Raw genomic sequence first — 56,043 nt, 5'->3', positions numbered from 1 at the left:
CACGCTCAGAGCTACGTGGTGACAATGAAGGTTACTACGACAGGCACCCAGAAGACTCTCGACGTGCTGATCCGAAATGACGTGGTCATCAACTACACGTTCAGCGAAGGGCCCGCGCCAGGAACGACTACCGCAACCAATTGAGGCCATCACCTTTCCGGTGGACAGTCCTACGCGTTGAGCGGAGTCCTGTTGATGGAGCAACTGATTTGGATAGAACGTATGCCTTTGTAGACGAGTCAGGAAACTCTGACCTGGATACTTCGAAAAAGGGGAGCTCGGGCTTTTTTGTGGTCTGCTCCATCCTCGTAGCTGAGAAAGATCTTGAGGCTGCCTATGGGCAAGCGGAGGCATTACGTAAGCGCCATTTTCAAACAGGCGAAATCAAATCCAGTACCCTCAAGGCCAAGAACTCGGATCGCCGTGCTCGGATTCTCGGCGAGCTAGCTGAGCTGCCGCTCAAACTCTACTTCACCGTCGTCGACAAATCTCGAATCCACCTGGACGGCGGCCTTCGGTTCAAAACCTCCTTCGTCAAATTCACCAACGGAATGCTGTACGACCGTTTGTTCGGCAGCTTTCGAAACCTTCGGATGATCGTCGATGAGCATGGTGGCCAAGAATTTCAGCAGAGCCTTAAGAGCTACGTTGAAGATCGTTTCGTTGACGATCTATTCGGCGACACTGAAGCTTTCCGGACGAAGCCGAGTAAGGATGACGTCCTGATCCAAGTGGCGGACTTCTTCGCCGGCACGGTTGCGCAGATTTATGAGGGCAAAGCTTCTGAGGAAGTGGTGCGAGCCTACAAGGCCATCCTCCGTGAACTGACTCTTGACCTTGTGGAGTGGCCTCCTAAATACCAAGATCTTCTGCCGCCACCCTTGGACGAATCTGGGTATGCCGACTACCAGGTGCACGAGGAGGCACTCCGTCAAGCCGAGCTTTTCAGTGAGCGGCTAGGCCGGCATCCTGATGAGGATGGGCGCCTACAATTATGCATCCTGGATTTTTTGCGATTTCAGAGCAAGTTCGTCACCAAGGACTACGTACCCACAGCTGAAATCATTGATCACCTACAGGATAGGGGCTTTGGTGAGCTTACCGACCAAAAGATTCGCTCCAGTGGCATTGCCAAGCTTCGCGATGAAGACGTCATCATCACAAGCTCCGCCAAGGGCTACAAAATTCCTCAAACCCGAGCGGACATCAAAGAGTTTCTCGAGAGGGCATCGGGGATAGTCGTGCCCCTACTTGAGCGGGTCAAAAGGGCCCAGCGTATTTATCGGCTTAGTAGCCTCGGGGAATACGACATCGTGAAGGCTGCCAACCTCACCGAGCTCGCCAAACTGATCGACTCACTGGCAGTATTCGCCAATGAATGAGACTAGGCAAAGTAAAGAAGTTCTCAATGGGTTGGCACTCGGCTAAAGCTGCCTTCCGTTCATCACCCAGAAAATGTTAACGCAAACCTGCCATCGAGTGAAACAATGAACGATACCGGTTTTGTCTTTGTATTAAACAAGTTAGAAATCGACGACACCAATCTTCCGTTTACACTTGATGCGAAGTCGGTACTTAGGCGAGCGACATTAACCGAGCAAGAGCACTACAATACACTGCTAAAGAATGGGGGGATATTTTCCACATTTCTCGTACCTCATGGTTCTGTTGTTAAGATAACAGAAGGCGAGCCTGGGCCAGGTAAGTACGTACCACCAGAAAAATCTACTCTATTGGTAGTTGAGACAAAAAAATGGAACCATCACATTGAGACGTTAAACATCGCAGGCAAATTGGCGTCCTACGACTTTACCGTTGGTGGATACGCGTGTTACGCGAAGGACGATGACCGCAACAGTATTGGTATGCATGGCTTCTTTAGTCATTCTGACCTCAGGCTGCTAGAGGATTTTACCCGAGCATCATCCATACATGTCTCAAAGGCTGAATTAGACCAGCTTAGCGAATACTACCGTCAGATCGAACTGAGAGCCGATGACGCTTGGTTGAGAAGAGCACTCTCTATCTTTGGTGACATCCATAGTCTTCCCCATCTTTCTGAGCTGCGTACCCTTTCGTATTTCTCCGTCCTCGAATGCATATTGACCAAGAAGTCGTCAGGAGGAGCAATGTCAATTGGCAAGCAGCTCCAGCACAAGACGGAGCTTCTCTGTAATTTCACCAATTACAAGGCCGAGCCATTAAAGCACTTTGGCGATATTCAAATAAAAAAACTCTGGAAGGCTCTTTACGAGCTCAGAAGCCATATTGCACATGGCAACGTCTATAGGTTCACCGGTGAGCTGACGTGCCTTAAAGACCTAAAAAATGTCAATGAATTCTTAAGTGGTCTCGTCAGACAAATCCTAAGTACGGCATTGAGCCAGTACCAGTTGGTAGCGGATTTGCGAGAGTGCTGAGGTGCATTTAATGGCTTCAAAGAACAACCTAGATCGATTGCCCAGAACCCAATCGCAAGCGGAGCACGCGGGCCCGAATGGCCAGAGGCGTGAGGATGGAAGCCCGAAGTGCCAAGACGCCTCCGGTGGCTTGGTTCACGACAGCCGACCGGCAGGGCACGCCCTAAAGAGTATCCGCCTCTTAGGGTTTCCTAGGCTTCGCTCTGGCAGTTGCCTCGGCCACTAATGGATCTTCGGGCCAATGGTGCTTTGGGTATCGGCCCTTGAGATCCTTTTTCACCTCCACGTACGTGCTACGCCAGAAGTTTGCGAGATCCTGGGTAACCTGTACGGGTCTGCGGGCCGGCGACAGGAGATGCAAAACCAGCGGCTGCTCGCCTTGGGCGATGCGTGGGGTTTCTGCCAAGCCGAAAAGCTCCTGCAGCCGCACAGCGAGGATGGGGGGATGCTGCGAATAGTCGATTCGAATATTCGAGCCGGACGGCACCTGGATCGACTGAGGTGCCTGGGCCTCCAGCTCCTGCGGAAGCGGCCAAGGCAAGAGGTTTCTGACTATCGAAGACAGATCCAGCTGGCTGAAGTGACTGAGCCTTGTGACTTTACCTATGTACGGCGTGAGCCATGCTTCCATCGTTTCTAGTAAGTTGGCATCGCTGAGATCAGGCCACTTGCTTGCTGCCTGGCCGTTCTGGAAATCGAGCTGACGTAGCAAGCCGACCCGCGCCTGCCACTGCCGCAGCTCAGGGTTCCAAGGCAGTAGCTCAATGCCCTTGCGCCTCACCAGGCTGACTAAGGCCAACGAACGGGTTTGCTCATCAAGACTCGGCAGGGCTTTCGTCGATAAGATGAGCTGCCCAATCTTCAGCTGCCGCTCAGCCTTGAGCACCCCTTCCTTTTCGTCCCAATCGACCTCATCGACAGGCCTTACAAGGTCAGCCAGTTCGTCACCGAACAGGGCCGTATCGAGATCACTCGCCAAGTAGATCCGCTCCTCACGCTGCCCATGCCGGCTACCCAAATCGGCTACCACCAACCACTCGTGCTTGGTGAGACCATCGGGCTCTGAGAACACGGCGGCCCGCCCGTTGGAGAGACGGTATTCGGATGCACTTGCACGCCTCTGGTGGCCAATTCGGTCAGGGTAGGCGGACGCCAATAGGCAACCTACCCATCGTGGGTGATCAGGCTCGCTGACGGGGCCAGACGCCCTTCCACGCAGCAGAGATCGGTACTGCCGAGCAGACTGCTTCACCCGCTGAAACGAGCCACTGCCTCGACGTGCATGTTGCTCGCCCGACAATGCACTCAGCCTAGTGTGAAGATCGGCTCCTGCTCCACGCAGGATATCCTTCTCACCGAGCAGCGCCGCAATGTTGCACGCTAGATCGTCCAGGCCCATCGCGTTGCCTTTGATGAGCATGTGAGCGATCCGAGGATGCGTTGGGAGCTTGCTCATGGCAGATCCGTGTAATGTGAGCTGTCCAGCATCGTCGAGTGCACCCAGGCGCTTCAGCAGGTCTCTCGCTTGGCCGAAGGGAGCTGAAGGAGGTTGGTCGAGCCACGTCATCTCCTCCGGCTTCATTCCCCATCGCGCCAACTGGAGTGCCAGGGCTGCGAGATCCGCCTGCAGGATCTCTGGCGTGCTGTAACCTGCCATTTGCTCGTGCTGCGACTCAGACCACAGGCGATAGCAGACCCCTGGCTCCAATCGCCCTGCCCGACCTGCTCGCTGGGTAGCGCTGGCCTTAGAGATACGCTGTGTGTCGAGTCGAGTCATCCCGCTGCGAGGATCGAACTTCGGCACTCGTTCGAGACCACTATCCACTACGACCCTGACGCCTTCGATGGTCAAGCTAGTCTCGGCGATGTTCGTGGCCAGCACGATCTTCCGAGACCCCTTGGGTGCCGGGTCTATAGCAGCGCGCTGTGCATTCAGGTCGAGGTCACCGTATAGCGGGCATACGATCACTTCTGGACGGCTGCTCAACTCCTCTTTGAGGGTCTCCGCCACGCGCCGAATCTCTGCCTGCCCCGGAAGGAAAACCAGAACGCTTCCGGACTGTTCGTTGATCGCAGCCAAGCAGGTGTCCGTGACCCGCCCATCGATCCGCTCGCCCGGTTGGTAGGGACTGCCCCAAACCGTCGAGACCGGATACATCCGTCCTTCACTGGTGACGACGGGCGCATCATTCAGCACCTTTGAAAGGCGAGCACCTTCCAACGTGGCGGACATTAAGAGCAACTTCAATGAAGGCTCATCACGCAGCAGTTCGCGGGCACTCAGGCACAGAGCCAGTGCAAGGTCGGAGTCAAGATTTCGAAGGTGGTACTCATCGAAGATGACCACACCCACACCATCTAGCGCAGGGTCATCTTGCAGCCGGCGAGCCAGGATCCCCTCTGTGACCACCTCGATTTGGGTGCGCGGGCCCACCTTACTTTCAAGGCGAATGCGGTAGCCGACAGTCTCACCAACCTTCTCACCCAGCTCACTCGCCAAACGCTCAGCAGCCGCCCGAGCAGCCAGTCGGCGAGGTTCGAGCATCAGGATCTTCTGGTCACCAAGCCAAGGTTCGTTCAGCAGCGCCAGGGGCACTCGAGTGGTCTTACCCGCACCAGGTGGCGCTTCAAGGATTACTTCGTGGCGGTTGGCCAGGGCCGCTCGTAGGTCTGGCAATACGAGATCAATAGGTAGAGAAATCATCAAGGCTCCCAAAGCAGGGAAGCAGTATACGCTGGGCGTTGAGTGATGATTTGGACTCGAGAGTGCCAGTTAGGATCAGTGAGCTACCTAAGTGCATGATTTGAAGATAAGAATAGCGAGGGCAGGAGCAGGAGCAGGAGCAGGAGCAGGAGCAGGAGCAGGAGCATCAAAGCCTTGTGGGCTTTGATTCTCAAGCAAGAGCAAAAGCAGGCAGCGCCTTGTGGGCGTTGCCTTTAAAGCTTGACAACCATAAGCTTAAAATCGAACCAATCAGCAAATCGTGGTATTCGTCGAAGATCAACAGGCCGACGCCTTCGAGCGCCGGATCGTCCTGCAAGCGCCGAGTGAGAATCCCCTCGGTCACCACTTCTATCCGCGTGCGCGGGCCGATGCGGCTTTCGAGGCGGATGCGATAACCCACCGTCTCGCCGACCTTTTCGCCCAGCTCGCTGGCCAGGCGCTCGGCCGCCGCGCGGGCGGCCAGACGCCGGGGTTCGAGCATGAGGATGGTCTGGTCGCCGAGCCATGCCTCACCCAGCATCGCCAGCGGCACGCGGGTGGTCTTGCCGGCACCGGGCGGTGCTTCGAGGACTGCTTCGTGGCGAGAGGACAAGGCGTGGCGCAGCGCAGGCAAAGCGGCGTCGATGGGTAAGGATTGCATGCAGGGGCTCCCGGGTAGGGCGGGGAGTATAACGTGGCAGTGGATGTACATCGTTCTCTGGTAGCTCCACCGCACTGATGTATACTCAAGCCACTGTTGGAGGTCTTATGAACGATCTATTCAAAGCGATAGTTGGAAAAAAAGGTGATTTTGCGTCCAAGGTCTTGAGCCGCTACAGCTCGAAAAAAGCTGTTGGTGCGTTTGCGCGTGATCTTTTCCTCTCCGAAAACGCCGAATCCATCAACGCGCGCTTTGCCAAAGCCAAGCGTTCGGCCTCTCGATAGCATGTGGAAGAAAGGGCCCGATCTCAAGCCCTCCAAGGCATCCAGCAAGCACTCCACTTCAAGATCTGCGCCCGTCTTACAGATCGAATATAACGTCGTCTACCAGCAATTGGTGGCCAATGATGATGACATCGTTGGCCAACTCGCCTATTGCCTCTACAAGCAGAGCAAGCAGCAATATCTTCAGGAATTCGAGCGTCTCAACCAGCGCCGACCTACGGATGTGGAGCTGCGAAATCACGTCGCCTGCGCTGAACTTCCCGCCTTGGAGATGTATCGCGAGAAAGCCACTCGTGTCGTCTCGGAACTGCTAGCTCAAGCAGCTCAAGAAAAGCAAGAAGAGTTAGAGGCGCACTTCAAAGACCGGCTCTGGACATTCATCGCCAGACACCAACATGAGTCATTTTCCGAGCGGGCATGGCACCTCTTGAAAGGTCTGACGTTCGGAGGAGTCGGCGGCGTTGTCGGCAACTTTTTCACGACGGTAGCGTTGCTCTTCATTCTTTTTTTCGCCGCATCCAGCGTTGAGCGAGACGAGTTCTCCAGGAGTGCCACGGAACGACTCGTTTCAGGATTGGCCCAGGTTATGGGTGTTGACGTGAGTATCGATAGATTTGCCGAGAGTACGACGCTTACTCCCTCCTCCCCGCCAGCAAATACGCCTGTTGAAGCAAAGTGATACTGGAGTCGTACAGCACGGAGCTGGTATCGGAGGGTTGACACCAGCGTCAGCCACTCGTAGATTGCTCGACAGGTTGGCAGTGAGCTCCAATGAGCGAGAGCTTAAGACTCCTTGCAAAGACCGCGAAACACCCACCCCGGCCTCGTGTCGGGGTTTTCGTTTCTGGATGTTCATCAGTTCGAGCCTGATCACTGACTGCCAAGCCCGGGTGTTTGATAGGCAGTGCCGGCCAGGAGGTTAACGCGCAGGCTGTTTGATCACAACGCAACGCGGAGGTGGATATGTTACGCCATGCCTCATGGATGCACCCTCGGGGCGTGGCTGTACTGCAAGATTTATCCTGTTGCAATGGCCTGATCGCAGCCTGAGCTCACTTCCACACGGATATGGCGATACCTCTGCCAAACAGTGACGCAAAGTCATCGATAGCGTTTTCGGCATGCCTATCCGACACCTACCCTCTCACCCCCCACAAGCGCACCACATCGCGCGCCCGCTCCCGCAGCAACCGCGGCGCCTCGGCGCAGGCATCGGCCAGCGTCATGGGCCCGGACACGATGGCAAACGCGGCGTCGATGCCATGTTCGTACAACGCCTGATAGCCCTCGCCCAAGGTCCCCGCCAGGATCACCACCGGCACGCCTTGGCGCTGGGCGACGCGGGCCACACCCATGGGGGTCTTGCCGCGCAGTGTCTGGGCGTCGCAGCGGCCTTCGCCGGTGATGACCAAGTCGGCGCCACGGGTCTTGTCTTCCAGACCGACCAACTCGGCGACCACCTCGACGCCCGGGCGGAATTCGGCGCCCAGAAACGCCTTGGCCGCGAAGCCCATCCCCCCGGCAGCGCCGGCACCCGGCTCATCACGCAGGTCATGATCGAGCACCTGGGCGCAGCAGTCGGCGAAGTGCGCCAAGGCGTGATCCAGCGCTTCGATCTGCTGGGGATTGGCGCCCTTCTGGCGGCCGAAGATGAACGACGCGCCGTGGGGCCCGCACAGCGGGTTGTCGACGTCGGCGGCGACGGAGAACTGCAGCGCTTGCAGGCGCGGGTCGAAGTGGCTCAGGTCAAGCCGCGACAGTTGCGCCAGGGCCAGGCCGCCGGGCGGCAGTTCGCTGCCGGCAAAATCGTAGAAGCGCACGCCCAGCGCCCGCAGCATGCCGGCGCCGCCGTCGTTGGTGGCGCTGCCGCCGATGGTAAGGATGATCTTTTCGGCGCCCGCCTCCACCGCCTCGAGGATCAATTGGCCGGTGCCGTAGGTGCAGCTGTGGGAGGCGTCGCGCTGCTCCAGGGTAAGCAGTTGCAAGCCGCTGGCTTCGGCCATTTCGATGATGGCCGTGCGCGACTCCGGCAGCCAGCCCCAACGGGCGCTGACCTCGGCGCCCAACGGGCCGCTGACCGAGGCGCTGCGGCGCTCGCCGGGCAACACGGCGAGGATGGCGTCGACCGTGCCTTCACCGCCATCGGCCATGGGGCACAGGACCAGCTCGGCGTCCGCAAAGGCATCGCGCACGCCTTGGGCGATGGCCGTGGCGGCCCCTTCGGCACTAAGGCTGTCTTTGAAGGAATCAGGGGCGATGACGATTTTCATTGTGCGCTCCGGGGGCAGTTATTGTAGGAATGAGCTTGGCGAGCCGGTCATAAAGTATTCCCCGAGCCCACCGCCTGCGTCACCAGCCAATCATGAATCGCCCGCCGCGACGGGGTATTCAACGCCCCTTCACGGTAGGCCAGCACGTACTTCTTGCGCGCCTTGATCGGCTGGCCGAAGGGCACGATCAGCGATCCCTGTTCCAGCTCGTTGGTGATCAGCGCGCGGCGGGCGATGGCCACGCCCATGCCCAGACGGGCGGCTTCGATGGTCAGGTGGTTGCGGTTGAAGGTGTGGCCGCGGCGCACGTTGATACCCTGAGCACCGATGGCAGACAGGTAGAACTCCCATTCGGCATATTCATAGCTGCCGCGCCAGGCGGTGATGTCGTGCAGCAGCGGGTAATGCACCAACTGTCCTGGACCATCCAAAGGCGGCCGGCCCTCGAGCAGGCCGGGGGAGCACACCGGGAACAGTTCCTCCTCCAGCAGCGGCGTGGTCATCAACCCGGCGTAGCTGCCGTCGTTGAGGTCGATGGCCAGGTCGAAATCATCATCACGCAACGAACCGCTGCTGTCCTCGGCGATGATGCGCAACTCCACGTCCGGGAAACGCTGCTCCAGCGCCGGCAAGCGCGGCATCAGCCACTTGCTCAGGAACGATGGAATGCAGCGCAGCTTGAAGATGCCGCCAATGGCGCCGGAATGCAGCAGGCGCAGTTCGTCATCGATACGGCTGTGCACTTCATTGGCGACGATGGCCAGGCGCTGGCCCTGGGCGGTGAGCTCGAGCCCGCGGCCGACGCGATGGAACAACGCAAAGCCAAGGCGATCTTCCAGCTGTTTCATCTGCTGGCTGATCGCCCCGGGGGTCACATGCAATTCATCAGCGCAGCGGGTAAAGGACAAATGCCGCGCTGCGCAGGCGAAGACCTGCAGCCAGGCATGCATCTGCGCGTTAAGAATCTTGCTCATTGTTGAGCCCCACTAAACGATGACTTAGGAACTATCGTTTGTTTGCGCATCGGATTCCACCAAAGATAGCCCCCAGGATGGAAGCATCCATCACGCGATCATTATGGGTTCATCATGGCTATCAGTGTCTTCGACATGTTCAAAATCGGTATCGGCCCGTCCAGTTCGCATACGGTGGGGCCGATGCGGGCGGCGGCGCTGTTCACCGCTGAACTGCGCGAGCGCGGCAAGATCGGCCAGGTCGAACGTGTTGAAGCGCGGCTGTACGGATCGCTGTCGGCCACCGGTATCGGCCATGGCAGCGACCGCGCAACGCTGATGGGCTTGATGGGCGAATGGCCCGATCAGGTCGACCCCGTCGCCGTGGCGCCGCGCGTCGACGCGGTGATCGCCGAGCAGCGTCTGCTGCTGGGCGCCGAGCACGAGGTGGTGTTCGACTGGCCGCGGGACATGCGCCTGCTGGAGCAAAGCCTGCCCTATCACCCCAACGGCATGACCCTGCTGGCGTACCTGCAGAACGGCCAGTGCATCGAACAGACCTACTATTCAGTCGGCGGCGGTTTTGTCATCGATGCGGCGCAGGCCGCCAGCGGCAAGCTCGATAATGACGCCACCGAGTTGCCCTACGATTTCAATTCGGCGGCAGAGTTGCTGAGGCTCTGTGCGCAGACCGGCATGAGCATCGCCGCGCTGATGATGGAAAACGAAAAGACCTGGCGCAGCGAGGCCGAAATCCGCGCCAGGATCGACTTCATCTGGCAAGCGATGCGCCGCTGCGTCGATCAGGGCCTGAATGCCCAAGGCATTTTGCCGGGCGGCCTGAACGTGCGTCGCCGGGCCTGGCGCCTGCACCAGAGTCTGCAGGAAGTCGGCAAGCCGAACGTCATCGGCTCGACGCTCAGCGCCATGGAGTGGGTCAATCTGTTCGCCCTCGCGGTCAACGAGGAGAACGCCGCCGGCGGGCGTATGGTCACCGCGCCCACCAACGGCGCGGCCGGCATCATCCCGGCGGTGCTGCACTACTACATGAAATTCAACCCTGAAGCCTGTGCCGATGACGTAGTGCGGTTTTTTCTCGCGGCCGCTGCGGTGGGCATTCTGTGCAAGAAGAACGCGTCCATTTCTGGCGCTGAAGTGGGCTGCCAGGGCGAGGTCGGCTCGGCCTGCGCCATGGCCGCCGCTGGCCTGGCCGAAGTGCTGGGGGCGACGCCCAAGCAAGTCGAGAACGCGGCGGAGATTGGCCTGGAGCATAACCTCGGCCTGACCTGCGATCCGGTCGGCGGGTTGGTCCAGGTGCCGTGCATCGAGCGCAACGCCATCGCCGCGGTCAAGGCCATCAACGCGGCGCAGATGGCTTTGCGCGGCGATGGCGATCACTTCATTTCCCTTGATCACGCCATCCGCACCATGCGCGATACTGGCGCGGACATGCACGACAAGTACAAGGAGACGTCGCGGGGTGGGCTGGCGGTGAATCTGATCGAATGCTGACAGGTGGGTTCTGCAGTGATGCTCCGACGCAAAGGGTAATAAACCCAGGGTAGCGGCTATACCAGGCTAACGGTATAACGGCGAACCCGGCCCGCATTCGCAGGTCTGAGGTACAGCACAGGCCTTTTGCCTGTATTGTGGCGACTTCCCTCAGGAGATATTCATGCGCATCCCTTTCCGTGTCGTTGGTGGTGTTCTGGTTGCAGTGCTGCTTACCCAGATTACGGCGTGCGGTACCCTCTTCTGGCCTGACCGCCGCGGCCAGATCGAAGGCAAGATCGACCCACTGGTCGCCGGCCTCGATGCCATCGGCATTCTGTTTTATGTGATCCCCGGGTTGATCGCCTTCGGTGTCGATTTCGCCACCGGCGCCATCTACCAGGAAGGCGGCAAGACCGCGCAGGTCGCGCCGGAAAAACTCCAGCAAGCGATCGGCGCCGACGGCAAGGTCGACCGCCACAAGCTGCAGGCCATCCTGCAGACCGAACTGGGCCGCAACCTGCCGCTCGACGATCCGCGCCTGATCGAACACCGCGGCAGCGCGCAGCAACTGGCTGCGTACGGCCTGATTCCCGCCGCCTGATCCGAGCCCCCGATGACCCCGACCGATCGCCACGTTCGCCTGCTGCGTCTCGCCACCCGTGCCTCTCTCACGGTGGCGGGCACTCTGATCATCGCCAAGGCCATCGCCTGGTGGCTCAGTGGCTCGGTCAGCCTGCTGGCGGGGCTGACCGACTCGGTGCTCGACGGCGCCGCGTCCTTCCTCAACCTGCTGGCGGTGCATTACGCACTACGCCCCGCCGATGACGATCACCGCTACGGCCACGGCAAGGCCGAAGCGATGGCGGGCATGGCGCAAGCGATGTTCGTGGCCTTCAGTGGTGTGGTGATCGCCGTGCAGGCCGTCGAGCGGCTGCGCAATCCGGAGCCCATGGGCCAGGCTGATCTCGGTATCGCGGTGATGGTGCTGTCACTGATCATGACCGCAGCGCTGCTGCTGATTCAGCACAAGGTGATCAAGGAAACCGGCTCGACGGCCATTCGCGCTGACTCGCTGCACTACCGTTCCGACATGATGCTCAACGCCAGTATTCTGGTGGCCCTGGTGCTGTCCCGCTTTGGCTGGACGCAACTGGACGCTTGGTTCGGCCTGGGGATCGCGGTGTATATCCTCTGGAGTGCGGTGCACATCGCGCAGGAGAGCAGCGCCATCCTGATGGACAAGGAGCTGCCGGTGGACGTCAGCGAGCAGATGCTGGCGCTGGCGTGCAGCGTACCGGGGGTGTTGGGGGCCCATGATCTGCGCACGCGAATGTCAGGCAATCACTGGTTCGTGCAATTGCATCTGGAGCTGCCGGGGCAGTTGACCCTGTCGGCGGCGCACGCTTTGTGCGACAAGGCCGAGGCGGCCATCAACGCCGAGTTCCCGCTGGCCGAAGTGCTGGTGCACGCCGACCCCAAGGACGCCCAGACGACCGACGCACAAGGCGCGCCGGTCGTGGTGTGATCCTCAGTTGACCTGGTAGCCACGGCTGGCCAGGCAGTTGCCCATGTTTTGCCGATACGCATAGGCCACTGAATCGGCCGGCGCGTAGGTCGCAGTCGCGGGGTCGAAGCCGCTTTGCTGCGCGGCGTAGCGCTGGCAGTCGTAGCGATCCTGCTCCATCTGCGATGGGCTCTGGCCGTTGGCCGGATAGAACGATACGTCGATGCCGCCAGTTTGCGCGGGCTGTGGCTGAGACTCCGGCACGCCCTGTGGCGGATTGACCACCACGTAGTCCTGGCTGTCATCCATGTACTGGTAGTAGGTGCCCGCAGCCAGGAAGAAGACTGCGCCGCCGATCCACATGCGCGTGGCATAGTCCGGCAACTGACGGGTGCGGATGCCATAGGGCGGCGCCACCACTACGTAACGCGGACCTTGCGGGCGATACCAATAGCCACCGGAGTAGAAGAAGTCCTGGCCACGGTAAGGCACGCGGTACTCATGATCCGGGAAGCGATCGACGGTGTAGCCCGGACGATACTGCGGGCCTGGCCCCCAACCGTTACCACCTCGGCCCGGTCCACGGCCATCATTGCCACGACCCGGGCCATAGTCGCCCCGTGGCCCTTCGTTGTTGCCACGGATCGGCGGTTGAGTCTGCCAGACCACCCCTGGCTTGCCTTGGATCGCCGGGCCGTCGTGGCGCCCTTCGTTGAAGTCTTGACGGCCCTGCTGCGGCGCCGGGACCTGCGGGCCATGGCTCTGCTGCTCCTGCACGCGCTGAGCCTGACGCTGATTGAATTCCTGCTGGCGCTGCTGCCATTGCGTCTGTTGCTGTTGTTGCTGCTGACCGCGCTGCTGCTCCTGTTGCTGGCCACGCAGTTCGCGTTGCTGTTGCTGCACCTGCTGTTGCATCTGTTGCTGCTGGCCACGCTGCTCTTGCTGCTGGGCGCGCTGCTGCTCTTGCACACGCTGCTGCATCTGCTGCGCCGGCTGCGCGCCACGGTTCTGACCGCCCGCCCCTTCGGGACGATTCTGCGGACCACGCTGATCGTTATCGTCGGCCAAAATTTGAGCACTCACGCTCAGGCACAGCAAACCAACGCCTGCCAGGCGCCAGATAGGCGAATTCATGGATTCCTCACGGGATAGGGCGGTACAGCTAAGACTGGAAAACAGACATGCGGTTCGCAAGCACGCTCCAGATGGCAAAAATATTATCGGCTGTGTACCGGCTTTTGATAATGAAATCTGCTCATAAAAAAAGGGAGGCTCGTCAGCCTCCCTCGGGGAACTTCGTCCTGGCTCGACGCTTTTGGCATCGGCTCACATCACGCCGTCTTCTGGACAGCGTGCAGCCCGGGGGCCAGCCCGACCCGGTGGGATCGGCGGCCGCAGCCGGCCTGCTTGGGCCCGCTGCAGTGGACTCATGTCCGGGCAGTGATTCTGGGTATAAGCATAGAGCCGGAGCAGCGGGACAGGATTGCGAAATGTGCTCACAAAATCACTGCTTGCGCAATTTTTAACTGCGGATAGATAATCCCACGCAATCGCCATTAATCAGGGCCGTGTAATGAGCAAGCTGGACCGCTATGACTTGAGCATTCTTGCTGAACTGCAGCGCGATGCGCGCATCTCCAACCAGGAACTCGCCGAGCGGATCGGCCTGTCGCCCTCGCCTTGCTCACGGCGGGTCAAGCAGTTGGAGGATGACGGCTATATCTCCCGCCAGGTGGCGCTGCTGGATCGCAAGAAGCTGGGCCTGAGCCTGACGGCCTATGTGCTGATCGGCATGGACCGCCACACCCCGGAGCGCTTCGAACACTTCGAGGCGGCCATCCGCAACCTGCCCCAGGTGATGGAATGCAGCCTGGTGACCGGGATGGATGCCGACTACCAGCTAAAGGTAGTGGTGCCGGACATGGACCACTATCAGAAGCTGCTGCTCGGCCATCTGACGCGCATCGATGGCGTGACCAGCGTGCGTTCCAGTTTTGTGCTGAATCAGGTGCTGGCGAGTACGGAGTTGCCGTTGCTGCATTTGCGCGGGTGATAACCCTGTAGCGAGGGGGCTTGCCCCCGAAAATCTCTGTTTCAACCAAATTGGTGCTTGATCAGCTATTTTCGGGGGCAAGCCCCCCCGCTACAGGGTAGGTGTGCGGTCAGAGCCGGGCCGGCACCTCGCGCCACTTGCCCTGCTCCAGGCCATCCAGCGTCCACGGGCCGATCGCCACCCGCACCAGGCGCAAGGTCGGCAGCCCCACGGCGGCGGTCATCCGCCTGACCTGACGATTGCGCCCTTCCTTGATCACCAGTTCCAGCCAGTGGGTCGGCACGCTCAGGCGAAAACGCACCGGCGGATCACGCGGCCACAAGGCCGGCTCCTCCAGCAAGCGCGCCTGAGCAGGCAAGGTCATGCCGTCATTCAATTCGACGCCCTCGCGCAGCCGCTGCAATTGCTCCTCAGTGGGCGTGCCCTCTACCTGCACCCAGTATGTCTTGGCCAGCTTGTGTCTGGGGTCGGCGATGCGCGCCTGCAGTTGCCCGTCGTTGGTCAACAGCAGCAGGCCTTCGCTGTCCCGGTCCAGACGCCCGGCCGGATATACGCCCGCCACCTCGATGAAATCCTTGAGCGTCGCCCGCCCCTCACCATCGCTGAACTGGGTCAGGACATCGAACGGCTTGTTGAACAGCAGCAAGCGCGGCTCGGCAGGTGGCGCTTTGGATATACGGCGGTTGGTCGCCGCAGACGCACCCTGGCGACGAGGCGCAGGCCGGGTGGAGACTGGGCGTGGAGGTTTGGACATGGGGGACGATTCACGGGCAGCAGGGCCGACTATGCTAGTGGGCCAGGTGCCTTTGGGCAAACGTTGCGGATCTTCGGTGACGGTGATTGCCTCTTCGCGGGCAAGCCCGGCTCCCACAGGTGTAAGGCTCAGGTGCAGCGCCATTGTGGGAGCTGGGCTTGCCCGCGAAGAGGCCCGCGATAACAACGACGATATCGCGGGCCACACGCTCAGCGGAACGGCGGCTCGTCGAAGCTGCGCAGTTTGCGCGAGTGCAGCGAATTGAGTTGATTACGCAGCAAATCAAGCGCGGCGATGCCGATCTTCAAATGCTGGCTGACCGCGCGGTTGTAGAAGGCGTTGGCCGAGCCCGGCAGCTTGATCTCGCTGTGCAGCGGTTTGTCCGACACACACAGCAGCGTGCCATAGGGCACCCGCAGCCGATAACCCTGAGCCGCGATGGTGCCGCTTTCCATGTCCACCGCCACCGCGCGGGACAGGTTGATCAACGGACGCTCCTGGGCCCAGCGCAGCTCCCAGTTGCGGTCGTCGTAAGTCAATACGGTGCCGGTGCGCAGACGTTTTTTCAGCTCGTCGCCGCGCTCGCCGGTAACCTGGGCAGCGGCCTCCTGCAGGGCCATCTGCACTTCGGCCAGCGCCGGAATCGGGATGTTGGGCGGCAACACCCGATCCAGAATGCCGTCCTGACGCATGTACGCGTGGGCCAGCACATAGTCGCCGATGGTCTGCGACTGACGCAGGCCGCCGCAGTGACCGATCATCAGCCAGCAGTGCGGACGCAGCACGGCCAGGTGGTCGGTGATGTTCTTGGCGTTGGAGGGGCCGACACCGATGTTGACCAGGGTGACACCGTCGCCATCAGCCGCGATCAGGTGGTAAGCCGGCATCTGGTAGCGGTGCCAGACCACGCTGTCGACCAGCGCCTGAGCTTCGGTCTGGTCCATGCCCTTGTCGATGATGACGTTGCCTGGCATGACCAGACGCACGAAGCGCGGATCGCTCTGCAACTGCTCCAGGCCGTGGCTGACGAACTGGTCGACATAGCGATGGTAGTTGGTCAGCAAGATCCACGGCTGCACATGCCGCCAGTCACTGCCGGTGTAGTGCACCAGGCGGCGCAGGGAGAAGTCCACCCGCGCACCGTCGAACAGCGCCAGCGGCAGCGGATCGACATTGGCCCAGTCATAAAGGCCGTCGGCGATGCCATCGGTGGCGGCGGACAGGTCGGTGCTGGGGAATACCCGCGCCAGCGCTGCTGCGGTCACGCCGCTGCCGGCCAGTTCGTCGCCCTGATCGACGACATAGGGGTAAGGGATGTTCTGCTCACTGACGCCCACTTCGACCTTGACCTCGAAGTCGCGCATCAACGGGCGCAACTGTTCGACCAGGTACTTGCGGTAAGCGGCCGGCTGGGTGACGGTCACCGAATAGACGCCGGGCGCCTGCAGCTTGGCGTAGGCGCGGGTGGTGCTGGGCACTTCACCGTGGAATTCGTAGGTGATGCGCAGTTCCGGGTAGCGGAACAGGGCCCGCTGGGCGGCGTCCGGTTCGCTGCGATCCTTGAGATAACGCTTGAGCGCCTGGCTCAGCGCCTGGGTGGCCTGGTCGTGCAGCAGTGCGAGTTGGTCGACGGCTTGCTCGGCGGTTTCAACGACAACGAAAGCTGGGGCAGTTTGGGTCACGGTGCACGTCCTTTCTGATCTTGCAGAGCTGCATCTTGCCTGTATCCAGTTGATGTGTCGCGCTTTTCAGCATGCACCCGCGACTGTTGCAATCGTTAGAGCGGCGTTGCCCGCTGGACCAGCGCCGCCACATCGATACCCCGCGGCAAGGCGCCATAGGTACGCCCGCTGCCCTCTAGCCGACTGGCGATAAAGGCGTCGCTGACCAGACCGTTGCCGGCCTCCAGCAGCAACTTGGCCTGCAAGGCCAGGGCGATATCCTCGGTCAATTGCCGGGCGCGGTATTGCGCGTCTTCGGGGTCGGCAAAGGCCGCACGCAAGCGCTCGATATGCGCGGCCAGGCGCCGGTCGCCATGGCCGTCGCCCAGCTCGGCGAACAGGCTGTCAAGCACCCCGGGCTCCTTGGATAGCGCCCGCAGCACGTCCAGGCACTGAACGTTGCCCGAGCCCTCCCAGATCGAGTTGACCGGAGCTTCGCGATACAACCGCGGCACAATGCTGTCCTCCACGTACCCCGCACCGCCCATGCATTCTGCCGCCTCGTTGATCATCGCCGGCGCGCGCTTGCAGATCCAATACTTGCCCACCGCCGTCACCAGCCGAGCGAAGCGCGCCTGTTGCGGGTCGTCCAACTGATCCAGCGCCTGGCCCATGCGCATCGTCAAGGCCAGCGCCGCCTCGCTCTCGAGCGCCAGATCGGCCAGCACGTTCTGCATCAACGGCTGCTCGGCGAGCACCCGCCCGCCCACTCGCCGATGAGCGCAGTGATGCGCCGCCTGGGTCAGCGCCTGACGCATCAGCGCACTGGAGCCGATCATGCAATCGAAGCGGGTCATGGCGACCATCTCGATGATGGTCGGCACGCCGCGGCCTTCTTCACCGACCATCCACGCCAGGGCGCCACGCAACTCCACTTCGCTGGACGCGTTGGAGACATTGCCGAGTTTGTCCTTGAGACGCTGGATATAGAATTCGTTGCGGGTGTCGTCCGGGCGATGACGCGGCAGCAGAAAGCAGCTCAGGCCCTTGTCGGTCTGCGCCAGGGTGAAAAAGGCATCGCACATGGGCGCCGAACAGAACCACTTGTGCCCCAGCAGTTCATAGGCCTGCCCCGGCCCCGGTGCGCCCACCGGGTAGGCCCGGGTGGTGTTGGCGCGCACATCGGTGCCGCCTTGCTTCTCGGTCATGGCCATGCCGATGGTGGCGCCGCTTTTGCGGCCGACTTCGAGATTGCGCGGGTCGTAGTGGGTCGAGAGCACCTTAGGCAGCCAGCTCCGGGCCAGCTCCGGCTGCAGGCGCAGCGCGGGCACACAGGCGAAGGTCATGGTCAACGGGCAGCCGCTGCCGGCCTCGGCCTGAAAGTGCAGATACGCCAGCCCCGCGCGCGCCACGTGGGCACCGGCTTGCGGATCGGTCCAGGGTAAGGAGGGCAACCCGTGCTCGACAGCCGTGGCCATCAGCTCATGGTAAGCGGGGTGAAATTCCACCAGGTCGATCCGGTGGCCATAGCGGTCATGGCTGCTGAACACCGGCTTGTTGCGGTTGGCCAGGAACCCCGCGGCCATCAGGGGCCCGCCCGCCAGCGCGCCGTAGCGTTCCAGCCGGGGCGCGGCCCAGCCGGCACCGAAGCGCTGGGTCCATTGCTGCAACGGCAGATCGGCAAGGTAGAGGTTGAGACCGTCCAGAGAGGGCGGCTGATTGCTGACTTCGTGGGTTTCGGCGAACTGATGGAGATTCATCATGGGCGGCTCCGACGGGTCGATGCCCCAGTGAATCACGGGCATCGCCGCGATCAAAGGGGCAAAACCGCCTAACCGCCGACCTGCTCGCTTTGCCTGTGTACCAGCAGCCAGCTGTGCAACAGGCTTTGCAGCTCTTCGAAGCGCACCGGCCGGTGCATGCATTCGGTCATTCCGGCCGCCAGATAGCGGTCGCGATCTCCGCGCTCAAGGGTGGCGAGAATGCCGAGCACAGGAATGTCCCTGGCGCCCGGCACTTCGCGCAAGCGCGAGCAGACGACCGCGCCGTCGGTCATGGGGGAATGGCAATCGAGCAACACGGCGTCGAATTTTTCGCTGTGCATCTGCTCGATGGCGGTGTTTGCACAGTCGGCGGTGCGCACCCGATAGCCGAGCTTGAGCAGCATGCCGCGCAACACCAGTTGATTGACGCTGTTGTCATCGATCAGCAACAGGGTGCAATCGTGCGCCGACCGTCGCGCGCCCTCGGGCAGCTTGCGCGAGACAGTCGTATGCGCCGGCAGCGGCTCGACCACCGCCAGCTTGACGGTCAGGGTGAAACAGCTGCCACGCCCCGGTTCCGATTGATGGTGCAACTGGCCACCGATCAACTCCGCCAGTTGCCGGCAGATCGCCAGGCCGATCCCCAAGCCGCCGTATTCGCGGGTCATGGAGCTGTCGACCTGATAGAAGCGCTGGTAAAGGGTGTCTTCGTCCAGATAGTTGAAGCCGATACCGGTGTCGATGACCTTGAAGGTCAACGCCAGGTAGTTCTCGTCATCGACCTCGCCCAGCACCTGCAGGCGCACCACGCCCTGACGGGTGAACTTCACCGCGTTGTCGAGCAGGCAGCTCAGGCACAGCGCCAGCTTGCGCGAGTCGCCCACCAGCTTGTCGGGCAGGATGCTGAGGATATCCAGGGCGAAAGCCAGGCCCTTGTTGTGCGCCTGGCGAGCGAACTGCAGATGCACGCCGTCCAGCAGGCCCTGCAGGCGGAAGGGCTCGTGCCGCGGGTACAGCTTGCCGGCCTGCAGCTCGGTGAGGATGAGGATGTCGTCGACCATGCGCATCATGTCCCGCGCCGAGGTGGCGGCGGTCTGCTGATACTGCTCCAGCTCGATGTTCATCGGCACCGTCTGCATCAGTTCCAAGGAGCCGATCACGCCGTTCATGGGCGTACGCAGTTCGTGGGTGACGGTGGCCAGGAATTCGTCCTTGAGACGGTTGCTGTTGGACAGTTGCTGGTTGAGCAGCTCGAGCTTCTGCCCGGCCTCCACCAGAATCCGCGACTGCTCCTCGCGCATGGCATTGATGCGGTCGGCCAGCGCCAGCGACAGTAGCCCGACCTCCAGCGCCGACCCCAGTTGGCTGGAGTACATGGTGATGAAGATATTCGGCAGATAGCCCAGCACCATCAGGGTGTTGACCACGCCGCCGGCGAGGAAGGCGGTCCAGGCGATCATGAAGTAGCGCGCCTGACGCTGCCCGCGCCACCACGCCTTGACCCCCGCGCTGAAGATCACCACGGTGAACAACAGCGCCAGCAGCGTCGCCAGGCGCAACGCCAGGCCATAACTGGCACCCAGCGACATCACCATCACCACCGCGCCATAGACCATCAGCCCCTTGAGCAGCCAGTCGAACATGCGACTGTGCTCGCGGGTCTGCAGGAAGCTGCGCGAGAACTGGCAGCCGAAAAACGCTGCGGCACCAATCAGTAATGGCGTCGCGGCGTTCGCCCACCAAGGGTTCTCGGGCCACAGGAACTCGACGCCGGCGCCGTTGACCGACACCTGATAAAGGCCGAACGAAGCGATGTAGAGGATGTAATAGAGGTAGCTGGTGTCACGCACGCTGAGATAGATGAACAGGTTGTAGACCAGCATCCCCAGCAGCACGCCGTAGATCATACCCAGCACATACAGGCGCTCGGGCTGGGCCTCCAGGTAGGCGTTGCTGGACCACAGCGTCAGCGGCACCTGCACCGAACCCTCGCTCTGCACACGCAGGTAGAGGGTCTGCGCCTGCTGCGGCGCAAAGGGGATGTCGAACACGAAGTTGTTCTGGCGGATCACCCGATTCGAATAGGGCAAGGTGTCGCCTGTGACTTGCGAGCGATAGAAGTGCCCGTCGGCGTCGGCCTGATAGAGCTCGACGTGGTCCATCGGCGGATAGGCCAGTTCCAGCAGCCAGTTGCGCATCACCTCGCTTTGCCGGGGGACATAACGCAGGTCGAGGCGGATCCAGAACGCCGACTTGGAGTAGCCGGCGTTGAGGACGTCGTCGTTGTTCAGATGAAAGCGGGCCTGGGCCGCAGCCGCACTCACCTCGTCGATGGTCGCGTGCCCACTGCTGTCCTCGAAGACCTGCATCGTGCGCCCCAGAGGCAGGCTACGAGTGGACTCGTCGAAATCGACGGCACTGGCCAGCGTTGGCAGCCAGGCCAAAAGTAATATCAGGAAATAGCGCATACAGCCCCAGCGAAGCCTGTCAGGTACGTCGGGAAGCCCCCATTCCCTTTGAGACGACGTCACCCGCAGTGCCTGTTATTCAATATGGCTGCATCCTAGCATAGCTATCCGGTTGTGTAGGCAAGCAACGAAAATATCCATTTGAAGGCTCTATCTCGCGGCTTTCAGTCGATATCAAGGCAGCTCTATCAGGGACTTTCCGACGAAGTAAATGGCCATGCGCCAGTAACCGCACACCCTCCTCCATTCGCCCCGGCTCGTGATAAGCTCGCCCACCATGAATATTTATAGCTCTCGCCCCGTAGTTCTTTGCCTATCCGGCCACGATCCCAGTGGTGGCGCCGGTCTGCAGGCCGATATCGAAGCGCTGATCGCCCAAGGCTGTCATGCCGCGCCCGCCGTCACTGCGCTGACGGTGCAGGACACCGTCAACGTCAGCGACTTCCGCGTGCTGGACCGCGAATGGGTATTGGCCCAAGCCAACGCCGTACTCAACGACTCCACAGTGGCGGCCGTCAAGCTCGGCATGCTCGGCTCGCTGGAGATGGTCGATACGGTCGTCGAGTTGCTGCAGGCCAACCCGCATCTGCCGATGGTCTGCGACCCGGTGCTGCGCGCCGGTGGCGGCGGGCGGCTGGGCAAGGACGAAGTCGGCTACGCCATGCGCGAACGGCTGCTGCCGCTGGCGACCATCGCTACGCCCAATTTGCCCGAAGCGCGCATTCTGGCCGAACTGCCTGAAGGCAGCGCCGACGAATGCGCCGAGAAACTGCTGCCGTTCGTGCGGCATCTGTTGATTACCGGCGGCCATGGCGACGAACAGCAGATTCACAACCGCCTGTACAGCCGCGACGGCAGCCGCCAGACCTACACCTGCGAGCGCCTGCCCGGCAGCTATCACGGTTCTGGCTGCACCCTGGCCAGCGCCCTGGCCGGCCGCCTGGCATTGGGCGAGCAGTTGGGCAGCGCGGTCAAATCGGCGCTCGACTATACTTGGCGCACGCTGCGCGATGCTGAACGGCTGGGCAAAGGCCAGTTCGTACCGCGCCGGCTGCCTTTGGACTTCTGTTCCTGATCGGAGCGCCTGACCGGCACTTCCCTGCCCTGAGTCCAGCCCCGCTGGACCCACCCCTGATCGGATCGCGACGCAAGAGGCTTGCTGCATGAAACTACGTGGCCTGTACGCCATTACCGACGGCCAGTTGCTGGCCGGCAAATTCATCAAGTACGTGACGGCCGCTCTCGATGGCGGCGTGACCCTGCTGCAGTATCGTGACAAAAGCACCGATGAGGCTCGCCGCCTGCGCGAAGCCGAGACCCTGCTCAAGCTGTGCGAACCCTACAAGACCCGCCTGATCATCAATGACGACGCCGAGCTGGCCGCGCGCCTGGGCGTCGGCGTGCACCTGGGTCAGACGGACGGCCCGCTGACGCCTGCCCGTGCGTTGCTGCGCCCGCAGTCGATCATCGGCTCGACCTGCCACGGCAGCCTCGAGATGGCCCGCCAGGCTGCACGCGAAGGCGCCAGCTACGTGGCCTTCGGGGCGTTTTTCGCCTCCAGGACCAAGCCGCAAGCCGAGGTCGTGCCCCTTGAAGTACTGGCCCAGGCCAAGGCCGAACTGAAGCTGCCGATCTGCGTCATCGGCGGCATCACCCTGGCCAATGCCCCGCAACTGGTGGAGCACGGTGCCAGCCTGCTGGCGGTGATCAATGACCTGTTCGGCGTCGATACGCCGGCTGAAGTCACCCGCCGCGCCCGCGCCTTCAACGAATTGTACAAGTCTGCCTGACGCGCCTCGCGCCCCTCAGCCACCTGCCTACCGAGAGTCATTGCCATGTCCCGTTCCGAATCGCTGTTCGCCAACGCCCAGAAACACATCCCCGGTGGCGTCAACTCGCCGGTCCGCGCGTTCAAGAGTGTCGGCGGCACTCCGCTGTTCTTCAAACACGCCGCTGGCGCCTATGTCACCGACGAAGACGACAAACGCTACGTCGACTACGTAGGCTCGTGGGGCCCGATGATCCTTGGCCACAGCCATCCGGACGTACTCGACGCGGTCCGCAGCCAGCTTGAACACGGCCTCTCCTACGGCGCCCCGACCGAGCTGGAAACCCTGATGGCCGAGCGCGTGTGCGCCATCGTGCCGTCGATGGAAATGGTGCGCATGGTCAGCTCCGGCACCGAAGCCACCATGAGCGCAATCCGCCTGGCCCGTGGCTTTACCGGCCGCGACAGCATCATCAAGTTCGAAGGCTGCTACCACGGTCACTCCGACAGCCTGCTGGTCAAGGCCGGCTCCGGCGCCTTGACCCTCGGCGTGCCGAGCTCGCCTGGCGTACCGGCGGCGTTCGCCAAACACACCCTGACCCTGCCGTTCAACGATATCGCCGCACTCGAGCAGATGCTCGCCGAAGTCGGCCAGGAAGTGGCGTGCATCATCGTCGAGCCGGTGGCCGGTAACATGAACTGCGTGCCGCCCGCGCCAGGCTACCTGGAAGGCCTGCGCCGCCTGTGCGATCAGCACGGCGTGGTGCTGATTTTCGACGAAGTGATGACCGGCTTCCGCGTTGCCCTCGGCGGCGCCCAGGCTCACTACGGGGTCACCCCGGACCTGAGCACCTTCGGCAAGATCATCGGTGGCGGCATGCCGGTGGGCTGCTTTGGTGGCAAGCGCGAAATCATGTCGCACATCGCACCGCTGGGCCCGGTCTACCAGGCCGGCACCCTGTCGGGCAACCCGCTGGCGATGGCCGCTGGCCTGAAGACGCTGGAACTGATCAGCCGTCCGGGCTTCCACGCCGAGCTGAGCGACTACACTACGCGCATGCTCGACGGCCTGCAGCAACGCGCCGACGCCGCCGGTATCCCGTTCGTGACCACCCAGGCAGGCGGAATGTTCGGCCTGTACTTCAGCGGCGCCGACGACATCGTCACCTTCGACGACGTGATGGCCAGCGATGCCGAGCGCTTCAAGCGCTTCTTCCACTTGATGCTCGAAGGCGGCGTATACCTGGCGCCGAGCGCCTTCGAGGCCGGCTTCACATCGATCGCCCATGGCGAAAGCGAATTGAAGATCACGCTGGATGCAGCAGAAAAGGCCTTCGCCAAGCTCAAGGACTGATTGAACAAACAGGTGATGTGTGGCTTGGCGTAAAAGTCCATTTTCAGAAAAAACAGCAAAGACTTTGTAACCAAGCCCCGGCTTATTTCATAATGTACCTACAGTATTTACAGGACGGGCTAGCCCGCATCCTTGCAGAGGTAAGTCGATCCCCATGAACCGCACCGGCCGCGCCCTTGCTTTGGGCTGCCTGTTGCTCCTTCAACCCCTGCTGGCGCAGGCAGGGGGAAACTCGTTGCTGATACCAGCGACGGGCCGGTGCACCCTCAATACCCAACCCGAGAACCTCCCGCAGGCGCTCTCCGCGTGCCAGCAAGCGGCGAAGTCCGGGGACGCGCAGGCGCAATACGAGCTGGGCGAATTCTATTACGACGGCAAAAACGCTCCCCGCGACCTGACCCAGGCGCTCAACTACTTCGAGCAGGCCTCGCTGCAGGGGCACGCCGACGCGCAATATCATCTGGGGATCATGTTCTTCCGCGGCGAAGGCGTGCCAGCCAATAATGTTCAGGCCTATATCGTGCTGAAGATGGCGGCCGTCAATGGCCAGGAAGATGCGCTCGATACCGCCGATCAGGTGTCGGCGCAAATGAAGCGCGAAGAACTCGAAGTGGCCACTCAGGTACTCGGGCAAATCTTCCGCAAGTACCTGCTGGAACTGCAAACCGCCGACGGCCGCACGCCTTTCGCGCCGTTGCCGTAAGTCACGGTTCGCTTACTTTTCAGGCATCGGCATCGGGAACGGCATGACATTGCTCACGCCGCGCGCTTCGCTGATCTTCGGCGTGCCCAGGCGCTCGACCTCATCGATACGCACGATCGAATGCATCGGCACGAAACTGCGCACCACACCCTCGAACTGCGCCTTGAGCTTCTCTTCGCTAGGGTCGACGACCAACTGGCTGCGCTCGCCGAACACGAACTCCTCGACCTCGAGAAAGCCCCACAGATCGCTTTGATAGATCTGCTTGGCGTACATCTCGAATACTTGGCCCTGGTTGAGGAAAATCACTTTGTAGATTGGAGCTTCGCGTTTGGTCATCGTGGGCAGGTAACGGCATGAGGACTGGAAAGAGGGCGCAAACTATAGCACAGCCGCCCGGCAGGCAATCCCCGATAGCACCGTCGCCCCCTATCAAGTGCGCCATCGCGCCCCTATAATGCGCGGTTCTTTGAATGACCTGATGATCCAGCATGGCCAAGAAGCTTTATATCGAAACCCACGGTTGCCAGATGAACGAGTACGACAGCTCGCGCATGGTCGATCTGCTGGGTGAACATCAAGCCCTGGAAGTCACTGCCCGCGCTGAAGACGCCGACGTCATCCTGCTCAACACCTGCTCGATCCGCGAGCGGGCCCAGGATCGCGTGTTCTCGCAACTGGGCCGCTGGCGCGAGCTGAAACTGGAAAAGCCCGACATGGTGATCGCCGTCGGTGGCTGCGTCGCCAGCCAGGAAGGCCAGGCCATTCGCGATCGTGCGCCCTACGTCGACGTGGTGTTCGGCCCGCAGACGCTGCACCGCCTGCCGGAAATGATCGACGCCGTGCGCACCACCAAGCTGCCACAGGTGGATATCTCGTTCCCCGAGATCGAGAAGTTCGACCACCTGCCCGAGCCGCGCATCGACGGCCCCACTGCCTATGTCTCTATCATGGAAGGCTGCAGCAAGTACTGCACCTTCTGCGTGGTGCCCTACACCCGCGGCGAAGAAGTCAGCCGGCCTTTCGACGACGTGCTGGGCGAGATCATTCACCTGGCCGACAACGGCGTGCGTGAAGTGACGATGCTGGGCCAGAACGTCAACGGCTACCGCGGCCTGACCCACGATGGTCGCCTGGCCGACCTCGCCGAGCTGATCCGCACCGTGGCCACCATCGAGGGCATCGAGCGCATCCGCTACACCACCTCGCACCCGCTGGAATTCTCCGACAGCCTGATCCTGGCCCACGCCGAAGTCCCGCAACTGGTCAAGCACCTGCATCTGCCGGTGCAGTCGGGCTCGGACCGCATACTCGCGGCCATGAAGCGCAACCATACGGCGCTGGAATACAAGTCGCGGATTCGCAAGTTGCGCGCGGCGGTGCCGGATATCTGCATCAGCTCGGACTTCATCATCGGCTTCCCGGGGGAGACCGAGAAAGACTTCGAACAGACCATGAAGCTGGTGGCCGATGTCGGCTTCGACTTCTCCTACTCGTTCGTCTACAGCCAGCGCCCGGGCACCCCAGCGGCGGATCTGACCGACGACACCCCGGAGGAAGTCAAGAAGCAACGCCTAAACGCCCTGCAACAGCGGCTCAACCAGCAGGGTTTCGAGATCAGCCGACAGATGGTCGGCAGCACTCAGCGGATCCTCGTTACAGACTATTCACGCAAGGACCCGGGCCAGTTGCAGGGGCGGACCGAGAACAACCGCATCGTCAATTTCACCTGCGATGACGCCCGGTTGATCGGCCAGTTCGTCGACGTGCATATCGACGACGCCCAGCCGCATTCGCTGCGCGGGTCGCTGCGCTAAAAGCTTCGCGGGCAAGCCCTGCTCCCACAGATGTACGGATCAAGCCCTGCTCCCACAGATATACGGCTCAAGCCCTGATCCACTCTATGGGCAACCTTGCTCCCACTGCGGGAGCAGGGCTTGCCCGCGAAGGGGCCCGAACATTTAACCCAAAACCATGGTCAGAACACTTTGCCCCTGCCGCAGCGATCCATCGATTAAGCGCTTTCGCACACAAGCTGCAGGGTTTATCCTTGAGTCCATCTCAATTGCCGTCGGGCGGCCATAAACGACCTTGAACGCACCCATAGAACCTCATCGCTTCATCCTCGAGCCCTTCGAGGCTCGCCGATTCGCCAACCTGTGCGGACAGTTCGACGAGCACCTGCGCCTCATCGAACAACGCCTCGACATCGAGATCCGCAACCGCGGAAACCAGTTCGAGCTCATTGGCGAGCCCTCCACCACCGCCTCTGCCGAGCAACTGCTGCGGCGCCTGTATCGGGAAACCAAAGGCAGCGAGCTGTCGCCCGATACCGTGCACCTGTACCTGCAGGAATCGGCAGTCGAGGAGCTGAGCAACCCAGCCCAGAACGAAGTCGCCGTCGCCTTGCGTACGCGCAAGGGCATGATTCGCCCCCGCGGCCTGAATCAGCAGCGCTACGTGAAGGAAATCCTCGGCAACGATATCAACTTCGGTATCGGCCCCGCAGGCACCGGCAAGACCTACCTGGCCGTGGCCTGCGCCGTCGATGCTCTGGAGCGCGAACAGGTACGCCGCATCCTGTTGGTGCGCCCGGCGGTCGAAGCGGGCGAAAAGCTCGGCTTCCTGCCCGGCGATCTGGCACAGAAAATCGACCCGTACCTGCGCCCGCTGTATGACGCGCTGTATGAAATGTTCGGTTTCGAGCACGTGACCAAGCTGATCGAGCGCCAGGTCATCGAGATCGCGCCGCTGGCCTACATGCGCGGACGCACGCTGAACAACAGTTTCATCATCCTCGACGAAAGCCAGAACACCACCGTCGAGCAGATGAAAATGTTCCTGACCCGCATCGGCTTCGGCTCCACTGCGGTGATCACCGGCGACGTCACCCAGGTCGACCTGCCCAAAGGCACCAAATCCGGCCTGGCCCACGTGATTGAAGTACTGGACGGCGTGCCCGGCATCAGCTTTACCCACTTCAAGCCCAAGGATGTGGTCCGCCACCCGCTGGTGCAACGCATCGTCGAAGCCTACGAGCGCTTCGAGACCCGCAACGTCGAGGCCGGCAAAGCCACACATGGTTGAAATTGACCTGCAACGGGCCAGCCAGAGCGCTGGCCCCAGCGACGCCGACTTTCGCCTGTGGTGCGAGTTGGCCCTGCGCCAACGCCAAGGCGACTCCGAGTTGACCATTCGCCTGGTCGACGAGGTCGAAGGGCGCGAACTGAACCACACCTACCGGCACAAGGATTACGCCACCAACGTTCTCTCCTTCCCTGCCGACGTCCCTGACGACATGCTCGATATCCCGCTGCTCGGCGATCTGGTCATCTGTGTCCAGGTGGTCGAACGCGAAGCCCGCGAGCAAGGCAAGGCGCTGGACAGCCACTGGGCCCACCTGGTCATTCATGGCTGTCTGCATTTACTCGGCTACGATCATATCGATGATGAAGAAGCCGACGAGATGGAAGCACTGGAACGGACGTTGCTTGCAGAACTGGGTCACCCGGACCCTTATGCCGACGACGAAGACGATTTCCCTACCCACGCAACGACAAAGGAACACGAGTAAGCGCCATGAGCGAAGACCGATCGAGCAACGGGCAAAAGTCCTGGCTGGGTAAACTCACCCAAGCTTTTGCCCATGAGCCGAAAAACCGCCAGGAGCTCCTCGAGCTGCTGCGCGAAGCGCATCAGAACAAGCTGCTGGACAGCGAAGCGCTGACCATCGTCGAAGGCGCCATCCAGGTCGCCGACCTGCAAGTACGTGACATCATGGTGCCGCGCTCGCAGGTCATGAGCATCCGCGCCACCCAGACCCCGCGCGAGTTTCTCCCGGCGGTCATCGATGCAGCCCACTCGCGCTACCCGGTCATTGGCGAAAGCCACGACGAAGTCCTCGGCGTGCTGTTGGCCAAGGACCTGTTGCCGCTGATCCTCAAGGAAAACGGCGATACCTTCAACATCAAGGACCTGCTGCGCCCGGCCACCTTCGTGCCGGAGTCCAAGCGCCTCAACGTGCTGCTGCGCGAGTTCCGCGCCAACCATAACCACATGGCCATCGTCATCGACGAATACGGCGGTGTGGCGGGCCTGGTGACCATCGAGGACGTGCTCGAGCAGATCGTCGGCGACATCGAAGACGAGCACGATGTCGAAGAAGACAGCTACATCAAGCCACTGCCCAGCGGCGACTTCCTGATCAAGGCACTGACGCCCATCGAGAACTTCAACGAGTTCTTCGACAGCGAATTCTCCGATGACGAGTTCGACACCGTCGGCGGCCTGGTCATGAGCGCCTTCGGGCATCTGCCCAAGCGCAACGAAACCACCGAAATCGGTGACTATCGCTTCCGCATCCTCAATGCCGACAGCCGCCGCATTCACTTGCTGCGTATCTCCCCTCTCTCTCGCCAGGTTTGACCCTTAAGGATCATGATGCGCTGGATCACCCGCCCCGGCTGGCCCGGTAACCTGCTGGCCGTGGTGGCCGGCGCCCTGACCACCCTGGCCTTGGCGCCCTACGATATCTGGCCATTGGCGCTGGTATCGCTGGCCATGCTCTACCTCGGCTTGCGCGACCTCAGCCCTCGCCAGGCGCTGGGCCGCGGCTGGTGCTATGGCTTCGGCATCTTTGGCGCCGGCACCAGCTGGATCTACGTCAGCATCCATAACTTCGGCGGCGCCTCGGTGCTGCTGGCCGGATTCCTGATGCTGCTGTTCTGCGCCGCAGTGGCCTGGTTCTTCGCCCTGCCGACCTGGCTGTGGGCGCGCTGGCTGCGCCGCAACGAAGCGCCACTGGCCGACGCCTTGGCCTTCGCCGCGCTATGGATGGCGCAGGAAACCTTCCGCGGCTGGTTCCTGACCGGCTTTCCGTGGATGTACTCCGGCTACAGCCAGCTCGACGGCCCGCTGGCCGGGCTCGCCCCGGTGGGGGGCGTGTGGCTGATTTCCTTCGTTTTGGCGTTGAGCGCGGCCTTGCTGTGCAATCTGCCTGGGCAGCGCCTGCGCCAGCGCAAGGGCTTCATGGCGGCAGGTGTAGTGCTGCTGGTAGCGCCCTGGGCGATCAGCCTGGCGCTCAAAGACCATGCCTGGACCCAACCCGCCGGCGCGCCGCTGAGCATCGCCGCCGTGCAGGGCAACGTCGAACAGGAAATGAAATGGGACCCGGAGCAGGTCAACGCGCAGCTGGCGTTGTACCGCGACATGACCTTTACCGCCCGGCGCACCGACCTGGTGATCTGGCCGGAAACCGCCGTGCCAATTCTGCTGGATCAGGCCACGGGCTATCTGGCCATGATGGGCAAGTTCGCCAGCGATCGACATTCGGCGCTGATCACCGGCGTGCCGATCCGCCAGGAATCCAATGGCGAGCGGCGCTTCTACAACGGCATCACGGTGGCCGGCGATGGCGAAGGCACCTACCTCAAGCAAAAACTGGTGCCTTTCGGTGAGTACGTGCCGCTGCAGGATCTGCTGCGTGGGCTGATCAGCTTCTTCGACCTGCCGATGTCGGACTTCGCCCGCGGTTCGAGCGACCAGACGCTGCTGCGCGCCAAGGGCTATTCGATCGCGACCTTTATCTGCTACGAAGTGGTCTATCCGGAGTTCGCGGCGGGCATGTCGGCGCGCAGCGACCTGCTGCTCACCATCAGCAACGACACCTGGTTCGGGACCTCGATCGGCCCGCTGCAGCACCTGCAGATGGCGCAGATGCGCGCCCTCGAGGCGGGTCGCTGGATGATCCGCGCCACCAACAATGGCGTGACCGCGCTGATCGATCCGCACGGGCAGATCTCCGAGCAGATCCCGCAGTTCAAGCAGGGCATCATGTATGGCGAAGTCACGCCGATGCAGGGCCTGACGCCGTACCTGCGCTGGAAGTCCTGGCCGATGCTGTTCGTCTGCGTGGCACTGTTTGGCTGGGCGCTGCTGGCTTCGCGGATGGCCAAAACGGTCTGAGCCGTGTAGCGAGGGGGCTTGCCCCCGATTGCAGCGTGTCAGCTTCATTGATCTGGCTGATCCACAGTGGTCGGGGGCAAGCCCCCTCTCTACAGGGGCCAATCTTACTGGTAGAACAATCGATACCCCACCGCCCCCACCGCCTCGTTGAGCAACTGCGCATTGCGCCAGAACGCTCGGCTTTCCGGCAGCCAGCCGGCCAGCGGCGTGTCCTGATCCACTCCCATGAATCCCACGGGGCCGGCCACCACGGTCAAGCCGGCGTGTTCGAAACTCCAGACCGCCCGCGGCATGTGCCAGGCCTGGGTCACCACCACGACCCGCTGGATGCCATCGGCCTTGAGCAACCGCGCGCTGAACTGGGCATTCTCCCAAGTGGTGCGGCTCGCCTCTTCCTGCCAACGGGCGGTGACACCGAAATCGTCGTGCAGCGCCTGCGCCATGATCCACGCCTCCGACGGCGGCGTGCCGTAGTGCAAGCCGCCCGAGGTCAACACCGGCAAACCGGAGGCCTTGGCCAGCCGTGCGGCAAAACGCACCCGCTCCAACGCCAGGCCGGTGGACTGATCCACACCGCCCCAGGCCGGATCGCCGCGCTCGCGACCGGCCCCCAGAATGACGATGGCATCGGCGCGCTGGGCCAGCGTCGACCATTGCTCCAGCGCCAAGGGCGGTTGGGTTTCCATCCACCGCGCCACTTGCACCGTGACCACCGGCAGGCTCATCACCCACAGGCCACCCAGCCCAAGGGCAAAGCAGGCAGTGGCCAACCGCGGCCGGGAGCGACGCCAGCACCATGCAAGCAGCAGCAACAGGAAAAGAATCCCCGGCGGCATGAGCAATTGTTTGAGGATGTAACGAAGTGGCATGGGGCATCTCCCTGAAAGATGCCCGGCAGCCTAAGGGCTCGCGAGGTTTTCAACAACATCCGCCCGCGCGAGGCGAGCCTCAGATGACGCGTGTTCGCTGCGGGGCCTTGCGTTTGCGCTTGTCCTTGAGCCACACCACATTGGCACTGCGCTGCTCTGGCGGCGGATCGATGCCCGCGCAGTCGGCATGCACCCCGGTCCCGCTGAGTTGCAGGTACGCGTTGATCCAATCGAATTCGGCACGGGACAGCCCGCGCAGCTCCAGTTCTCGAGGCTCCTCATTGCGCAATCGAACGGCCGTGCGGGCCATATCCAGCGCCAGCCCCAGGCGATCGATAAGACGTTCGTAAAGCTCCGGCTTCATTGCTTTCAGATGCGAATCTACCATCCGTTCACCTCATTGCAGACATAACTGACTCCCCAGTCACAAGCTTAGCGTCACCTGCGAAACCAGCCTTGTGCCGCGACCAACGGAAGGCGCGGCGCAATCAGCGTTTCCCTCAATTAGGGGGGGTCATGTATGCTACGGCGTTTATATAATCGACACCGCAATGCCGGCCGCTGCGTCTCTTTGGCAGCCTGGATAAGGTCATCCATTTCTCAGCAAAAAGTAGCCATGCACGAACTCTATCAGCCCCGCGAAATCGAAGCCGCCGCCCAGACCTTCTGGGATGAGCAAAAGTCCTTTGAAGTCAGTGAACAGCCAGGCAAGGAGACGTACTACTGCCTGTCGATGTTCCCGTACCCCAGCGGCAAGCTACACATGGGCCACGTGCGCAACTACACCATCGGCGACGTGATCTCCCGCTACCAGCGCATGCTCGGCAAGAACGTTCTGCAGCCCATGGGCTGGGACGCCTTCGGCATGCCGGCGGAAAACGCGGCAATGAAAAACAACGTCGCGCCGGCGAAATGGACCTACGAAAACATCGCCTATATGAAAACCCAGCTGCGCAGCCTGGGTCTGGCGGTGGACTGGTCGCGCGAAGTGACCACCTGCAAGCCCGATTACTATCGCTGGGAACAATGGCTGTTCACTCGCCTGTTCGAGAAAGGCGTGATCTACCGCAAGAACGGCACCGTCAACTGGGACCCGGTGGACCAGACCGTACTGGCCAACGAGCAGGTTATCGACGGCCGCGGCTGGCGCTCCGGCGCGGTGATCGAAAAGCGCGAAATCCCGATGTACTACTTCAAGATCACCGCTTACGCGGATGAGCTGCTGTCGAGCCTCGATGACCTGCCGGGCTGGCCTGACCAGGTCAAGACCATGCAGCGCAACTGGATCGGCAAGTCCAAGGGCATGGAAGTACAGTTCCCGTACCACCAGGCCAGCATTGGCGAGGCCGGTGCGCTGAAAGTCTTCACCACCCGCCCCGACACCCTGATGGGCGCCACCTACGTGGCGGTGGCCGCCGAGCACCCGCTGGCCACCCTGGCCGCCGCCAACAATCCTGAGCTGCAAGCGTTCATCAACGAATGCAAGAGCGGCAGCGTCGCCGAAGCCGACGTTGCCACCCAGGAGAAAAAGGGTCTGCCGACCTCGCTGTTCGTCGAGCACCCACTGACCGGTGAAAAACTGCCGGTGTGGGTCGCCAACTACGTGCTGATGCACTACGGCGACGGCGCGGTGATGGCCGTTCCGGCCCATGACGAACGCGATTTCGAATTCGCGCTCAAGTACGACCTGCCGATCAAGCCCGTCGTGCGCACCAGCGTCGGCGACCTGACCCCGGCACCGTGGATGGCCGCCTATGGCGAACACGGCGCCCTGATCAACTCCGGCGAGTTCGACGGCCTGGACTTCGACGGCGCGTTCGACGCCATCGAAGTGGCCCTGATCAAAAAGAACCTTGGTGCCTCGCGCACCCAGTTCCGCCTGCGCGACTGGGGCATCAGCCGCCAGCGCTATTGGGGCTGCCCGATCCCGATCATCCACTGCGATGCCTGCGGTGACGTGCCGGTGCCGGAAGATCAACTGCCCGTGGTGCTGCCCGAAGACGTGGTGCCGGACGGCGCCGGTTCGCCTCTGGCGCGCATGCCCGAATTCTATGAGTGCAACTGCCCGAAATGCGGCGCGCCAGCCAAGCGTGAAACCGACACCATGGACACCTTCGTCGAGTCGTCGTGGTACTACGCACGCTACGCCTCGCCACAATACGAAGGCGGCCTGGTAGAAAAATCCGCCGCGGATCACTGGCTGCCGGTGGATCAGTACATCGGCGGCATCGAGCACGCCATTCTCCACCTGCTGTACGCGCGCTTCTTCCACAAGCTGATGCGTGACGAAGGCCTGGTGAACTCTGACGAGCCGTTCAAGAACCTGCTGACCCAAGGCATGGTTATCGCCGACACCTACTACCGTCGCGAAGCCAACGGCGCCTATACCTGGTACAACCCGGCCGATGTCGAGCTCGAGCGCGACAGCAAGGCCAAGGTGATCAGCGCCAAGCTCAAGGCCGACGGCCTGCCGGTCGAAATCGGCGGCACCGAGAAGATGGCCAAGTCGAAGAACAACGGCGTCGACCCACAATCGATGATCGATCAGTATGGCGCCGACACCTGCCGCCTGTTCATGATGTTCGCCTCGCCACCCGACATGAGCGCCGAATGGTCCGATTCCGGCGTCGAAGGCTCGCACCGTTTCCTCAAGCGCGTCTGGCGCCTGGCCCAGGCTCATGTCAGCCAAGGCCTGCCGGGCAAGCTCGACGTCGCCGCGCTGGATGACGATCAAAAGGCAATTCGCCGCGCCATTCACCTGGCCATCAAGCAGGCCAGCCAGGACGTCGGTCAGCACCACAAATTCAACACTGCCATCGCCCAGGTGATGACGCTGATGAACGTGCTGGAGAAAGCGCCGACCGCTAGCGAGCAAGACCGCGCCTTGGTGCAGGAAGGCCTGGAGACGGTCACCCTGCTGCTGGCACCGATCACCCCGCACATCAGCCATGAATTGTGGCAGCGCCTGGGCTACAGCCAACCGGTGATCGACGCCGGCTGGCCGGTGCTGGACGAAACCGCCCTGGTGCAGGACACCCTCACCCTGGTGATTCAGGTCAACGGCAAGCTGCGCGGCCAGATCGACATGCCGGCCAGCGCCAGCCGTGAAGAAATCGAAGCCGAGGCGCGCAGCAACGAAAATGTGCTGCGCTTCATCGACGGCCTGACGATCCGCAAGGTCATCGTCGTGCCGGGTAAATTGGTCAATATCGTCGCCAGCTGATTGGATCGCACGCCCGGAGCCACTCCGGGCGTCTCACACAGAGTCGACCCACAAGGTTTGAAGGGAGCAACAACAATGATCAAACGCAATCTGCTGGTTATAGGTCTGGCCGTAGCGCTGAGCGCCTGTGGTTTCCAGCTGCGCGGCACGGGCACCACGAAGATGGCCCTGACCGATATCAGCGTCACCGCCCGTGATTCCTACGGCTACACCGTCAAGGAGCTGACCCGCACCCTGGAGCAAAGCGGTGTCAAGGTTCACCCTGGGGCCCCTTATCAGTTGAACCTGGTCAATGAATCCGAGACTCAGCGCACCACCAGCTACACCAGCTCGGCGCGCTCTGCCGAATATGAGCTGACCACCACGGTCAATTATCAGCTCACTGGCGAATTCAAACGCGTGCTGCTCGAAGACAGCGTTGAAGTGAACAGCTCCGTGACCCACGATGGCAGCAACCTGGCCGGCTCGCAGAGCGCAACGGATCAAGTGCGCGGCGAAATGCGCCGGCAGTTGGTGCAGAATCTGATGCTGCGCCTGCAGCAGATGACCCCGGAACGCCTGAAAGAACTGCAGCAGAAAGCTGACGCCCGCGCCCAGGCCGAACAGGATGCCGCCGATGAGGCCAAGCGCCTCGAAGACGCCACGCCGCAGCAATCGCCGCTTGAAGTCCCCACGAAGTAATCGGCTCGGGGCGCCCTGAATCCAGGGCGCCCCACCGAATCGCCAACCATGAAACTCGCCCCCGCCCAACTCACCAAGCATCTGCAAGGCAGCCTCGCGCCCGTCTATGTGATCAGCGGCGACGATCCGCTGCTGGCTCAGGAAGCTGCGGACGCCATTCGCCTGGCCGCACGCCAGCAAGGCTTCGACGAACGCCAGGTGTTCAGCGCCGACGCCAACTTCGACTGGGGTACGTTGTTGCAGGCGGGCGCCAGCCTGTCGCTGTTCGCCCAGCGACGCCTGCTGGAACTGCGCTTGCCCTCTGGCAAGCCCGGTGACAAGGGCGCCGCCGCACTGATCGAATATTGTGCCCGGCCGGCCGAAGACACCGTGCTGCTGATCAGCCTGCCCAAGCTCGATGGCAGCGCGCAGAAAACCAAATGGGGCAAGGCGCTGATCGAGGGGCCAAGCACGCAGTTCGTGCAGATCTGGCCCGTGGATGCCGCGCAATTGCCGCAATGGATTCGTCAGCGTCTGTCTCAGGCCGGATTGGTGGCGCATCCCGATGCCATCGAGCTGATTGCTGCCAGGGTCGAGGGCAACCTGCTGGCCGCCGCTCAGGAAATCGAAAAGCTCAAGCTGCTGGCTGACGGCCAGCAGATCAGTCTCGAGACCGTGCAAGGCGCGGTGGCCGATAGCGCTCGCTATGACGTGTTCGGCCTGATGGACGCCGTACTCAACGGCGAGCCGGTGCATGCCTTGCGCATGCTTGAAGGCCTGCGCGGTGAAGGGGTCGAGCCGCCGGTGATTCTCTGGGCCCTGGCCCGGGAGTTGCGGGTATTGGCCGGCCTGGCGTTGCAGTACAGCCAAGGCGTGCCGTTGGACAAGGCCTTCAGTCAAGCGCGCCCACCCATCTGGGACAAGCGCAAGCCACTGATGAGCAAGGCCCTGCAACGCTATTCGGCGAGCCGCTGGGCGCAACTGCTGCAGGATGCGCAACGCATCGACGCGCAGATCAAGGGCCAGGCGCCCGGCTCCACCTGGGTAAGCCTGTCCCGCCTGACGCTGCTGATGGCCGGACAACGCTTGTCACTACCCGCCGATTGACCTGCACGCTGATTGACCTATGATAGGCCGCTCTTCCAAGGAGTCGCTCATGAGCCGCAAAACCAGCAAGCCCCGGCCCAACAAGGCCAAATCCATCGTCGCCCAGCCCTTGTTCCGTAGCCGCCAGGAACCCGCAGGCAAAGGCAAAGGCAGCTACCGCCGCGAAGCCTTCCAATCGAGAGATTGGGAGGCTTCCTACTTTTTGGCCGCCTGAACCCGCTCTGCCCGCAGGCATGATATGGTCACGGTCTGATTAGAAAAAATCTGGACCCCTGCATGTCTCTTCGTCGTCCCCGCCTCTGCCCACTGCGCCATCTACTCGCTTCCGCCAGCTTCATTACCTTGGTCGCCTGTGCCGAGCAACCTACTGCCGCCGATGTCCTGCCCCTATCCACTACTCCGAGCAAAACGGTTGCGCCCATTACCACCCTGGCGCCGATGAGCACGGATGGCGTGGCTTTGCCGTCACAGACTTTCGCCGAGTGGGAGAGTGGTTTCCGTACACAGGCCTTGCAGGCCGGGATCCGACCCGATGTCTTTGACCGCGCCTTTGCCGGCGTCACGCTCGATCCGAGCATCGTCACAGCCGATCGCAGCCAACCTGAATTTACTCGACCGATCTGGGAATACCTCGACGGCGCCATCTCGCCCACCCGCGTGCGCCGCGGGCAGGGCCTGCTCAACCAGTACAGTGACGTACTGACGCGCATCGAGCAGCGATACGGTGTCGACCGCCAGGCATTGGTGGCCGTCTGGGGCATGGAAAGCAGCTACGGTCAGATTCAGGGCGACAAGTCGGTGATCCGCTCACTAGCGACCCTGGCTTATGAAGGCCGTCGTCCGGGCTTTGCCCAGGATCAACTGATTGCCGCGCTGCAGATTCTGCAGAATGGCGACATCACCCCGGAGTTGATGCTCGGCTCCTGGGCCGGGGCTATGGGCCAGACGCAGTTCATTCCAACTACCTACAACTCCCATGCGGTGGACTTCGACGGCGACGGGCGTCGCGATATCTGGAACGACGCCGCGGACGCGCTGGCCTCAACGGCCAACTACCTGCAAAGCTCGGGCTGGCAGAAAGGTCAACCATGGGGCTTCGAGGTGCAACTGCCCCAAGGCTTCGATTACCTGCTGGCCGACGGTGCGCAGCGCAAGTCGGTGGCTCAGTGGCTGGCATTAGGCGTGAATCTGCCAGCGGGCAGCGTCCTACCGCCTGGCACGGACCAGTTGCAAGCCGCGCTGCTGCTGCCTGCGGGCTATCGCGGCCCGGCCTTTCTGGTGCTGGACAACTTCCGCGCCATCCTCAAGTACAACAACTCGTCGGCCTATGCGTTGGGCGTGAGCCTGCTGTCGCAGCGCTTTGGCGGCGGTGGCTACCTGCAGGGACAATGGCCGAAGGATGATCTGCCGCTGAGCCGCACCGAGCGCATCGAGCTGCAGACGCTGCTGACTGCCAAGGGCTACGATGCCGGCAATCCGGATGGCATCATCGGCGCCAATACCCGCAAGGCGATCCGCAGCGCCCAGGCGTCTCTCGGCTGGCCGGCGGATGGCTATCCCACGCACAAGCTGCTCGAAAGCCTGCGCTGACACACCCACTCCCTGTGGTGAGGGGGCTTGCTCCGGTACGGTGGGTCAAATACCTCTATTTGTCTGAACCACCGTATCGGGAGCATGCCCCTCGCCACAGGGGTGACACCGCCTTCAGTACACACATCCTGCATGAGCGGCGCCCACACTTTCAGCACACAACGTCCTGATCCAGCCACAAGCGGCACTCGCCGCCGTCCAGGCGCACCATGGCGCCGAGGGGCAGGGTCAGGTTGGGGTCGCAATGGCCGCTGCGCCAGCCGGCGACCACTGGGATACCCAGCGGTTCGAACGTCTGACGCAACAGCGGGGTCATGTCCTCCACACTGATCCCCGCGAAATCTCCTACCAGCACTCCAGCGATCTTCGCTAGTTTGCCGCTCAGCCGCAGCTGTGTGAGGAAGCGGTCGATGCGATACAACGGCTCGTTAACATCCTCGATGAACAGGATGATGCCGTCCGTCTCGATCGCCCAGGGCGTACCCTCCAACGCCGAGATCATCGCCAGATTACCGCCCATGAGCCGGCCGCGACTGATGCCGTGGCCGATGGATACCAAGGGCAAGGTGGAAGGATGTGCCAGCTCCGAGCCAGCCTTGAATTGCCCGCGCACGAGGCGGCGCAACGAGGTCTCGGTGGGCGGTTTGCGATCGGCTAGCACCTCGGAGGTCAGCATCGGGCCATGGAAGGTGATGAATCCGGCCTCTTTGGCGATCGCCAGATGCAAGGCGGTAATATCGCTGTAGCCCACGAACGGCTTGGCGTGCCGGCGCAGCAGCGAGTAGTCGATCTTGTCCAGCAAGCGCGGGCTGCCGTAGCCGCCACGCAGGCACATGATGGCGTCGATCCGATCGTCGGCGAAGGCATCGTGCAGGTCGTTGAGGCGCACCCTGTCGCTGCCGGCCAGGTAACCGGTCTGCTGCAACGCACCGGGGTAGATCTTCAGGCTGTAGCCCCTGGCCGCCATCCAGCGCTCGGCGGTGGCAACATCGAAGGCCCTGGGGCCCGCGGGCGCGATGATGGCGATACGACCTTCAGGGCGCAGCCGAGGGACGGCGATCCCCTGTTCGCGGGGTTGGGCGGCGATTTGCTGATTGACGTTCATCCCGGGGCCTCACTGCGTGGCTGATGGCAACGACTTTAACAGCTTGCACAAAAAAGCCGACAGCTTCCATGCGATAGAAGCTGTCGGCTTTTTCTACAACGGCCCAGCCAGCGATTTACAGCTTGGCCTTGGCCTCGTGCGCCTGCTGGTCGGCGTGGTACGACGAGCGCACCAGCGGGCCGGAGGCGACATTCTTGAAGCCCATCCTGTAGCCTTCTTCGGCGAACCAGGCGAAGGTGTCCGGGTGCACGAAGCGCTGCACCGGCAAGTGGCTGCGCGATGGCTGCAGGTACTGGCCGAGGGTCAGCATGTCGATGTCGTGCTCGCGCATGCGCTGCATCACTTCGATGACTTCCTCGTCCGTCTCGCCCAGGCCGAGCATCAGGCCGGACTTGGTCGGTACGTGCGGTACCAGCTCCTTGAACTTCTTCAGCAGGGTCAACGACCACTGGTAATCGGAACCTGGGCGCGCGGCCTTGTACAGGCGCGGCACGGTCTCAAGGTTGTGGTTGAACACATCCGGCGGCTCGGCCGCAGTGATGGCCAGGGCCACATCCATACGCCCGCGGTAGTCCGGCACCAGGGTCTCGAGCTGCACGCCAGGCGACAGCTTGCGGATCTCGCGCAGGCAGTCGGCGAAGTGTTGGGCACCGCCATCGCGCAGGTCGTCGCGGTCTACCGAGGTGATTACCACGTACTTGAGGCGCAGGTCGGCAATCGCCACCGCCAGGTTCATCGGCTCGTCGGCATCCAGCGCCTTCGGGCGGCCGTGGCCAACGTCGCAGAACGGGCAGCGGCGGGTGCAGATGTCACCCATGATCATGAAAGTCGCGGTACCACCGGAGAAGCACTCGCCCAGGTTCGGGCAAGAGGCCTCTTCGCAGACGCTGTGCAGCTTGTGCTTGCGCAGCAGTTGCTTGATGCGGTCGACTTCCGGCGAAACCGGGATACGGACGCGAATCCAATCCGGTTTTTTCGGCAGTTCTTCGGTCGGGATAATCTTGACCGGGATGCGCGCGACCTTCTCAGCACCGCGCAGCTTGACGCCCGCCTCCACTTTATGAGGCGCGGCCTTGACCGGCAAGCTGGTGGTCGGGATCAGGTTTTCCACGGTAGTAGCAGTTGTCATATCATTCGATTCCGCCCGTCAGGGTCGTCTGCTCAGCGTAGTCGAGGTGTTTGACGAGCTGCGCGCGCAGCCGGGCACTAACCTCGGCAAATTCAATGCTGCCTGCATGATCGCACAGCTGGGTCATCGCCAGCCCGGCATATCCGCAAGGGTTGATACGTTGGAACGGTTCGAGCTGCATGTCGACGTTCAGCGCCAGCCCGTGAAACGAGCAGCCGCGACGGATACGCAGGCCCAGGGAGGCGATTTTAGCACCTTCTACGTAGACACCGGGTGCATCCGGCTTGGCCGCAGCGCTGACACCGAAGCTGGCGAGCAGATCGATCAAGGCGTTTTCGATGCGGCTGACCAGCTCGCGCACACCAAAACCCAGGCGCCGCACGTCCAGCAGCAGGTAAACCACCAACTGGCCGGGGCCATGGTAGGTCACCTGGCCGCCGCGATCGACCTGCACCACCGGGATATCCCCCGGCAGCAGCAGATGTTCGGCCTTGCCCGCCTGGCCTTGAGTGAACACCGGCGCATGCTGCACCAACCACACCTCATCGGGCGTGTCACTGCTACGAAGGTCGGTGAAGCGCTGCATGGCGTGCCAGGCCGGCTCGTAGGCCATCAGGCCCAACTCGCGGAAGCCCAGCACGCTGGAGGCGGATGGCATCAGAGCACCATGTGCACGTGGCCACTGGCCCGCAACGCGCTGTTGATGTCGCGCAGCTGGTCTTCGCTGGTGGCGATGATGTGCACCTGCACGGTGGTGTACTTGCCCGAGCTGCTCTGACGCTCGGCCAGGGTGGCCAGGTCGACTTCGGCGTGTTTGCCGAGGATTTCCAGTACCAGATCCTTGTAGCCGGCGCTGGTATGGCCGATCACCTTGATCGGGTAATCTGGGCAAGGGAATTTGATTTCATGGGATTTGATGTCTTCGGCGGATTTGTCATCGGCGGAAGCAGGAACTTTGGAATCGGTCATGGCAATGACGGCCTCGTAAGCCGTGGCGACAACATCGCCCCCGACTCAGGTAAGAGCCAGGGGCGCGCAGGTCACGATATCAGTTGAACAAGCCGTGGAAGAATAGCCGAATGCTATCCCACAGGCGACGGATGAAACCACCTTCATCAACTTGATCCAGTGCGATCAGATCAGTGCTCTGCAGCACCTTGTCACCCATCTTGACTTCGACCTTGCCGATAACCGCACCCTTGGCGATCGGTGCGACCAGTTGCGGCGCCATGGTCATGGTGGCTGCGAGGTTTTTCAGCTGGCCCTTCGGCACGGTCATGGTCAGATCTTCTGCCAGGCCGGCACGCACGGTGCTGGCGGTACCTTTCCAGACCGGAGCCTGAGCCAGTTCCGCACCCGCCTTGTAGAAGGTCTGGGTTTCATAGAAGCGGAAACCGTACGTCAGCAGCTTTTGCGTTTCGGCGGCGCGGTTGGCTTCGCTGGTGGTACCGAAGACCACGGCGATCAGGCGCATGCCATCACGAACGGCCGAAGCCACCATGCAGTAGCCAGCTTCGTCGGTGTGGCCGGTCTTCAGACCGTCGACGGTCTTGTCGCGCCACAGCAGCAGGTTGCGGTTAGGCTGCTTGATGTTGTTCCAGAAGAACTCTTTCTGCGAGTAGATGGCGTAGTGGGCAGGGTCTTCATGGATGATCGCCCGTGCCAGCAGCGCCATGTCGTGCGCGGTGGAGTAGTGCTCCGGGTTCGGCAGACCGGTGGGGTTCATGAAGTGACTGTTGACCATGCCGAGTTTGCCGGCGGTGGTGTTCATCATGTCGGCGAAGGCATCTTCGCTGCCGGCGATGTGCTCGGACAGGGCGACACTGGAGTCGTTGCCCGACTGGATGATGATGCCGTGCAGCAGGTCACTGACCGACACCTGCGAGCCGACCTTGAGGAACATCCGCGAACCGCCGGTGCGCCAGGCGTTCTCGCTGATGGTCACCGGGTCGTTCTCACCGATCTGGCCGCGACGGATTTCCAACGTGGCGATATAGGCGGTCATCAGTTTGGTCAGGCTGGCAGGCGGCAGGCGTTGATCGCCGTTGTCCTCGACCAGCACCTGACCGCTGGACGCTTCCATGAGTACGAAGGCTTTGGCCGCCAGTTGCGGCGGCGCGGGCACCATCTGATCAGCCGCCCATGCAGTTGGAGCGATCATCAGGGGTACAAGCAGGCATAGGCGTTTGGCAAAGGTGGTGATGTTCATCCGTCTCTCGAGATTACTGATGGGCAGATGCCCTGATGGGCAAATCGTTTCCCAGGCTTGAAGGCCTGGCGTTGTTGCGGTTCGGCTGGCCGGAGTGGCCCCGGGTGGTTATTCCGTGACCACGCTGGGCGAGCCCAGATTGGCCAGCCGAACACTGTTCTGAACCTGCTGGACTTCCGCCGGGTTGCCGATTGGCCCCAGGCGAACGCGGTACAGGGTTTGCTGGTTACGCACCACCGGACTGGTGAACGCCGGGGCCTTGACCATCGAGCTGAGCTTCGACCTCAGGAGCTCTGCAGCGTCCGGGTTGGCGAAGGCTCCCACCTGGAGATACTGGCCAGCTGCTGGCGCAGAAGCGTTTTTTTTTGCGTCGATCGCTACTGGCATGATCGCGGCCGCGTGTTGCTGCGGCGGTGGAACGTATTGTTCGACGGTACCGGTGGAGGGCGTCAGCTTGGGCGTTTCAGCCGCGACCACCTGTGGCTGATCGAGCATCAGCGGCGCCGGGCGGCCCCGCTGAGCCCACCATTGTTGCGGGTCGATGCCCTCGACCTTGACCCGCGCCGTGCCGATTTCGGCATAGCCGAGTTTTTTTGCGGCGGCGTAGGACAAATCGATGATGCGATCGGAATAGAACGGCCCGCGGTCATTGACCCGCAGGATCACCGAGCGATTGTTGTCCAGATTGGTCACCCGCACGTAACTGGGCAGGGGCAGCGTCTTGTGCGCCGCGCTCATGCCGTACAGGTCATACACCTCGCCGTTGGCGGTGTTCTGGCCATGGAACTTGGTGCCGTACCAGGACGCCGTGCCGACGGCCACATAACTGGCCGAGTCGTTGAGCGGGAAGTAGGTCTTGCCCAGCACCGTGTAAGGGTTGGCCTTGTACGGACCGCTATGCAGGGTCGGCACCGCGTCGGGAATCTTCGACACGTCGACATCCCACCAGGGCGCACCGTCCTTGTGGGCGCGGTTGATGTCCAGGCCGGGCATCGAGCGGATGGCCGTGCCTCCCTGGACCGGCGAGCGGCTGCTGGTGCTCGAACAGCTGACGATCAACAGTGCCATTGCTGTAAAGCCCAGCAGCTTGAGTGGTGCGCTTGTCCGCGTAACCCGCATTACTTGTTGCCCCGTGCTTGAACCAGCAGATCCGCCAGCTGATGTACGGCCATGGCGTACATCACGCTGCGGTTGTAACGCGTAATCGCGTAGAAATTCTTCAGCCCTATCCAGTATTCCGGGCCATTGCTGCCATCCAGGCGAAATGCCGTGACCGGCATATCGTCGCGCAGCGCATCATGACTCGACCAGCCCAGCGCCCGCAACTCCCCAACGGTCTTGACCGGATCAATGCCCGGGCTCAGACCGCTGTCGGCCTGATCGCCGCGCACCGTCGCCTGACTGACCACCGGCTCGCCGGCCACCCAGCCGTGACGCTGAAAATAGCTGGCTACGCTGCCGATGGCGTCATCGGCGTCGTTCCAGAGATTGATGTGGCCATCACCGTCGAAGTCCACCGCATAAGCGCGGAAGCTGCTCGGCATGAACTGCGGCAGGCCCATGGCCCCGGCGTAGGAGCCCTTGATCGTCAACGGATCGAGTTGCTCCTCGCGGGACATTAACAGGAACTCGCGCAGCTCCTTGCGAAAGAAATCGGCGCGCGCCGGGTAATCGAACGCCAGAGTCGACAATGCATCGATCACCCGGTAATTGCCGGTATTGCGGCCAAAAAAGGTCTCTACGCCGATGATCGAGACGATCACCGAGGCCGGCACGCCGTACTCCCGCTCGGCGCGCGCCAGCGCCACCTCATGCTGACGCCAGAAATCCACCCCCCGGGCGATACGCGCATCGGTGATGAAGATCGGCCGGTAGTCCTTCCACGGCTTGACCTTTTCGGCCGGGCGGGAGATGGCGTCGAGGATCGACTGCTTGCGCTCGACCTCGCGAAAAACCCCCATCAACTGCTCACCGGCAAAGCCATAATCACGCGTCATTTCTCCTACGAACTGCGCCACCTGGGGCGAGCCTTCGTAATCGCCGGCCGCCGCGTGCTGCGACGAACCGAGGATGCCTACCAGGCCTACCCACGGAACGTATCGAGTAGCCCAGTTACGCATTGATTGCATTGAGTGGCTCACCTTTTTCAAACCTGTGCGATCCATTTGCGGTGCGTGTGGATCGACATTAAAACGCCAAACGCTGACATCAGGGTCACCAGCGAAGTTCCGCCGTAACTAATGAAGGGCAACGGCACCCCCACCACCGGCAACAGGCCACTGACCATACCGATATTGACGAAAACGTAAACAAAAAACGTCATCGTCAGGCTGCCTGCTAACAATTTGCCATACAACGTCTGTGCCTGCGCCGTGATCACCAGCCCGCGGCCGATCAGCAGCAGATAAATCAGCAGCAAGGCGCAGATGCCCACCAGGCCGAATTCCTCGCCCATCACCGCGATGATGAAGTCGGTATGGCTTTCGGGCAGAAAGTCCAGGTGCGACTGGGTGCCCATCAGCCAGCCCTTGCCGAAAACCCCGCCCGAACCGATGGCGGCCTTCGATTGGATGATGTTCCAGCCGGTGCCCAGCGGGTCGCTCTCGGGGTCGAGGAAGGTCAGGATCCGCTGCTTCTGGTAGTCGTGCATGATGAAAAACCACATGGCCACCGCCACCGGTACCGCTGCCGCCAGCACGCTGATGATCCAGCGCCAGCGCAGGCCGGCCATGAACAGCACGAAGGTCCCGCCCGCGAGGATCAGCAGCGAGGTGCCCAGATCGGGCTGGCGCACGATCAGGATGAAGGGCACGCCAATCAGCGCCAGGCTGGCCACCACATGGATGAGATGGGGCGGCAAGGTGCGTTTGGACAGATACCAGGCGATGGTGGCCGGCATGAGGATCTTCATGAATTCCGACGGTTGGAAGCGAATCACCCCCGGAATGTTGATCCAGCGTGTGGCGCCCATGGCGTTGTGACCCATGACATCGGTGACTACCAGCAGCCCGACGCCGATTACATAGCCCAGCGGCACCCAGCGCGCCATGAAGCGCGGCTCGACCTGAGCGATGATGAACATCGATACCAGACCGATCCCGAACGAGGTGGCCTGCTTGATCAGCAGGTCCCAGTTCTTGCCGCTGGCCGAATAGAGGACGAACAGGCTGCCGGCCGCGAGGGTCAGCAGCAGGATCAGCAGGGGCCCGTCGACATGGATGCGTTGCAAGAAGGTCGCGCGACGGCGCATCACATCCTCACTGGAGAGGATGCGATCGAAATTACTCTTCACGTGCCGTGATCTCCGCACCCGAGGTGCTGGCGTATTCAGGTTTGAGCTGGCCATCGGGACCGAGCAGCCAGGCATCCATCACCTGGCGTACAACAGGGGCGGCCACTCCAGAGCCGGCCTCACCGTTTTCGATCATCACCGACACCACGATTTTCGGGCTTTGCGCCGGGGCGAAGCCGACGAACAAGGCGTGGTCACGATGGCGCTCCTGGACTTTGCTGCGGTCGTATTTTTCGCCCTGCTTGATCGCGACCACCTGGGCGGTGCCGCTCTTGCCGGCAATACGGTATTGCGCACCGACCGCGGCCTTGCGCGCAGTGCCGCGGGCGCCCTGCATCACCTGCTCCATGCCGTGGGTGACCCTGGCCCAATCGGCCGGGTCGCGCAGGACGATGTCCTCCATGGGGTTCTCATCCACCGGCGGCTGGCCCTCGATGGTCCTGGCCAGCCGTGGCCGATTCCACTTGCCCTTGTTGGCAATCAGCGCCGTGGACTGCGCCAGTTGCAGTGGCGTTGCCTGCATGTAGCCCTGGCCGATGCCGAGGATCAGGGTTTCGCCCGGGTACCAGACTTGCTTGCGGGCCACACGTTTCCATTCCCGCGAAGGCATGAGCCCCGGCGCTTCCTCGAACATGTCCAGCGAGACCTTCTGGCCGATGCCGAACCGGTTGAGGTAGGTCGACAGGCGATCGATGCCCATCTTGTGCGCCAGGTCGTAGAAGTAGGTGTCGTTGGAACGCATGATCGCCGTGTCGAGATCGACCCAGCCATCACCGGTGCGATTCCAGTTGCGGTATTTGTGATCGAAATTGGGCAGTTGGTAGTAACCCGGGTCGAACACCCGCGTGCCGGCATTCACTACGCCGGTATCGAGGCCGGCGATGGCCACCGCCGGTTTGATGGTCGAGCCGGGCGGGTAGAGACCACGCAGTACGCGGTTGAACAGTGGCCTATCGATGGAATCGCGCAACTCGGCGTAGGCCTTGAAGCTGATGCCGGTCACGAACAGGTTCGGGTCGAAGCTCGGCTGGCTGACCATCGCCAGCACCTCCCCGGTACTCGGGTCCATGGCCACCAGCGCCCCGCGGCGCCCGGCCAGCGCTTGCTCGGCGGCTTGCTGCAGCTTGATGTCGAGGCTCAGGACGATGTCCTTGCCCGGCACAGGGTCGGTGCGTTTGAGCACCCGCAGCACGCGACCACGGGCGTTGGTCTCGACCTCTTCGTAACCCACCTGGCCGTGCAGTTCGGGCTCGTAGAAGCGCTCGATGCCGGTCTTGCCGATATGGTGAGTGCCGCTGTAGGCCACGGTATCCAGCGACTTGAGTTCCTTCTCGTTGATGCGGCCCATGTATCCCACGGAGTGGGCGAAGTGCTCACCCTGGGGGTAATGACGCACCAATTGCGCGACTACCTCGACGCCGGGCAGGCGGAACTGGTTGACCGCCACGCGGGCGATCTGCTCTTCAGTCAGCTCGAACAGCACCGGCACCGGCTCGAACGGCCGACGCCCCTGCTTCATGCGCTTTTCGAACAGCTCGCGATCATCAGGCGTCAGGCTCAGCACCTCGACGATGACGTCCAGCACCTGCTGCCAGTCGCCTGCCCGCTCGCGGGTGACGCTGAGGCTGAAGCTGGGGCGGTTGTCGGCGATGATCACTCCGTTGCGGTCGTAGATCAGCCCGCGGGTTGGCGGAATCGGCTGCACGTGCACCCGATTGTTCTCCGACAGCGTGGAGTGGTAGTCGTACTGGATGACCTGCAGGAAGTACAGCCGCGCAATCAGCACCAACAGCAGCGCGCACACGACCACCGCGCCGACCACGACGCGGCTGCGCACGGTACGGGCGTCTTTCTCGTGGTCCTTGAGGCGGATCGGCTGGGTCATCGGGCAAGGCGCAGATTATTTGTGGTAAGGGTGTCCGGACAGCACTGTCCAGGCACGATACAGCTGTTCACCGATCAGAATTCTTACCAGCGGGTGCGGCAGCGTCAGGGCCGACAGCGACCAGCGCTGATCCGCCCGCGCGCAGACTTCCGGTGCCAGCCCCTCAGGGCCGCCGACCATAAAGTTGACTGTGCGCGAATCCAGCCGCCAGCGATCCAGTTCCACCGCCAGCTGCTCGGTGCTCCAGGGCTTGCCGTGCACTTCGAGGGTCACGATCCGCTCGTTGGGGCCGACCTTGGCCAGCATGGCTTCGCCTTCCTGACGGATGAAACGCGCCACGTCGGCGTTCTTGCCGCGGGTATTGAGCGGTATTTCCACCAGTTCAAGCGCCAGTTCGGATGGCAGACGCTTGGCATACTCGTGCCAGCCGTCTTCCACCCACTTGGGCATGCGTGAACCGACAGCGATCAGACGCAGGCGCACAGCGGTTCCTTATTCCTGGTCTTTGTTGAGCTTGTCGAACTGCACGTGGCCGACTTCCGGGCTGTGGTGCTTGCCATCGGCGGCGCGGCTCTGCTCGGCCCCCTTCCACAGGCGCTCCAGGTCGTAGAACTGGCGGGCGTTGCTGGTCATCATGTGGACGATCACGTCGTCCATGTCCAGCAGCACCCAGTCGCTGTCGCCCTTGCCTTCTTCACCCAGCGGCTTGACGCCTTGGGCTTTGACGGCTTCGCGAACCTTGTCCAGCATCGCGCCGATCTGGCGGTTGGACGTACCGGTGGCGATGATCATGAAGTCGGTGATGCTCTGCTTGTCGCGCACGTCGAGGATCTGGATGTCCTGCGCCTTGACGTCTTCGAGGGCGGCAACGGCCACCTTGACCAGCTCTTCGCCGGCCAGTTCCGGGCCGGTGTGAGCGGGTACTGCCAGCGGAGCGCTCTTGAAGGTGCCTTTGCGCTTAACTTTGCTTACGTCTTTGTTGGTCATATAAAACTCGTTTTGCTCGTATATTCGGGCGCTTGAATACAGGACGGTTCGTGCCTTCAAGCGCGCCTATTCAGTTCGACGCACGGTACAGCCCGTGCGCCTCGATGTAGGCCAGTACAGCGTCAGGCACCAGGTAACGCACCGACTTACCGCTGGCCAGCAGTTGACGGATCTGGGTGGCCGACACCGACAAGGGTGTCTGCCAGACAAACGCGATCTGACCCGCCGGCCCCTTGAGGGTCTGCGGGTCACTGACGGAACGGGCGGCCAACAGGTTGCGCAGGGCATCCGGTGGCTCGCTGTCCGCGTCAGGGCGCTGCAACACCACGATGTGGCAATGCAGCAGCAATTCTTCCCAGCGATGCCAGGAGGGCAAGCCGCAGAAGGCATCCCAGCCCAGCAGCAAGAACAGTTGGTCTTGAGGCGCCAGCTCGGCGCGCATCAATTCCAGGGTGTCGATGGTGTACGACGGCTGGTCGCGGCGCAGCTCGCGGTCATCGACGCTCAAGGGCGCGGCCCCTTCGACCGCGCTGCGCACCATCGCCAGCCGCTGCTCGGGCGACACCTGTGGGGTGTCGCGGTGCGGCGGCCGGAAGTTGGGCGTCAGGCGCAGATCGTCGAGCGTCAGCGCATCGGACACTTCCAGCGCACTGCGCAGATGACCGATGTGCACCGGATCGAAGGTGCCACCCAGTACGCCAATGCGCTGCGGTCGAACGGTAGGTGCCCCGGACCGGCCGACTTCAGCCAATCAGAGGGACTCCCCGCGCAACTGGCCGTCGCCGACCACTACATATTTTTCGCAGGTCAGGCCTTCGAGGCCGACCGGGCCACGGGCGTGGATCTTGTCCGTGGAAATGCCGATTTCCGCGCCCAGGCCGTACTCAAAACCGTCGGCGAAGCAGGTCGGGGCATTGAGCATCACCGACGCCGAGTCGACCTCGGCCATGAAGCGCCGGGCCTGTCCCTGATGTTCGGTGACGATGGCATCGGTGTGATGCGAGCCATAGTGATTGATGTGCTCGATGGCTTCGTCCAGGCCGTCGACCACGCGGATCGACAGGATCGGCGCCAGGTACTCGGTGTGCCAGTCGTCTTCGGTCGCGGGCAGCGCCTCGATCAGATCGCGGGTGCGCGGGCAGCCACGCAGCTCGACGCCTTTGTCGCGGAACTGGGCGGCCATCGGCGGCAGGAACTGCGCGGCGACACTGGCGTCCACCAGCAATGTTTCCATGGCGCCGCAGATGCCGTAGCGATAGGTCTTGGCGTTGAAGGCGATGCGTTGGGCTTTGCGAAGCTCGGCATCGGCACTGACGTAGACGTGGCAGATGCCATCGAGGTGCTTGATGACCGGCACGCGGGCATCACGGCTGACGCGCTCGATCAGGCCACGGCCGCCACGGGGCACGATGATGTCGACGTATTCGGGCATGGTGATCAATGCGCCCACGGCTGCGCGGTCGGTGGTCTCGACCACTTGCACGACGCTGGCCGGCAGTTGCGCTGCCTCGAGGCCCTGGGCGATGCAGGCGGCAATGGCGCGGTTGGAATGAATGGCTTCGGAGCCGCCGCGCAGAATGGTGGCGTTGCCGGACTTGAGGCACAGGCTGGCGGCGTCGATGGTCACGTTGGGGCGCGATTCGTAGATGATCCCTACCACGCCCAGCGGTACGCGCATCTTGCCGACCTGAATGCCCGACGGGCGATAGCTCATGTCACGGATGGCGCCGACCGGGTCGGGCAGTGCCGCCACCTGACGCAAACCGACGATCATGCCATCGATACGGGAGGGGGTCAGGGTCAGACGTTCCAGCAGGGCCGGCTCGAGGTTGTTGGCGCGGCCGGCGGCGAGGTCGAGCTCGTTGGCGGCCACCAGCTGTTCGCGGGCAGCGTCCAGTGCCGTGGCGGTCGCCAGCAAGGCACGGTTCTTCTGGCCAGTACTGGCGCGGGCGATCACGCGGGCGGCTTCGCGAGCGGCGCGGCCCAGGCGGGTCATGTAGTCAAGCACGGACTCAGTCATGGTCTCTGTGGTCTTGGCAAAGGGGAAAGCGGCTGATTATAGCTGCCGCGCCGCGCCACGCACAGCGGTGGCAGGCGGATGGTCGAAATTGGGCAACAAATGCCGTTCATTCAGGTCCGATTAAGGCGTCGGTTGCTATCATCTGCCGACTTCTCACCCCCAACTCGCGCACCGACCTGGATGTTGCCATGCCCGCCAACGCCGTCCCCCGGCATCTGCCCGACGACTTCTTCCATCGCGATGCACAGGTGCTCGCCCGCGACCTGCTGGGCAAGATCATCCGTCATCGCCAAGGCCCGTACTGGCTGTCGGCACGCATCATCGAAACCGAGGCCTATTACGCGGCGGAAAAAGGCAGCCATGCCTCGCTGGGCTATACCGAAAAACGCCGCGCGCTGTTCCTTGATGGCGGGCACATCTACATGTATTACGCCCGCGGTGGCGACTCGTTGAATTTCAGCGCCGCCGGGCCCGGCAACGCCGTGCTGATCAAGTCGGCCTACCCCTGGGTCGATGCCGTCAGCGACGACAACGCACTGGCGCAGATGCAGCTCAACAACCCCGACGCCACTGGCCAGTTGCGCGCGCCCGAGCGCCTGTGCGCCGGCCAGACCTTGCTGTGCAAGGCGCTGGGCCTGAAGGTGCCACGCTGGGACGCGCAGCGCTTCGACCCTGAACATTTTTTTGTCGAAGACACCGGCATCATCGTTCCCCAGATCATCCAGACCACGCGCCTGGGCATCCCCGCCGGGCGCGACGAACACCTGCCCTATCGCTTCGTCGACCACCAGTACGCGCGCCATTGCACGCGTAATCCGCTGCGCCGTGGCCAACTCGAAGGACAGGACTACACCCTGCTCACCAACGCTTTGCAGACAATTGCGTCACCGACAAAAGGAAACCGATAGATGGGCTCTTGGCTTGACGGCCTCACTGGCTGGCTGACTGCGCACCCACAGTGGCTGGGGGTGGCGATTTTCGTGGTGGCCTGCGTCGAATGCCTGGCGATCGCCGGGCTGATCGTGCCGGGCACCGTGGTGCTTTTCGCCATTGCCGTACTGGCCGGTCACGGCGCGCTGTCGCTGGGCCAGACGCTACTGCTGGGCTATGCCGGCGGGCTGCTGGGCGATGCGCTGTCGTACGCCATCGGCCGTCGCTACCACCAGGACATCAAGCGCATCCCGCTGCTGGCGCGCCACCCGCAATGGATGGAGAGCGCCGAAAACTACTTCCACCGTTATGGCGTCGAGGGACTGCTGATCGGACGCTTCATCGGCCCGTTGCGGCCCATGCTGCCGTTGATCGCCGGCATGCTGGAGATGCCACTGATCCGCTTCGCCCTGGTCAGCCTGCTGGCCGCGGCCGGCTGGTCGATCGCGTACCTGCTGCCCGGCTGGGCCACCGGCGCGGCCTTCCGCCTGCCACTGCCACCGGGTTTCTGGCCAGAAGCCGGGGTGGTCGCCGCCGGCTTGGCGGTGCTCATCGGCCTGAGCATCAACAGCAGCCTGCGGCGCCACACCCGCGCAACCCTGTGGGTCGCCTTGATGAGCCTGGCCATGTTGATGGCGCTGCTGATCGGCTGGCCCTACCTGACCCATCTCGACAATGGCCTGATGCAACTGGTGCAGGAACACCGTAGCCAGGCCGCAGACCCTTTCGTGGCGATGACAACCGCCATGGGCGACTTCCGCACTCAGTTCATGCTTGCCTCGGCCGTTGTGCTGATCCTGGCCATTCACCGCCAGTGGCGGCACTTCATCTTCGCCGTCGGCGCGATGCTCGGCACGGCGCTGTGCAATGCCGGCCTGAAGATGTTCTTCGCCCGCGGCCGACCTGAAGTACTGACCGATCCGCTGAGCACCTACAGCATGCCCAGCGGGCATAGTTCGGCCTCGTTTGCGCTGTTCCTGACCTTGGCGCTGCTCGCCGGCTTCGGCCAGGCGCCACGGATGCGCATCATGTGGCTGGTGGTGGCGTGCATCCCGGCAACAATGATTGCCGCATCACGCATCTACCTGGGCGTGCACTGGCCCACGGACGTACTCGCTGGCGCCATGCTCGCCTGCTGCCTGTGCGCAGTCAGCCTGGCGGCCAGCCGGTACTTCGGCGGATCGATGCCAGCGGTGGCCGGGCGCGTGTGGTGGTGGATTCTGCCCGTATGCGCGGCGATTCTGGGCTGGCATCTGACTAGCATGCTGCCTAATGCCATGCAGCATTACCAATACAGCCCGGGCACGCCCTAGCGCACAAAGGCTCAGTCGAACAACTCGCCCTGCAGCTCGTCGAGCAGCGTCTGGATGCTGTCCAGGCGCTCGCGGGGGTCGTCCAGACACAGCAAGCGCAGTTTGTCGCCATTAAGGAAAGGCAACAGATAACCCAGCTGGTTGGCCAACGACTGCTGAGTCCTGGCGCCATCCAGCATGTTCAGCGCCGCGACCATGGGATGCTCGGCCAGGGCATTCAGCAGCGCCAGCAAGTCGTCTTCATCCGAACTCAGCGGCTCTTCGCGGAATTCGTGGAGATAATCCACGTCCCCGAGAATCAACTGATCGGGCTGCACGTTGGTGCTGTTGACCGCAAAACGCCGGGTGCCTTTGACGCGAATGCCCAGCAGGCCGTTTTTCTGCTGGTTGAAGTCAACCACCACCGCCTCGCACCCCACAGGCGCATGTTGCGCTTCGCCATCACCGACCTCGTCGCCTTCTAGCAGGCACACCACGCCGAAACCGCTGCCCTGCCTCATGCAGCGGCCGATCATGTCCAGGTAGCGCGCCTCGAATATCTGCAGATCCAGCACGCAGTCCGGAAACAGCACGGTATTGAGCGGGAACAGCGGCAAAATCATAGGTTTTCCTTAAACGAACAGGCTGACGGCCAACGGCAGCAATACGGCGGTCGAAACCCCCATCAAGCTCATCGCCAATGCAGCGAAAGCCCCACACTCCTCACCTTCCTGAATAGCCACCGAGGTGCCCACCGCATGCGCCGTGAGCCCCAGTGCCATACCCCGCGCCGCCGGGCTCTCAACTCCCAGCATAGACAACATCCCGGGGCCGAAGATCGCGCCGATGACACCGGTGATCAGCACGAACACCGCCGCCAGCCCCGCCACGCCGCCGATCTGCGCGGCCACCAGCATGGCGATCGGCGAGGTGACCGACTTGGGCGCCAGCGTCATGAGGATCATGTGATCGGCGCCGAACAGCCAGCCCAGCAGCAAGCACGAGCCTGTGGCCAACACCCCTCCCAACACCAGCGTAGTCAAGGTAGGCCAGAGCAGCTGACGAATACGCCGCAGATTCAGGTACAACGGCACTGCCAGGGCCACGGTGGCGGGGCCGAGCAGAGTATTGAGGATGTCGGTGCTCTTGCGGTATTCGGCGTAATCGATGCCGCAGGCGACCAGCACGCCGATGAGCATCAGCATCGACACCAGCACCGGCTGGAGGAAGAGCCAGCGGGTCTTTTCATAGGCGGCCACCGCCACTTGATAGGCGCCCAAGGTTATGCCGATGCCGAACAGCGGGTGATGGATGACCGAATTCAGCGTGCCTTGCCAGTCCAGGCTCATGGCCGGCCCTCAGGGGTACGCGAGCGACGGCCGATCAAGCGCTGCATCAACCACCCGGCAAAGGCCATGGCCACCAGTACCGAAATCAGCAAGGCGCCGCCGATTGCCCAGAAATCCTCGGCGATCTGCCCGGCATAGACCATCACGCCGACCGCCGGCGGCACCAGCATCAAGGGCAGGTAGCGCAGCAGGCCGCTGGCCGCCTCGCTCACTGGCGCCGGGACGTCACCGCGCAGCATCAGGTACGCCAGCATCAGCAACAGGCCGATGATCGGCCCGGGCACGATCGGCACCAGCAGATGATTGATAGCCGTTCCCAGCAACTGGAACAGCACGAGCCATGTCAATCCACGCAACGCCATAAAGGTTCTCTCCACCGGGCCGACATTATAAGCATGACCGCCGCCCGGCTTTGAACCGCCAACTGGTCTGGATCAAGGCTTGACCGCCTGCCACGAGCGTGTTGATCTAGCGGCCTGGCACGAACGTACAAATTGTTACACCCCCATCGACCCCTGTGGAGGTATTGCCCATGCGCGACGTTCCCGCCGACCAACTGCACCAATACGTGGGCACTTGCCTGGGGCGCTCCGACTGGTTGACCATCGATCAGGGGCGCATCAACGACTTCGCCGATGCCACGGGCGATCACCAATTCATCCACGTCGACCCCGAACGCGCCGCCACCGGGCCCTTTGGCACCACCATCGCCCACGGCCTGCTGACCCTCTCGCTGATTCCCTCCTTGATGAGCCAGGTCATGGTGTTCCCCGCCGGAATGAAAATGGCCATCAACTACGGCATGGACAGCGTGCGCTTCATCCAGCCGGTCAAGGTCGACTCCCAGGTGAGGCTCAAGGTCGACCTGACCGAAGTCAGCGAGAAAAAGCCCGGTCAGTGGCTGATGAAAATCCTCGCCACCCTGGAAATAGAAGGCGAATCCAAGCCCGCATACATCGCCGAACCGCTCTCGCTGTGCTTCCTTTAGACCCGCTCCAGAGCCATCGCAGCGAATCCGAGGACACTCAAGGCAAAATGAAAGCCTGCTAACGGCTATTTCCTCGTCACCGGATTACGGCATACTCGGCGCCTCAATTGCCCGGATCCCGTCATGCGCCCACTCGCTCCTCTAGCGCTTTCGCTGCTGCTCGCCGCCTGCGGTGATGGCGAATCCCTGTTGCCACCCGATGCCCGACTGCCCGATGGCGGCCGTTATCGCGGCGATGTGGTCAACGGCGTATTGCAGGGCGAAGGCCGCATCGATTACCCCAACGGCAGCTGGTACAAGGGCAACTTCGTCAACGGCCAGTGGCACGGCGACGGCGAATGGCATGGCAGCAATGGCGAGGTCTATCGCGGCCACTTCGAAAAAGGCCTGTTCGACGGCCAGGGCAGCCTGAGCACTCCGAAAAGCAGCTACAGCGGCGGCTTCAAGCTCGGCCGTCGGGACGGCGAAGGCACGCTGAAGGAAAAGAGCCAGACCTACCGCGGCAACTTCAAGAACGACCAGTATTCCGGCGCCGGCCACCTCGAACTCGAGGACGGCAGCACCTATCAGGGCCTGTTCGATCAGGGCAAGCCCAATGGCGAGGGCGTGCGCAGCGACGCCAGCGGCAAC

The 56,043-nt window shown here is 62.3% G+C and carries 54 protein-coding genes and 1 pseudogene (2 of these 55 cut by a window edge); 27 read left to right on the top strand and 28 right to left on the bottom strand.

Features of this window, described 5'->3' with window-relative positions; all coding sequences use genetic code 11:
• The 3 genes from AC3WJP_RS12940 to AC3WJP_RS12930 form a co-directional block, all read left to right on the top strand.
• Positions 1 to 144 carry the 3' portion of a hypothetical protein gene (locus tag AC3WJP_RS12940; RefSeq protein ID WP_493721707.1) on the top strand. It extends 225 nt beyond the left edge of the window, so the window shows 144 of its 369 coding nt (coding positions 226-369); its start codon lies off the left edge, out of view; it ends in the stop codon at positions 142 to 144.
• A 65-nt stretch (positions 145 to 209) separates the two neighbouring features.
• Positions 210 to 1,382: a DUF3800 domain-containing protein gene (locus tag AC3WJP_RS12935; protein ID WP_493721706.1), complete on the top strand. Its 1,173-nt coding sequence runs from the start codon at positions 210 to 212 to the stop codon at positions 1,380 to 1,382.
• A gap of 105 nt (positions 1,383 to 1,487) precedes the next feature.
• Positions 1,488 to 2,420 (top strand): hypothetical protein, encoded by a 933-nt coding sequence (locus AC3WJP_RS12930; RefSeq protein WP_493721705.1) that lies wholly within the window; start codon positions 1,488 to 1,490, stop codon positions 2,418 to 2,420.
• Positions 2,421 to 2,601: 181 nt separating this feature from the next.
• On the opposite strand, the gene hrpB is transcribed toward AC3WJP_RS12930, so the two are convergent.
• Both hrpB and AC3WJP_RS12920 read right to left on the bottom strand, forming a co-directional pair.
• Entirely contained in the window at positions 2,602 to 5,124 is a 2,523-nt protein-coding gene (gene hrpB, locus AC3WJP_RS12925; RefSeq protein ID WP_493721704.1) for an ATP-dependent helicase HrpB, read from the bottom strand.
• A gap of 241 nt (positions 5,125 to 5,365) precedes the next feature.
• Positions 5,366 to 5,785: pseudogene (locus tag AC3WJP_RS12920) on the bottom strand (DEAD/DEAH box helicase); the annotation flags it as partial.
• A 107-nt stretch (positions 5,786 to 5,892) separates the two neighbouring features.
• Between AC3WJP_RS12920 and AC3WJP_RS12915 the strand changes: the two are divergent.
• Complete coding sequence (locus tag AC3WJP_RS12915) at positions 5,893 to 6,069, top strand: hypothetical protein (RefSeq protein ID WP_493721703.1); 177 nt, start codon at positions 5,893 to 5,895, stop codon at positions 6,067 to 6,069.
• A gap of 1 nt (position 6,070) precedes the next feature.
• Positions 6,071 to 6,748, top strand: coding sequence for a hypothetical protein (locus AC3WJP_RS12910; RefSeq protein WP_493721702.1), 678 nt, complete (start codon positions 6,071 to 6,073; stop codon positions 6,746 to 6,748).
• A 457-nt stretch (positions 6,749 to 7,205) separates the two neighbouring features.
• Here the strand turns inward: AC3WJP_RS12910 and AC3WJP_RS12905 are convergent, their stop codons facing one another.
• On the bottom strand, positions 7,206 to 8,339 hold the full coding sequence (locus tag AC3WJP_RS12905; RefSeq protein ID WP_493721701.1) for a glycerate kinase: 1,134 nt from the start codon (positions 8,337 to 8,339) through the stop codon (positions 7,206 to 7,208).
• Between the two features lie 47 nt (positions 8,340 to 8,386).
• Positions 8,387 to 9,313 carry a LysR substrate-binding domain-containing protein gene (locus tag AC3WJP_RS12900; RefSeq protein WP_493721700.1) on the bottom strand — a complete coding sequence of 309 codons (927 nt, stop codon included), beginning with the start codon at positions 9,311 to 9,313 and terminating at the stop codon, positions 8,387 to 8,389.
• Positions 9,314 to 9,427: 114 nt separating this feature from the next.
• Here AC3WJP_RS12900 and AC3WJP_RS12895 point away from each other — a divergent pair, with 114 nt between their 5' ends.
• The 3 genes from AC3WJP_RS12895 (at position 9,428) to AC3WJP_RS12885 (ending at position 12,311) form a co-directional block, all read left to right on the top strand.
• Positions 9,428 to 10,804, top strand: coding sequence for an L-serine ammonia-lyase (locus tag AC3WJP_RS12895; RefSeq protein ID WP_493721699.1), 1,377 nt, complete (start codon positions 9,428 to 9,430; stop codon positions 10,802 to 10,804).
• Positions 10,805 to 10,967: 163 nt separating this feature from the next.
• Positions 10,968 to 11,387, top strand: a complete 420-nt coding sequence (gene pmcY / locus AC3WJP_RS12890) for a periplasmic Zn2+ metallochaperone PmcY (RefSeq protein WP_493721698.1) — start codon at positions 10,968 to 10,970, stop codon at positions 11,385 to 11,387.
• 12 nt (positions 11,388 to 11,399) lie between these two features.
• Complete coding sequence (locus tag AC3WJP_RS12885; RefSeq protein WP_493721697.1) at positions 11,400 to 12,311, top strand: cation diffusion facilitator family transporter; 912 nt, start codon at positions 11,400 to 11,402, stop codon at positions 12,309 to 12,311.
• A 3-nt stretch (positions 12,312 to 12,314) separates the two neighbouring features.
• On the opposite strand, the gene AC3WJP_RS12880 is transcribed toward AC3WJP_RS12885, so the two are convergent.
• Positions 12,315 to 13,424: a DUF6515 family protein gene (locus AC3WJP_RS12880; RefSeq protein ID WP_493721696.1), complete on the bottom strand. Its 1,110-nt coding sequence runs from the start codon at positions 13,422 to 13,424 to the stop codon at positions 12,315 to 12,317.
• 439 nt (positions 13,425 to 13,863) lie between these two features.
• Here AC3WJP_RS12880 and AC3WJP_RS12875 point away from each other — a divergent pair, with 439 nt between their 5' ends.
• Positions 13,864 to 14,343, top strand: coding sequence for an Lrp/AsnC family transcriptional regulator (locus AC3WJP_RS12875; RefSeq protein WP_493721695.1), 480 nt, complete (start codon positions 13,864 to 13,866; stop codon positions 14,341 to 14,343).
• A 109-nt stretch (positions 14,344 to 14,452) separates the two neighbouring features.
• Here AC3WJP_RS12875 and AC3WJP_RS12870 read toward each other — a convergent pair whose 3' ends face one another.
• The 4 genes from AC3WJP_RS12870 to AC3WJP_RS12855 all read right to left on the bottom strand — a co-directional run bounded on the left by AC3WJP_RS12870 (position 14,453) and on the right by AC3WJP_RS12855 (position 20,989).
• The gene (locus tag AC3WJP_RS12870; RefSeq protein WP_493721800.1) at positions 14,453 to 15,019 is read right to left on the bottom strand and encodes a pseudouridine synthase; all 567 of its coding nucleotides are present in this window, start codon (positions 15,017 to 15,019) and stop codon (positions 14,453 to 14,455) included.
• A 287-nt stretch (positions 15,020 to 15,306) separates the two neighbouring features.
• Positions 15,307 to 16,779: an AMP nucleosidase gene (amn, locus tag AC3WJP_RS12865; RefSeq protein WP_493721694.1), complete on the bottom strand. Its 1,473-nt coding sequence runs from the start codon at positions 16,777 to 16,779 to the stop codon at positions 15,307 to 15,309.
• A 95-nt stretch (positions 16,780 to 16,874) separates the two neighbouring features.
• Positions 16,875 to 18,518, bottom strand: coding sequence for an acyl-CoA dehydrogenase family protein (locus tag AC3WJP_RS12860; RefSeq protein ID WP_493721799.1), 1,644 nt, complete (start codon positions 18,516 to 18,518; stop codon positions 16,875 to 16,877).
• Between the two features lie 71 nt (positions 18,519 to 18,589).
• Positions 18,590 to 20,989, bottom strand: a complete 2,400-nt coding sequence (locus AC3WJP_RS12855) for a hybrid sensor histidine kinase/response regulator (protein ID WP_493721693.1) — start codon at positions 20,987 to 20,989, stop codon at positions 18,590 to 18,592.
• A 277-nt stretch (positions 20,990 to 21,266) separates the two neighbouring features.
• On the opposite strand from AC3WJP_RS12855, the gene AC3WJP_RS12850 reads away from it, so the two are divergent.
• The 4 genes from AC3WJP_RS12850 to AC3WJP_RS12835 all read left to right on the top strand — a co-directional run bounded on the left by AC3WJP_RS12850 (position 21,267) and on the right by AC3WJP_RS12835 (position 24,814).
• Positions 21,267 to 22,064: a hydroxymethylpyrimidine/phosphomethylpyrimidine kinase gene (locus AC3WJP_RS12850; RefSeq protein WP_493721692.1), complete on the top strand. Its 798-nt coding sequence runs from the start codon at positions 21,267 to 21,269 to the stop codon at positions 22,062 to 22,064.
• Between the two features lie 88 nt (positions 22,065 to 22,152).
• Entirely contained in the window at positions 22,153 to 22,779 is a 627-nt protein-coding gene (thiE, locus tag AC3WJP_RS12845) for a thiamine phosphate synthase (protein ID WP_493721691.1), read from the top strand.
• A gap of 45 nt (positions 22,780 to 22,824) precedes the next feature.
• Positions 22,825 to 24,111 (top strand): glutamate-1-semialdehyde 2,1-aminomutase, encoded by a 1,287-nt coding sequence (gene hemL / locus AC3WJP_RS12840; RefSeq protein WP_493721690.1) that lies wholly within the window; start codon positions 22,825 to 22,827, stop codon positions 24,109 to 24,111.
• A 154-nt stretch (positions 24,112 to 24,265) separates the two neighbouring features.
• Entirely contained in the window at positions 24,266 to 24,814 is a 549-nt protein-coding gene (locus AC3WJP_RS12835) for a tetratricopeptide repeat protein (RefSeq protein WP_493721689.1), read from the top strand.
• 12 nt (positions 24,815 to 24,826) lie between these two features.
• Here the strand turns inward: AC3WJP_RS12835 and AC3WJP_RS12830 are convergent, their stop codons facing one another.
• Complete coding sequence (locus AC3WJP_RS12830; protein ID WP_226506322.1) at positions 24,827 to 25,153, bottom strand: DUF1820 family protein; 327 nt, start codon at positions 25,151 to 25,153, stop codon at positions 24,827 to 24,829.
• A 152-nt stretch (positions 25,154 to 25,305) separates the two neighbouring features.
• Here AC3WJP_RS12830 and miaB point away from each other — a divergent pair, with 152 nt between their 5' ends.
• From miaB to lnt, 5 genes are all read left to right on the top strand, one after another.
• Positions 25,306 to 26,631: a tRNA (N6-isopentenyl adenosine(37)-C2)-methylthiotransferase MiaB gene (gene miaB / locus AC3WJP_RS12825; RefSeq protein WP_493721688.1), complete on the top strand. Its 1,326-nt coding sequence runs from the start codon at positions 25,306 to 25,308 to the stop codon at positions 26,629 to 26,631.
• 274 nt (positions 26,632 to 26,905) lie between these two features.
• Positions 26,906 to 27,901, top strand: a complete 996-nt coding sequence (locus AC3WJP_RS12820; RefSeq protein WP_493721687.1) for a PhoH family protein — start codon at positions 26,906 to 26,908, stop codon at positions 27,899 to 27,901.
• Positions 27,894 to 28,388 carry an rRNA maturation RNase YbeY gene (ybeY, locus tag AC3WJP_RS12815; protein ID WP_493721686.1) on the top strand — a complete coding sequence of 165 codons (495 nt, stop codon included), beginning with the start codon at positions 27,894 to 27,896 and terminating at the stop codon, positions 28,386 to 28,388. Before AC3WJP_RS12820 ends, ybeY begins: the two co-directional genes overlap by 8 nt.
• A gap of 5 nt (positions 28,389 to 28,393) precedes the next feature.
• Positions 28,394 to 29,239, top strand: coding sequence for a CorC family transporter (locus AC3WJP_RS12810; RefSeq protein WP_493721685.1), 846 nt, complete (start codon positions 28,394 to 28,396; stop codon positions 29,237 to 29,239).
• Between the two features lie 15 nt (positions 29,240 to 29,254).
• Positions 29,255 to 30,778, top strand: a complete 1,524-nt coding sequence (gene lnt / locus AC3WJP_RS12805) for an apolipoprotein N-acyltransferase (protein WP_493721684.1) — start codon at positions 29,255 to 29,257, stop codon at positions 30,776 to 30,778.
• A gap of 104 nt (positions 30,779 to 30,882) precedes the next feature.
• On the opposite strand, the gene AC3WJP_RS12800 is transcribed toward lnt, so the two are convergent.
• Together AC3WJP_RS12800 and AC3WJP_RS12795 are read right to left on the bottom strand one after the other, a co-directional pair.
• Entirely contained in the window at positions 30,883 to 31,647 is a 765-nt protein-coding gene (locus AC3WJP_RS12800) for a YdcF family protein (protein WP_493721683.1), read from the bottom strand.
• A gap of 79 nt (positions 31,648 to 31,726) precedes the next feature.
• A complete protein-coding gene (locus AC3WJP_RS12795) occupies positions 31,727 to 32,035 on the bottom strand; it encodes a hypothetical protein (protein ID WP_493721682.1) in 309 nt (102 codons plus the stop codon).
• A gap of 228 nt (positions 32,036 to 32,263) precedes the next feature.
• Between AC3WJP_RS12795 and leuS the strand changes: the two genes are divergently transcribed.
• The 5 genes from leuS (at position 32,264) to AC3WJP_RS12770 (ending at position 38,227) form a co-directional block, all read left to right on the top strand.
• Entirely contained in the window at positions 32,264 to 34,870 is a 2,607-nt protein-coding gene (gene leuS / locus AC3WJP_RS12790; protein WP_493721681.1) for a leucine--tRNA ligase, read from the top strand.
• A 75-nt stretch (positions 34,871 to 34,945) separates the two neighbouring features.
• Complete coding sequence (locus tag AC3WJP_RS12785; protein WP_493721680.1) at positions 34,946 to 35,551, top strand: LPS-assembly lipoprotein LptE; 606 nt, start codon at positions 34,946 to 34,948, stop codon at positions 35,549 to 35,551.
• Positions 35,552 to 35,599: 48 nt separating this feature from the next.
• A complete protein-coding gene (gene holA / locus AC3WJP_RS12780) occupies positions 35,600 to 36,637 on the top strand; it encodes a DNA polymerase III subunit delta (protein ID WP_493721679.1) in 1,038 nt (345 codons plus the stop codon).
• 49 nt (positions 36,638 to 36,686) lie between these two features.
• The gene (gene arfA, locus AC3WJP_RS12775; RefSeq protein WP_493721678.1) at positions 36,687 to 36,851 is read left to right on the top strand and encodes an alternative ribosome rescue factor ArfA; all 165 of its coding nucleotides are present in this window, start codon (positions 36,687 to 36,689) and stop codon (positions 36,849 to 36,851) included.
• A gap of 62 nt (positions 36,852 to 36,913) precedes the next feature.
• On the top strand, positions 36,914 to 38,227 hold the full coding sequence (locus AC3WJP_RS12770) for a lytic murein transglycosylase (protein ID WP_493721677.1): 1,314 nt from the start codon (positions 36,914 to 36,916) through the stop codon (positions 38,225 to 38,227).
• Positions 38,228 to 38,378: 151 nt separating this feature from the next.
• Here AC3WJP_RS12770 and AC3WJP_RS12765 read toward each other — a convergent pair whose 3' ends face one another.
• The 13 genes from AC3WJP_RS12765 to AC3WJP_RS12705 all read right to left on the bottom strand — a co-directional run bounded on the left by AC3WJP_RS12765 (position 38,379) and on the right by AC3WJP_RS12705 (position 50,854).
• Positions 38,379 to 39,332, bottom strand: coding sequence for a S66 peptidase family protein (locus AC3WJP_RS12765; protein ID WP_493721676.1), 954 nt, complete (start codon positions 39,330 to 39,332; stop codon positions 38,379 to 38,381).
• Positions 39,333 to 39,447: 115 nt separating this feature from the next.
• The gene (lipA, locus tag AC3WJP_RS12760) at positions 39,448 to 40,461 is read right to left on the bottom strand and encodes a lipoyl synthase (RefSeq protein ID WP_493721675.1); all 1,014 of its coding nucleotides are present in this window, start codon (positions 40,459 to 40,461) and stop codon (positions 39,448 to 39,450) included.
• Position 40,462: 1 nt separating this feature from the next.
• Entirely contained in the window at positions 40,463 to 41,119 is a 657-nt protein-coding gene (gene lipB, locus AC3WJP_RS12755; RefSeq protein ID WP_493721674.1) for a lipoyl(octanoyl) transferase LipB, read from the bottom strand.
• A complete protein-coding gene (locus AC3WJP_RS12750; protein ID WP_493721673.1) occupies positions 41,119 to 41,430 on the bottom strand; it encodes a DUF493 domain-containing protein in 312 nt (103 codons plus the stop codon). The genes lipB and AC3WJP_RS12750 overlap by 1 nt, the downstream gene beginning before the upstream one ends.
• A gap of 79 nt (positions 41,431 to 41,509) precedes the next feature.
• On the bottom strand, positions 41,510 to 42,670 hold the full coding sequence (locus AC3WJP_RS12745) for a D-alanyl-D-alanine carboxypeptidase family protein (protein ID WP_493721672.1): 1,161 nt from the start codon (positions 42,668 to 42,670) through the stop codon (positions 41,510 to 41,512).
• Between the two features lie 108 nt (positions 42,671 to 42,778).
• Positions 42,779 to 43,789 carry a septal ring lytic transglycosylase RlpA family protein gene (locus AC3WJP_RS12740; protein ID WP_493721671.1) on the bottom strand — a complete coding sequence of 337 codons (1,011 nt, stop codon included), beginning with the start codon at positions 43,787 to 43,789 and terminating at the stop codon, positions 42,779 to 42,781.
• Positions 43,789 to 44,799, bottom strand: a complete 1,011-nt coding sequence (mltB, locus tag AC3WJP_RS12735) for a lytic murein transglycosylase B (protein ID WP_493721670.1) — start codon at positions 44,797 to 44,799, stop codon at positions 43,789 to 43,791. Before mltB ends, AC3WJP_RS12740 begins: the two co-directional genes overlap by 1 nt.
• A 17-nt stretch (positions 44,800 to 44,816) precedes the next feature.
• On the bottom strand, positions 44,817 to 45,920 hold the full coding sequence (gene rodA / locus AC3WJP_RS12730) for a rod shape-determining protein RodA (protein WP_226506474.1): 1,104 nt from the start codon (positions 45,918 to 45,920) through the stop codon (positions 44,817 to 44,819).
• A 31-nt stretch (positions 45,921 to 45,951) separates the two neighbouring features.
• The gene (mrdA, locus tag AC3WJP_RS12725) at positions 45,952 to 47,847 is read right to left on the bottom strand and encodes a penicillin-binding protein 2 (RefSeq protein ID WP_493721669.1); all 1,896 of its coding nucleotides are present in this window, start codon (positions 47,845 to 47,847) and stop codon (positions 45,952 to 45,954) included.
• A gap of 15 nt (positions 47,848 to 47,862) precedes the next feature.
• Positions 47,863 to 48,330: a 23S rRNA (pseudouridine(1915)-N(3))-methyltransferase RlmH gene (gene rlmH / locus AC3WJP_RS12720; RefSeq protein WP_493721668.1), complete on the bottom strand. Its 468-nt coding sequence runs from the start codon at positions 48,328 to 48,330 to the stop codon at positions 47,863 to 47,865.
• Positions 48,331 to 48,339: 9 nt separating this feature from the next.
• Positions 48,340 to 48,834, bottom strand: coding sequence for a ribosome silencing factor (gene rsfS / locus AC3WJP_RS12715; protein WP_493721667.1), 495 nt, complete (start codon positions 48,832 to 48,834; stop codon positions 48,340 to 48,342).
• A 70-nt stretch (positions 48,835 to 48,904) separates the two neighbouring features.
• Positions 48,905 to 49,585: a nicotinate-nucleotide adenylyltransferase gene (gene nadD / locus AC3WJP_RS12710; protein WP_493721666.1), complete on the bottom strand. Its 681-nt coding sequence runs from the start codon at positions 49,583 to 49,585 to the stop codon at positions 48,905 to 48,907.
• Positions 49,586 to 50,854 (bottom strand): glutamate-5-semialdehyde dehydrogenase, encoded by a 1,269-nt coding sequence (locus AC3WJP_RS12705; protein WP_493721665.1) that lies wholly within the window; start codon positions 50,852 to 50,854, stop codon positions 49,586 to 49,588. It abuts the gene before it with no gap.
• 188 nt (positions 50,855 to 51,042) lie between these two features.
• Between AC3WJP_RS12705 and AC3WJP_RS12700 the strand changes: the two genes are divergently transcribed.
• Positions 51,043 to 51,762: a DNA-3-methyladenine glycosylase gene (locus AC3WJP_RS12700; RefSeq protein ID WP_493721664.1), complete on the top strand. Its 720-nt coding sequence runs from the start codon at positions 51,043 to 51,045 to the stop codon at positions 51,760 to 51,762.
• Entirely contained in the window at positions 51,763 to 53,097 is a 1,335-nt protein-coding gene (locus tag AC3WJP_RS12695; RefSeq protein WP_493721663.1) for a bifunctional DedA family/phosphatase PAP2 family protein, read from the top strand.
• 11 nt (positions 53,098 to 53,108) lie between these two features.
• Here AC3WJP_RS12695 and AC3WJP_RS12690 read toward each other — a convergent pair whose 3' ends face one another.
• The 3 genes from AC3WJP_RS12690 to AC3WJP_RS12680 are packed head-to-tail and all read right to left on the bottom strand — an operon-like array spanning position 53,109 to position 54,787.
• Positions 53,109 to 53,699, bottom strand: a complete 591-nt coding sequence (locus AC3WJP_RS12690) for an LON peptidase substrate-binding domain-containing protein (protein WP_493721662.1) — start codon at positions 53,697 to 53,699, stop codon at positions 53,109 to 53,111.
• A 9-nt stretch (positions 53,700 to 53,708) separates the two neighbouring features.
• Positions 53,709 to 54,425, bottom strand: a complete 717-nt coding sequence (locus AC3WJP_RS12685; RefSeq protein WP_493721661.1) for an LrgB family protein — start codon at positions 54,423 to 54,425, stop codon at positions 53,709 to 53,711.
• Positions 54,422 to 54,787 carry a CidA/LrgA family protein gene (locus AC3WJP_RS12680; protein WP_493721660.1) on the bottom strand — a complete coding sequence of 122 codons (366 nt, stop codon included), beginning with the start codon at positions 54,785 to 54,787 and terminating at the stop codon, positions 54,422 to 54,424. Before AC3WJP_RS12680 ends, AC3WJP_RS12685 begins: the two co-directional genes overlap by 4 nt.
• A gap of 170 nt (positions 54,788 to 54,957) precedes the next feature.
• Here AC3WJP_RS12680 and AC3WJP_RS12675 point away from each other — a divergent pair, with 170 nt between their 5' ends.
• Together AC3WJP_RS12675 and AC3WJP_RS12670 are read left to right on the top strand one after the other, a co-directional pair.
• The gene (locus AC3WJP_RS12675; RefSeq protein WP_493721659.1) at positions 54,958 to 55,413 is read left to right on the top strand and encodes a MaoC family dehydratase; all 456 of its coding nucleotides are present in this window, start codon (positions 54,958 to 54,960) and stop codon (positions 55,411 to 55,413) included.
• Between the two features lie 123 nt (positions 55,414 to 55,536).
• Positions 55,537 to 56,043, top strand: the start of a protein-coding gene (locus tag AC3WJP_RS12670; RefSeq protein WP_493721658.1) for a C13 family peptidase. Its footprint extends 1,233 nt past the window's final position; the window shows 507 of its 1,740 coding nt (coding positions 1-507); its start codon is at positions 55,537 to 55,539; its stop codon lies off the right edge, out of view.

The sequence above is a fragment of the Pseudomonas sp. GW821-FHT01A09 genome (assembly GCF_058986725.1).
Note: the sequence above shows the minus strand (reverse complement) of the source record. Positions and strands in the feature narration are given on the sequence as shown.

Excerpts from the sequence above, each read along its gene's own strand:
- AC3WJP_RS12850 (WP_493721692.1), top strand. The coding sequence starts at position 21,267 with ATGAATATTTATAGCTCTCGCCCCGTAGTTCTTTGCCTATCCGGCCAC.
- AC3WJP_RS12705 (WP_493721665.1), bottom strand. The coding sequence starts at position 50,854 with ATGACTGAGTCCGTGCTTGACTACATGACCCGCCTGGGCCGCGCCGCT.
- AC3WJP_RS12770 (WP_493721677.1), top strand. The coding sequence starts at position 36,914 with ATGTCTCTTCGTCGTCCCCGCCTCTGCCCACTGCGCCATCTACTCGCT.
- holA (WP_493721679.1), top strand. The coding sequence starts at position 35,600 with ATGAAACTCGCCCCCGCCCAACTCACCAAGCATCTGCAAGGCAGCCTC.
- AC3WJP_RS12800 (WP_493721683.1), bottom strand. The coding sequence starts at position 31,647 with ATGCCACTTCGTTACATCCTCAAACAATTGCTCATGCCGCCGGGGATT.
- AC3WJP_RS12795 (WP_493721682.1), bottom strand. The coding sequence starts at position 32,035 with ATGGTAGATTCGCATCTGAAAGCAATGAAGCCGGAGCTTTACGAACGT.
- AC3WJP_RS12740 (WP_493721671.1), bottom strand. The coding sequence starts at position 43,789 with ATGCGGGTTACGCGGACAAGCGCACCACTCAAGCTGCTGGGCTTTACA.
- AC3WJP_RS12855 (WP_493721693.1), bottom strand. The coding sequence starts at position 20,989 with ATGCGCTATTTCCTGATATTACTTTTGGCCTGGCTGCCAACGCTGGCC.
- AC3WJP_RS12930 (WP_493721705.1), top strand. The coding sequence starts at position 1,488 with ATGAACGATACCGGTTTTGTCTTTGTATTAAACAAGTTAGAAATCGAC.
- AC3WJP_RS12875 (WP_493721695.1), top strand. The coding sequence starts at position 13,864 with ATGAGCAAGCTGGACCGCTATGACTTGAGCATTCTTGCTGAACTGCAG.
- AC3WJP_RS12900 (WP_493721700.1), bottom strand. The coding sequence starts at position 9,313 with ATGAGCAAGATTCTTAACGCGCAGATGCATGCCTGGCTGCAGGTCTTC.
- AC3WJP_RS12745 (WP_493721672.1), bottom strand. The coding sequence starts at position 42,670 with ATGAACATCACCACCTTTGCCAAACGCCTATGCCTGCTTGTACCCCTG.
- AC3WJP_RS12835 (WP_493721689.1), top strand. The coding sequence starts at position 24,266 with ATGAACCGCACCGGCCGCGCCCTTGCTTTGGGCTGCCTGTTGCTCCTT.
- AC3WJP_RS12810 (WP_493721685.1), top strand. The coding sequence starts at position 28,394 with ATGAGCGAAGACCGATCGAGCAACGGGCAAAAGTCCTGGCTGGGTAAA.
- ybeY (WP_493721686.1), top strand. The coding sequence starts at position 27,894 with ATGGTTGAAATTGACCTGCAACGGGCCAGCCAGAGCGCTGGCCCCAGC.
- AC3WJP_RS12895 (WP_493721699.1), top strand. The coding sequence starts at position 9,428 with ATGGCTATCAGTGTCTTCGACATGTTCAAAATCGGTATCGGCCCGTCC.
- lipA (WP_493721675.1), bottom strand. The coding sequence starts at position 40,461 with ATGACAACTGCTACTACCGTGGAAAACCTGATCCCGACCACCAGCTTG.
- AC3WJP_RS12690 (WP_493721662.1), bottom strand. The coding sequence starts at position 53,699 with ATGATTTTGCCGCTGTTCCCGCTCAATACCGTGCTGTTTCCGGACTGC.
- AC3WJP_RS12750 (WP_493721673.1), bottom strand. The coding sequence starts at position 41,430 with ATGACCGATTCCAAAGTTCCTGCTTCCGCCGATGACAAATCCGCCGAA.
- AC3WJP_RS12830 (WP_226506322.1), bottom strand. The coding sequence starts at position 25,153 with ATGACCAAACGCGAAGCTCCAATCTACAAAGTGATTTTCCTCAACCAG.
- AC3WJP_RS12885 (WP_493721697.1), top strand. The coding sequence starts at position 11,400 with ATGACCCCGACCGATCGCCACGTTCGCCTGCTGCGTCTCGCCACCCGT.
- AC3WJP_RS12860 (WP_493721799.1), bottom strand. The coding sequence starts at position 18,518 with ATGAATCTCCATCAGTTCGCCGAAACCCACGAAGTCAGCAATCAGCCG.
- AC3WJP_RS12880 (WP_493721696.1), bottom strand. The coding sequence starts at position 13,424 with ATGAATTCGCCTATCTGGCGCCTGGCAGGCGTTGGTTTGCTGTGCCTG.
- pmcY (WP_493721698.1), top strand. The coding sequence starts at position 10,968 with ATGCGCATCCCTTTCCGTGTCGTTGGTGGTGTTCTGGTTGCAGTGCTG.
- AC3WJP_RS12910 (WP_493721702.1), top strand. The coding sequence starts at position 6,071 with ATGTGGAAGAAAGGGCCCGATCTCAAGCCCTCCAAGGCATCCAGCAAG.
- mrdA (WP_493721669.1), bottom strand. The coding sequence starts at position 47,847 with ATGACCCAGCCGATCCGCCTCAAGGACCACGAGAAAGACGCCCGTACC.
- rsfS (WP_493721667.1), bottom strand. The coding sequence starts at position 48,834 with ATGACCAACAAAGACGTAAGCAAAGTTAAGCGCAAAGGCACCTTCAAG.
- hrpB (WP_493721704.1), bottom strand. The coding sequence starts at position 5,124 with ATGATTTCTCTACCTATTGATCTCGTATTGCCAGACCTACGAGCGGCC.
- thiE (WP_493721691.1), top strand. The coding sequence starts at position 22,153 with ATGAAACTACGTGGCCTGTACGCCATTACCGACGGCCAGTTGCTGGCC.
- lipB (WP_493721674.1), bottom strand. The coding sequence starts at position 41,119 with ATGCCATCCGCCTCCAGCGTGCTGGGCTTCCGCGAGTTGGGCCTGATG.
- lnt (WP_493721684.1), top strand. The coding sequence starts at position 29,255 with ATGCGCTGGATCACCCGCCCCGGCTGGCCCGGTAACCTGCTGGCCGTG.
- AC3WJP_RS12785 (WP_493721680.1), top strand. The coding sequence starts at position 34,946 with ATGATCAAACGCAATCTGCTGGTTATAGGTCTGGCCGTAGCGCTGAGC.
- AC3WJP_RS12905 (WP_493721701.1), bottom strand. The coding sequence starts at position 8,339 with ATGAAAATCGTCATCGCCCCTGATTCCTTCAAAGACAGCCTTAGTGCC.
- AC3WJP_RS12695 (WP_493721663.1), top strand. The coding sequence starts at position 51,763 with ATGGGCTCTTGGCTTGACGGCCTCACTGGCTGGCTGACTGCGCACCCA.
- hemL (WP_493721690.1), top strand. The coding sequence starts at position 22,825 with ATGTCCCGTTCCGAATCGCTGTTCGCCAACGCCCAGAAACACATCCCC.
- AC3WJP_RS12675 (WP_493721659.1), top strand. The coding sequence starts at position 54,958 with ATGCGCGACGTTCCCGCCGACCAACTGCACCAATACGTGGGCACTTGC.
- miaB (WP_493721688.1), top strand. The coding sequence starts at position 25,306 with ATGGCCAAGAAGCTTTATATCGAAACCCACGGTTGCCAGATGAACGAG.
- AC3WJP_RS12765 (WP_493721676.1), bottom strand. The coding sequence starts at position 39,332 with ATGAACGTCAATCAGCAAATCGCCGCCCAACCCCGCGAACAGGGGATC.
- AC3WJP_RS12915 (WP_493721703.1), top strand. The coding sequence starts at position 5,893 with ATGAACGATCTATTCAAAGCGATAGTTGGAAAAAAAGGTGATTTTGCG.
- rodA (WP_226506474.1), bottom strand. The coding sequence starts at position 45,920 with ATGCGCCGTCGCGCGACCTTCTTGCAACGCATCCATGTCGACGGGCCC.
- arfA (WP_493721678.1), top strand. The coding sequence starts at position 36,687 with ATGAGCCGCAAAACCAGCAAGCCCCGGCCCAACAAGGCCAAATCCATC.
- AC3WJP_RS12685 (WP_493721661.1), bottom strand. The coding sequence starts at position 54,425 with ATGAGCCTGGACTGGCAAGGCACGCTGAATTCGGTCATCCATCACCCG.
- AC3WJP_RS12700 (WP_493721664.1), top strand. The coding sequence starts at position 51,043 with ATGCCCGCCAACGCCGTCCCCCGGCATCTGCCCGACGACTTCTTCCAT.
- mltB (WP_493721670.1), bottom strand. The coding sequence starts at position 44,799 with ATGCAATCAATGCGTAACTGGGCTACTCGATACGTTCCGTGGGTAGGC.
- AC3WJP_RS12680 (WP_493721660.1), bottom strand. The coding sequence starts at position 54,787 with ATGGCGTTGCGTGGATTGACATGGCTCGTGCTGTTCCAGTTGCTGGGA.
- leuS (WP_493721681.1), top strand. The coding sequence starts at position 32,264 with ATGCACGAACTCTATCAGCCCCGCGAAATCGAAGCCGCCGCCCAGACC.